Annotated in this window: 52 protein-coding genes, 9 tRNA genes, 1 other RNA gene and 1 pseudogene (1 of these 63 running past the window's edge); 56 read left to right on the forward strand and 7 right to left on the reverse strand. The window is 47.3% G+C overall.

From position 1 onward, the window contains the following. The first annotated feature begins 84 nt into the window (after positions 1-84). The 14 genes from ACWXW9_RS20005 to ACWXW9_RS20070 all read left to right on the forward strand — a co-directional run bounded on the left by ACWXW9_RS20005 (position 85) and on the right by ACWXW9_RS20070 (position 6,927). Positions 85-176, forward strand: a tRNA-Ser gene (locus ACWXW9_RS20005). A 31-nt stretch (positions 177-207) separates the two neighbouring features. Continuing rightward, a tRNA-Met gene (locus ACWXW9_RS20010) sits at positions 208-284 on the forward strand. 10 nt (positions 285-294) lie between these two features. Beyond that, a tRNA-Val gene (locus ACWXW9_RS20015) sits at positions 295-370 on the forward strand. 4 nt (positions 371-374) lie between these two features. Continuing rightward, positions 375-450 (forward strand) — tRNA-Thr (locus tag ACWXW9_RS20020). 16 nt (positions 451-466) lie between these two features. Continuing rightward, positions 467-543, forward strand: a tRNA-Asp gene (locus ACWXW9_RS20025). A gap of 77 nt (positions 544-620) precedes the next feature. Further along, positions 621-693 (forward strand) — tRNA-Phe (locus ACWXW9_RS20030). 9 nt (positions 694-702) lie between these two features. After that, a tRNA-Tyr gene (locus ACWXW9_RS20035) sits at positions 703-788 on the forward strand. Between the two features lie 7 nt (positions 789-795). Continuing rightward, positions 796-868 (forward strand) — tRNA-Lys (locus ACWXW9_RS20040). Positions 869-1,032: 164 nt separating this feature from the next. Then, positions 1,033-2,181 carry a PucR family transcriptional regulator gene (locus ACWXW9_RS20045; protein WP_494930848.1) on the forward strand — a complete coding sequence of 383 codons (1,149 nt, stop codon included), beginning with the start codon at positions 1,033-1,035 and terminating at the stop codon, positions 2,179-2,181. A 103-nt stretch (positions 2,182-2,284) separates the two neighbouring features. Then, positions 2,285-3,409, forward strand: coding sequence for an ABC transporter ATP-binding protein (locus tag ACWXW9_RS20050; RefSeq protein ID WP_494930849.1), 1,125 nt, complete (start codon positions 2,285-2,287; stop codon positions 3,407-3,409). Between the two features lie 336 nt (positions 3,410-3,745). After that, entirely contained in the window at positions 3,746-4,684 is a 939-nt protein-coding gene (gene hprK, locus ACWXW9_RS20055; protein ID WP_134911655.1) for an HPr(Ser) kinase/phosphatase, read from the forward strand. A gap of 43 nt (positions 4,685-4,727) precedes the next feature. Beyond that, on the forward strand, positions 4,728-5,786 hold the full coding sequence (gene lgt / locus ACWXW9_RS20060; protein ID WP_494930850.1) for a prolipoprotein diacylglyceryl transferase: 1,059 nt from the start codon (positions 4,728-4,730) through the stop codon (positions 5,784-5,786). Beyond that, the gene (gene ppaX / locus ACWXW9_RS20065) at positions 5,783-6,436 is read left to right on the forward strand and encodes a pyrophosphatase PpaX (RefSeq protein ID WP_494930851.1); all 654 of its coding nucleotides are present in this window, start codon (positions 5,783-5,785) and stop codon (positions 6,434-6,436) included. The genes lgt and ppaX overlap by 4 nt, the downstream gene beginning before the upstream one ends. Continuing rightward, positions 6,433-6,927 (forward strand): acyltransferase, encoded by a 495-nt coding sequence (locus ACWXW9_RS20070; protein ID WP_494930852.1) that lies wholly within the window; start codon positions 6,433-6,435, stop codon positions 6,925-6,927. Before ppaX ends, ACWXW9_RS20070 begins: the two co-directional genes overlap by 4 nt. A gap of 114 nt (positions 6,928-7,041) precedes the next feature. Here ACWXW9_RS20070 and ACWXW9_RS20075 read toward each other — a convergent pair whose 3' ends face one another. Beyond that, complete coding sequence (locus ACWXW9_RS20075) at positions 7,042-7,335, reverse strand: hypothetical protein (protein WP_494930853.1); 294 nt, start codon at positions 7,333-7,335, stop codon at positions 7,042-7,044. Between the two features lie 566 nt (positions 7,336-7,901). On the opposite strand from ACWXW9_RS20075, the gene ACWXW9_RS20080 reads away from it, so the two are divergent. The 18 genes from ACWXW9_RS20080 to ACWXW9_RS20165 all read left to right on the forward strand — a co-directional run bounded on the left by ACWXW9_RS20080 (position 7,902) and on the right by ACWXW9_RS20165 (position 25,420). After that, positions 7,902-9,107 carry an ATP phosphoribosyltransferase regulatory subunit gene (locus ACWXW9_RS20080; RefSeq protein WP_494930854.1) on the forward strand — a complete coding sequence of 402 codons (1,206 nt, stop codon included), beginning with the start codon at positions 7,902-7,904 and terminating at the stop codon, positions 9,105-9,107. Continuing rightward, positions 9,104-9,748: an ATP phosphoribosyltransferase gene (hisG, locus tag ACWXW9_RS20085; protein WP_283654133.1), complete on the forward strand. Its 645-nt coding sequence runs from the start codon at positions 9,104-9,106 to the stop codon at positions 9,746-9,748. The genes ACWXW9_RS20080 and hisG overlap by 4 nt, the downstream gene beginning before the upstream one ends. A gap of 58 nt (positions 9,749-9,806) precedes the next feature. Continuing rightward, positions 9,807-11,120, forward strand: a complete 1,314-nt coding sequence (hisD, locus tag ACWXW9_RS20090; protein ID WP_494930855.1) for a histidinol dehydrogenase — start codon at positions 9,807-9,809, stop codon at positions 11,118-11,120. Next, positions 11,104-11,712, forward strand: coding sequence for an imidazoleglycerol-phosphate dehydratase HisB (gene hisB / locus ACWXW9_RS20095; protein ID WP_025684758.1), 609 nt, complete (start codon positions 11,104-11,106; stop codon positions 11,710-11,712). Before hisD ends, hisB begins: the two co-directional genes overlap by 17 nt. Before the next feature lie 3 nt (positions 11,713-11,715). Beyond that, positions 11,716-12,345: an imidazole glycerol phosphate synthase subunit HisH gene (gene hisH / locus ACWXW9_RS20100; protein ID WP_494930856.1), complete on the forward strand. Its 630-nt coding sequence runs from the start codon at positions 11,716-11,718 to the stop codon at positions 12,343-12,345. Positions 12,346-12,388: 43 nt separating this feature from the next. Next, a complete protein-coding gene (hisA, locus tag ACWXW9_RS20105; RefSeq protein WP_494930935.1) occupies positions 12,389-13,120 on the forward strand; it encodes a 1-(5-phosphoribosyl)-5-[(5-phosphoribosylamino)methylideneamino]imidazole-4-carboxamide isomerase in 732 nt (243 codons plus the stop codon). 11 nt (positions 13,121-13,131) lie between these two features. Then, complete coding sequence (gene hisF / locus ACWXW9_RS20110; RefSeq protein ID WP_494930857.1) at positions 13,132-13,890, forward strand: imidazole glycerol phosphate synthase subunit HisF; 759 nt, start codon at positions 13,132-13,134, stop codon at positions 13,888-13,890. Beyond that, entirely contained in the window at positions 13,887-14,627 is a 741-nt protein-coding gene (gene hisIE / locus ACWXW9_RS20115; protein WP_494930858.1) for a bifunctional phosphoribosyl-AMP cyclohydrolase/phosphoribosyl-ATP diphosphatase HisIE, read from the forward strand. Before hisF ends, hisIE begins: the two co-directional genes overlap by 4 nt. A 36-nt stretch (positions 14,628-14,663) precedes the next feature. Then, entirely contained in the window at positions 14,664-15,488 is an 825-nt protein-coding gene (gene hisJ, locus ACWXW9_RS20120) for a histidinol-phosphatase HisJ (RefSeq protein ID WP_494930859.1), read from the forward strand. 231 nt (positions 15,489-15,719) lie between these two features. Then, positions 15,720-17,498, forward strand: a complete 1,779-nt coding sequence (locus ACWXW9_RS20125) for a tetratricopeptide repeat protein (protein ID WP_494930860.1) — start codon at positions 15,720-15,722, stop codon at positions 17,496-17,498. A gap of 39 nt (positions 17,499-17,537) precedes the next feature. Next, complete coding sequence (gene trxB, locus ACWXW9_RS20130) at positions 17,538-18,491, forward strand: thioredoxin-disulfide reductase (RefSeq protein WP_354453592.1); 954 nt, start codon at positions 17,538-17,540, stop codon at positions 18,489-18,491. Between the two features lie 289 nt (positions 18,492-18,780). Continuing rightward, complete coding sequence (locus ACWXW9_RS20135; RefSeq protein ID WP_494930861.1) at positions 18,781-19,731, forward strand: ROK family glucokinase; 951 nt, start codon at positions 18,781-18,783, stop codon at positions 19,729-19,731. Positions 19,732-19,782: 51 nt separating this feature from the next. Further along, positions 19,783-20,682, forward strand: coding sequence for an RNase adapter RapZ (gene rapZ, locus ACWXW9_RS20140; protein WP_134911641.1), 900 nt, complete (start codon positions 19,783-19,785; stop codon positions 20,680-20,682). A gap of 12 nt (positions 20,683-20,694) precedes the next feature. After that, complete coding sequence (locus tag ACWXW9_RS20145; RefSeq protein WP_134911640.1) at positions 20,695-21,681, forward strand: gluconeogenesis factor YvcK family protein; 987 nt, start codon at positions 20,695-20,697, stop codon at positions 21,679-21,681. A gap of 5 nt (positions 21,682-21,686) precedes the next feature. After that, positions 21,687-22,631: a DNA-binding protein WhiA gene (whiA, locus tag ACWXW9_RS20150; protein ID WP_014279171.1), complete on the forward strand. Its 945-nt coding sequence runs from the start codon at positions 21,687-21,689 to the stop codon at positions 22,629-22,631. A 135-nt stretch (positions 22,632-22,766) separates the two neighbouring features. After that, entirely contained in the window at positions 22,767-23,036 is a 270-nt protein-coding gene (locus ACWXW9_RS20155) for an HPr family phosphocarrier protein (RefSeq protein ID WP_013368811.1), read from the forward strand. Between the two features lie 272 nt (positions 23,037-23,308). Further along, entirely contained in the window at positions 23,309-24,067 is a 759-nt protein-coding gene (locus ACWXW9_RS20160; protein WP_494930936.1) for an SIMPL domain-containing protein, read from the forward strand. 237 nt (positions 24,068-24,304) lie between these two features. Further along, on the forward strand, positions 24,305-25,420 hold the full coding sequence (locus tag ACWXW9_RS20165) for a PdaC/SigV domain-containing protein (RefSeq protein ID WP_494930862.1): 1,116 nt from the start codon (positions 24,305-24,307) through the stop codon (positions 25,418-25,420). A 128-nt stretch (positions 25,421-25,548) separates the two neighbouring features. Here ACWXW9_RS20165 and clpP read toward each other — a convergent pair whose 3' ends face one another. Together clpP and ACWXW9_RS20175 are read right to left on the reverse strand one after the other, a co-directional pair. Beyond that, complete coding sequence (clpP, locus tag ACWXW9_RS20170) at positions 25,549-26,145, reverse strand: ATP-dependent Clp endopeptidase proteolytic subunit ClpP (RefSeq protein WP_494930863.1); 597 nt, start codon at positions 26,143-26,145, stop codon at positions 25,549-25,551. A 209-nt stretch (positions 26,146-26,354) separates the two neighbouring features. Next, positions 26,355-26,429 (reverse strand) — tRNA-Arg (locus ACWXW9_RS20175). Positions 26,430-26,664: 235 nt separating this feature from the next. On the opposite strand from ACWXW9_RS20175, the gene ACWXW9_RS20180 reads away from it, so the two are divergent. From ACWXW9_RS20180 to eno, 6 genes are all read left to right on the forward strand, one after another. Further along, positions 26,665-27,702 (forward strand): sugar-binding transcriptional regulator, encoded by a 1,038-nt coding sequence (locus ACWXW9_RS20180; protein ID WP_283654144.1) that lies wholly within the window; start codon positions 26,665-26,667, stop codon positions 27,700-27,702. A gap of 92 nt (positions 27,703-27,794) precedes the next feature. Next, entirely contained in the window at positions 27,795-28,805 is a 1,011-nt protein-coding gene (gene gap / locus ACWXW9_RS20185; RefSeq protein ID WP_494930864.1) for a type I glyceraldehyde-3-phosphate dehydrogenase, read from the forward strand. Between the two features lie 121 nt (positions 28,806-28,926). Then, positions 28,927-30,108: a phosphoglycerate kinase gene (locus ACWXW9_RS20190; protein WP_494930865.1), complete on the forward strand. Its 1,182-nt coding sequence runs from the start codon at positions 28,927-28,929 to the stop codon at positions 30,106-30,108. A gap of 59 nt (positions 30,109-30,167) precedes the next feature. Continuing rightward, positions 30,168-30,920, forward strand: coding sequence for a triose-phosphate isomerase (gene tpiA / locus ACWXW9_RS20195; protein WP_044645033.1), 753 nt, complete (start codon positions 30,168-30,170; stop codon positions 30,918-30,920). A gap of 1 nt (position 30,921) precedes the next feature. Then, positions 30,922-32,466: a 2,3-bisphosphoglycerate-independent phosphoglycerate mutase gene (gene gpmI / locus ACWXW9_RS20200; protein WP_494930866.1), complete on the forward strand. Its 1,545-nt coding sequence runs from the start codon at positions 30,922-30,924 to the stop codon at positions 32,464-32,466. Positions 32,467-32,529: 63 nt separating this feature from the next. Then, positions 32,530-33,816, forward strand: a complete 1,287-nt coding sequence (eno, locus tag ACWXW9_RS20205) for a phosphopyruvate hydratase (protein ID WP_134911632.1) — start codon at positions 32,530-32,532, stop codon at positions 33,814-33,816. A 143-nt stretch (positions 33,817-33,959) separates the two neighbouring features. Here the strand turns inward: eno and ACWXW9_RS20210 are convergent, their stop codons facing one another. Both ACWXW9_RS20210 and ACWXW9_RS20215 read right to left on the reverse strand, forming a co-directional pair. After that, the gene (locus ACWXW9_RS20210; protein WP_494930867.1) at positions 33,960-34,844 is read right to left on the reverse strand and encodes an IS3 family transposase; all 885 of its coding nucleotides are present in this window, start codon (positions 34,842-34,844) and stop codon (positions 33,960-33,962) included. Further along, entirely contained in the window at positions 34,799-35,113 is a 315-nt protein-coding gene (locus ACWXW9_RS20215; RefSeq protein WP_494930868.1) for a transposase, read from the reverse strand. The genes ACWXW9_RS20210 and ACWXW9_RS20215 overlap by 46 nt, the downstream gene beginning before the upstream one ends. Positions 35,114-35,416: 303 nt before the next feature. On the opposite strand from ACWXW9_RS20215, the gene secG reads away from it, so the two are divergent. The 4 genes from secG (at position 35,417) to ssrA (ending at position 39,922) form a co-directional block, all read left to right on the forward strand. Continuing rightward, positions 35,417-35,650 carry a preprotein translocase subunit SecG gene (secG, locus tag ACWXW9_RS20220; protein ID WP_013368823.1) on the forward strand — a complete coding sequence of 78 codons (234 nt, stop codon included), beginning with the start codon at positions 35,417-35,419 and terminating at the stop codon, positions 35,648-35,650. Between the two features lie 187 nt (positions 35,651-35,837). Next, entirely contained in the window at positions 35,838-38,465 is a 2,628-nt protein-coding gene (gene rnr / locus ACWXW9_RS20225) for a ribonuclease R (RefSeq protein WP_494930869.1), read from the forward strand. A gap of 267 nt (positions 38,466-38,732) precedes the next feature. After that, positions 38,733-39,212 carry an SsrA-binding protein SmpB gene (gene smpB, locus ACWXW9_RS20230; protein WP_014279183.1) on the forward strand — a complete coding sequence of 160 codons (480 nt, stop codon included), beginning with the start codon at positions 38,733-38,735 and terminating at the stop codon, positions 39,210-39,212. A 345-nt stretch (positions 39,213-39,557) separates the two neighbouring features. Continuing rightward, positions 39,558-39,922, forward strand: a transfer-messenger RNA (tmRNA) gene (gene ssrA / locus ACWXW9_RS20235). A gap of 123 nt (positions 39,923-40,045) precedes the next feature. Here ssrA and ACWXW9_RS20240 read toward each other — a convergent pair. Then, positions 40,046-40,168 (reverse strand): hypothetical protein, encoded by a 123-nt coding sequence (locus ACWXW9_RS20240; protein WP_494930870.1) that lies wholly within the window; start codon positions 40,166-40,168, stop codon positions 40,046-40,048. 727 nt (positions 40,169-40,895) lie between these two features. Here ACWXW9_RS20240 and ACWXW9_RS20245 point away from each other — a divergent pair. The 10 genes and pseudogenes from ACWXW9_RS20245 to ACWXW9_RS20290 all read left to right on the forward strand — a co-directional run bounded on the left by ACWXW9_RS20245 (position 40,896) and on the right by ACWXW9_RS20290 (position 52,840). After that, positions 40,896-43,064 (forward strand): pectate lyase family protein, encoded by a 2,169-nt coding sequence (locus ACWXW9_RS20245; RefSeq protein ID WP_494930871.1) that lies wholly within the window; start codon positions 40,896-40,898, stop codon positions 43,062-43,064. 740 nt (positions 43,065-43,804) lie between these two features. After that, positions 43,805-44,479 carry a hypothetical protein gene (locus tag ACWXW9_RS20250; RefSeq protein WP_494930872.1) on the forward strand — a complete coding sequence of 225 codons (675 nt, stop codon included), beginning with the start codon at positions 43,805-43,807 and terminating at the stop codon, positions 44,477-44,479. Beyond that, positions 44,476-45,891 (forward strand): phage baseplate assembly protein V, encoded by a 1,416-nt coding sequence (locus ACWXW9_RS20255; RefSeq protein WP_494930873.1) that lies wholly within the window; start codon positions 44,476-44,478, stop codon positions 45,889-45,891. Before ACWXW9_RS20250 ends, ACWXW9_RS20255 begins: the two co-directional genes overlap by 4 nt. 76 nt (positions 45,892-45,967) lie before the next feature. Continuing rightward, the gene (locus ACWXW9_RS20260) at positions 45,968-47,263 is read left to right on the forward strand and encodes a pentapeptide repeat-containing protein (protein WP_494930874.1); all 1,296 of its coding nucleotides are present in this window, start codon (positions 45,968-45,970) and stop codon (positions 47,261-47,263) included. 14 nt (positions 47,264-47,277) lie between these two features. Next, a complete protein-coding gene (locus ACWXW9_RS20265) occupies positions 47,278-47,784 on the forward strand; it encodes a hypothetical protein (protein WP_494930937.1) in 507 nt (168 codons plus the stop codon). A 15-nt stretch (positions 47,785-47,799) separates the two neighbouring features. Continuing rightward, the gene (locus ACWXW9_RS20270; protein WP_494930875.1) at positions 47,800-48,216 is read left to right on the forward strand and encodes a DUF4280 domain-containing protein; all 417 of its coding nucleotides are present in this window, start codon (positions 47,800-47,802) and stop codon (positions 48,214-48,216) included. Positions 48,217-48,291: 75 nt separating this feature from the next. Then, positions 48,292-48,918 (forward strand): annotated as a pseudogene (locus ACWXW9_RS20275) (contractile injection system protein, VgrG/Pvc8 family); the annotation flags it as partial. A gap of 553 nt (positions 48,919-49,471) precedes the next feature. After that, entirely contained in the window at positions 49,472-51,811 is a 2,340-nt protein-coding gene (locus ACWXW9_RS20280; protein ID WP_494930876.1) for an S-layer homology domain-containing protein, read from the forward strand. A 334-nt stretch (positions 51,812-52,145) separates the two neighbouring features. Further along, positions 52,146-52,373 (forward strand): DUF896 domain-containing protein, encoded by a 228-nt coding sequence (locus ACWXW9_RS20285; protein ID WP_494930877.1) that lies wholly within the window; start codon positions 52,146-52,148, stop codon positions 52,371-52,373. A 68-nt stretch (positions 52,374-52,441) separates the two neighbouring features. Continuing rightward, positions 52,442-52,840, forward strand: coding sequence for a DoxX family protein (locus tag ACWXW9_RS20290; protein ID WP_494930878.1), 399 nt, complete (start codon positions 52,442-52,444; stop codon positions 52,838-52,840). A 91-nt stretch (positions 52,841-52,931) separates the two neighbouring features. Here ACWXW9_RS20290 and ACWXW9_RS20295 read toward each other — a convergent pair whose 3' ends face one another. Then, positions 52,932-54,158 carry an MFS transporter gene (locus tag ACWXW9_RS20295; RefSeq protein WP_494930879.1) on the reverse strand — a complete coding sequence of 409 codons (1,227 nt, stop codon included), beginning with the start codon at positions 54,156-54,158 and terminating at the stop codon, positions 52,932-52,934. Between the two features lie 229 nt (positions 54,159-54,387). Here ACWXW9_RS20295 and ACWXW9_RS20300 point away from each other — a divergent pair, with 229 nt between their 5' ends. From ACWXW9_RS20300 to ACWXW9_RS20315, 4 genes are all read left to right on the forward strand, one after another. Beyond that, positions 54,388-54,966 (forward strand): TetR/AcrR family transcriptional regulator, encoded by a 579-nt coding sequence (locus ACWXW9_RS20300; RefSeq protein WP_494930880.1) that lies wholly within the window; start codon positions 54,388-54,390, stop codon positions 54,964-54,966. A gap of 356 nt (positions 54,967-55,322) precedes the next feature. Next, positions 55,323-55,979 carry a PspA/IM30 family protein gene (locus ACWXW9_RS20305; protein ID WP_494930938.1) on the forward strand — a complete coding sequence of 219 codons (657 nt, stop codon included), beginning with the start codon at positions 55,323-55,325 and terminating at the stop codon, positions 55,977-55,979. Between the two features lie 26 nt (positions 55,980-56,005). Further along, positions 56,006-57,037: a TFIIB-type zinc ribbon-containing protein gene (locus ACWXW9_RS20310; RefSeq protein ID WP_494930881.1), complete on the forward strand. Its 1,032-nt coding sequence runs from the start codon at positions 56,006-56,008 to the stop codon at positions 57,035-57,037. Then, positions 57,037-57,671, forward strand: partial view of a TPM domain-containing protein gene (locus ACWXW9_RS20315; protein WP_494930882.1) — the 5' portion only. It continues 157 nt past the right edge of the window; only the first 635 of its 792 coding nucleotides appear in the window; the start codon lies at positions 57,037-57,039; its stop codon lies beyond the right edge, outside the window. The genes ACWXW9_RS20310 and ACWXW9_RS20315 overlap by 1 nt, the downstream gene beginning before the upstream one ends.

A 57,671-nucleotide genomic window follows, 5' to 3' on the forward strand; every position in this document is an offset into this window, starting at 1 on the left:
TTGAAATTACGCTTGTTATTCTAATTCACTATGGTGATTTATAGAATAACGCGCGGAATTTTTGCTAAGTGAGTCCATTTATATGGAGAGATACCCAAGTGGCTATAAGGGGACCCTCTGCTAAGGGGTTAGACTGCGAAAGTGGTGCGAGGGTTCGAATCCCTCTCTCTCCGCCATTTAGGACAAGCTGGCGAAATATTATCTTATGGCGGTGTAGCTCAGCTGGCTAGAGCGTACGGTTCATACCCGTGAGGTCGGGGGTTCGATCCCCTCCGCCGCTACCATACACACCCAGGAGGCTTAGCTCAGCTGGGAGAGCATCTGCCTTACAAGCAGAGGGTCGGGGGTTCGATCCCCTCAGCCTCCACCATCATGCCGGTGTAGCTCAACTGGTAGAGCAACTGACTTGTAATCAGTAGGTTGGGGGTTCAAGTCCTCTCGCCGGCACCATTTTTGAAAAATTCAGGGAACTGTGGTGTAGAGGCCTAACATGCCTGCCTGTCACGCAGGAGATCGCGGGTTCGAATCCCGTCAGTTCCGCCATTTTTCAATATGATATTTTTACGCGCTAAAGTGGGAAGGGGTATCCCTCCGCACTTTATTTTTTTGTTAATGGATATGGCTCGGTAGCTCAGTCGGTAGAGCAGAGGACTGAAAATCCTCGTGTCGGCGGTTCGATTCCGTCCCGAGCCACCTTTATATGGAGGATTAGCGAAGTGGCCAAACGCATCAGACTGTAAATCTGCTCCCTTACGGGTTCGGTGGTTCGAATCCATCATCCTCCACCAGTTTTATGAGCCATTAGCTCAGTTGGTAGAGCACCTGACTTTTAATCAGGGTGTCGAAGGTTCGAGTCCTTCATGGCTCATCGAAAGTCATCAACTTATAGTTGATGACTTTTTTTGTATGCATTTTTGCATGGATTTAGGTTATGTTTCTTACTAGCTTTTTTATTTTAAGGTATCGACAGGTTATAATAGGTTCATTATGTTCGCTTAGAGGTTATTCTAAAAAAAGTGAAGTGGTGATCGCGTGGCTTTGGATACGGAATGGATACAGCAACAGCTTCAGAATATTATTCAAGCACCTTTTACTATACTGCCTTGGTGTCCGGAAATGATTGCAGAAGGTCAGCCAGCAGAATCAGCTGTACCGGATAAGTCATTTGTACGTGATAGTAAAATATATTTTCCGTTCCGTGCGGTAGCAGGAGAATTGGCTGCCTTTGCGGTAGAGGCAAAGCATTTGACGGATCGTGAACGGAAGCTGGTTGAGGCGCTACTCTGGAACATGGAGCAATTCTGGCAGGATGGGACGGGGACGCAACGGCCCGATAATCCGGTATATGCTGAGGAAGAACAAATGAGGCGCTTTGGACAGTGGCTCATACAGCAGGCTGGCAACCTACAGAATGAAGAAGAGGTTCCTGATGAGTTAGGGCTTCGGGATTCGCTGTCGGCGTGTATGGTTCCCATTGTACTGACTGGTGAAGGAACACAGGGAGGCGCTATTGCCTACACGCAGTTGCATCGATTGTTAGCCAGTTATTTTGGCGGGAATGTGCTGCTTACTCCACTGGATGAACAGTCTTGGCTGATTATGGCTAAAAAGGAACTACTGTTGGGAACAGACGACGACCGGGATAAGGATGTCGAAACCAGGGATGCGGATTTTACGGAATCGCTGGAGGAGGTTCTTACGGCTTTCAGCCTGGGTTTATACGAGCTTATTGCAAATGAGTGGGTAGGTGTATTTCATTTGGGGGTATCCAAGCCGTCTATACCATTGCAAAGTCTTCCCAAAGAGCTGAATTTGTTATGGGAGACGATCCATCTTGGCAAAATTTTTCATGTAACAGAGCACATCCACTTTTCATGGGAGTTGCATTTGGAGAGGTTATTAAACCGTATTCCGAAGGAGCAACGTGTGCAATTTTTGGAGCAGGTGATGCGGTCGTCCGTCATATTGGAGGACACTGAAACGATGGCTACATTGGATATCTTTTTTCAACTGGATTGTAATGTGAGTGAGACGGCTAAGCGCCTATATGTGCACCGGAATACGTTGATCTACCGTTTGGACAAAATTAAACAGGAGACCGGATTGGATGTGCGGACGTTTAATGATGCGGTTTTGGTCAAGCTTTTTCTACTATTGTACAAAGTGACAAAAAGGAAATAGCATTTTTGTGCAGTTTGCGAATAGCCACACAGTGGGTACTAGGGTAAGATACAAGTAAGAAATGTATTCGATTTCAAAACTTGATCTTGGGGAGGCAAAAGCTATGGCTGGTGTACGCTTAGAGCATATTTTCAAAAAATACCCGGGTGCAGATAAAGCTACGGTTGTTGATGTCAATTTGGACATTCAAGATAAAGAATTCCTCGTATTGGTCGGTCCTTCCGGTTGTGGTAAATCTACTACGCTCCGTATGATCGCTGGTCTGGAAGAAATTTCGGACGGCAAATTGTACATTGGAGATCGTGTCGTGAATGACGTAGCTCCAAAGGATCGCGATATTGCGATGGTTTTCCAATCCTATGCCTTGTATCCGCATATGAACGTATACCAAAACATGGCTTTTGGTCTGAAGCTCCGCAAGGTGAAGAAAGACGAAATTGATAAGCGTGTACGTGAGGCGGCTAAAATCCTGGATATCGAGCATCTGCTGGATCGTAAGCCGAAAGCGCTGTCAGGTGGTCAACGTCAGCGTGTTGCCTTGGGACGTGCGATTGTACGTGACCCACAAGTGTTCTTGATGGATGAGCCATTGTCCAATCTGGATGCCAAACTGCGTGGTCAGATGCGTGCGGAAATCACGAAGCTGGCTAAACGTCTAGAAACGACTGTTATCTACGTAACGCATGACCAGGTCGAAGCGATGACGATGGGTGACCGGATTGTTGTTATGAAGGATGGCATTATTCAACAAGCCGCATCCCCGGATGAGCTGTACAACCGTCCAGTAAATCTGTTCGTAGCTGGTTTTATCGGCTCTCCTACGATGAACTTCATCACAGGCAAGCTGGCTGAGAAGGACGGCGCAATGCATTTCACTGCACCAGGTCTGGATTTGTTCGTGCCTGAAGGTAAGGGACAGATTTTGAAAGCCAAGGGTTATGTCGGTAAAGAAGTTATCCTGGGTATCCGTCCTGAGGATATTCATGAAGAACCTGTATTTTTGGAGGCTTCTCCGAATACGATCTTTATGTCCACTGTGGATGTTACCGAAAATCTCGGTCATGAAATGCTGTTGTACCTGAGTGGTGCCGGAAATGATACGATTATTGCCCGTGTAGATGGACGTTCCAATACTCGTGATGGTGTCAAAGCGAAGTTGGCTGTTGATATGAACAAGGTTCATATTTTTGATAAGGAATCAGAATTGAGCATTCTGGTTGGCGAATAAGATCAACCGATGAAAGAGAGCCGCAGTTTCCCGGCCGGGGAAAGGCGGCTCTTTTTGTATATCCCATACAGCTTCCAGCTTCGGCATTGCATTCATTGGAAAATTCCGATACGATGGGTACATTGGTATGGGTCTGGGCTCAGGTATGGATTGTTGGCTGGATTATTGAAGGCGAACATTGGACAAGTCCAACTGAATGAGCAGAGGTAACCCGAAATCATGTTGAAAAGGTGAGGCTTGAGCTGGCACAGGATGGGCTGTATGGTTGATAGGGTGACGCTACATAAATAAGATCACGTATAGAATCCGGTCATGCAGGATGAAGGGGAGAATACGATGGCTAAAAAGGTAAAGGTATCTGAGCTTGTACAGCAATTTCAAATGGAGGTTATTTCCGGTGAGAAAGGTCTGCGCAGGCTGATCACGGTGGATGATTTGAATCGTCCAGGTCTGGAGATGGCCGGGTATTTTGAATACCACACACAGGAGCGGGTGCAGCTTTTGGGAAGGTCTGAGCTGGCTTTTCTCGGTATGCTTCCTCCTGAGGAAAGAAAGGATCGGATGCAGCGTCTATGTACGGAGCTGACTCCGTGTATCATCATCACACGTGGTCTGGAAGTACCCGCAGAACTAGTGGAGGCAAGCGCTGAGCGGGATGTCCCTGTATTGCGAACTAATATGGCCACGACGATTTTATCAAGTCGCATTACGGGTTTTCTTGAAAGAAAGCTGGCTCCTACGGCCACCATCCATGGTGTATTGTGTGATGTGTACGGTGTAGGTATGCTCATTACGGGCAGTAGCGGCATTGGTAAAAGTGAAACAGCACTGGAGCTGGTTAAACGCGGTCATCGTCTGGTAGCAGATGATGCAGTGGAAATTCGGCAAACGTCCGATTTTCAGTTGCATGGTACGGCACCTGAACTGATTCGTCACTTGCTGGAAATTCGCGGCGTGGGCATCATTAATGTGATGACGCTGTTTGGTGCAGGTGCAGTTCGTAACAACAAGCGGATTACGCTGGTTGTCCGTCTGGAGGCATGGCAGCAGGATAAGCAGTATGACCGTCTTGGTTTGGATGAAGAAACGACACGCATTATTGACACGGATGTTCCGCTCGTTACGATTCCAGTTCGTCCAGGCCGAAATTTGGCCGTTATTATTGAGGTGGCGGCAATGAACTATCGTTTGAAGCAAATGGGTGTGAATGCAGCTCTGCAATTTACGAACAAGCTGACTGCTACAATTTCTGAAGATATGGAAGATATGGATTAAGGTTGAGTCGTTTGCAAGGAAGAACAAGGAGTGAGGGAAACATATGTCAACGGCAACATTACTGCTGAATCCGATTGCTTTTTCAATCGGGGCAATTAAGGTCCATTGGTACGGGCTTATTTTGGGGCTGGCGGCGCTTGTGGGTTTATATCTCGCCATTCGTGAAGGTAAAAGATTTGGCATTCCGCAGGAATTTTTTATGGATATGCTGCTGTTGGGTGTTCCCTCGGCTATTATTGGAGCGCGTATTTATTATGTAGCCTTCAAATGGGAAGATTATCGAGATAATCTATGGGATGTTTTCAAAATCTGGAATGGCGGTATTGCGATATACGGCGCATTGATCGGCGCGATTATATGCGCAGTCATCTATTTCCGCTATAAGGGTTATAATTTCTGGCGGATTGCCGATATTTGTGCGCCGGGTCTGCTGATCGGTCAAGCGATTGGACGCTGGGGTAACTTTGTCAATCAGGAAGCCTACGGTGGACCGGCGGAAGAAGCATTTTTGCGGAATCAACTGCATCTGCCGGATTTCATTGTAAATCAGATGAACGTTAACGGAGTGTTTCACCATCCTACATTCCTGTATGAATCCCTGTGGAGTATTGTAGGTGTGATTCTGCTGCTCGTCATTCGACGTATGAAATTTGTACGTGCAGGCGAAATGTTTGCGTTTTACTTCATTTGGTACTCGATTGGCCGTTTTTTCATCGAACGTGTACGGACGGATAGTTTGGCTTTTCAGGGACCAGACTGGCTGGCTTCCTTTGTGAATGCTTTGTGGTCTCCTATGGTATGGCTGGGGTTTGAACCAGGGCATCTGGACCCGAGTTACGGTAATGTACGGATCTCACAACTGCTCCCTATTTTCATTGTTGTAGCTGCTGTGATTTTCATCGTGGTTCGTCGTCGTAAGGGTGCATCTGTTCCGAAATATAGCGATCCGATTGTCTCCAGCAAGGTAGGAGTCGATCAGGTACCTGACGTCACGCCGGAACAGGCTTCCCGCCCGGGTCAAGATACGATTCCTCCGATAACGGCTGCGCCGGATAAGCTACACAAGGAAAACATGGACGAGGACAAGAAGGAGCATCTATGATAAATACGGTTTTATTCGACTTGGACGGTACGATTATGGATACGAATGAGCTGATTATCAACTCATTTCTGCACATTTTGAATCACCCGGACGCTGACCCGCTGACACGGGAGCATATTATCCCTCATATGGGCGGAACGCTGGATGACCAGCTTCGTACGTTTTCGGGATTAAAGGATGTGTCTGAGCTGGTTAAAGGCTATCGTGCTTATAACTTGCTCCATCACGATCAAATGGTGAAGCCATTTCCGTATGTCATCGAGGTTATTCAGGAGTTGCGTGCGCGGGGAATCAAGCTGGGGGTTGTGACGACTAAAATACGTCCTTCTACGATTCGTGTGCTTGATCTGTTCGATATGACCTCCTCTATGGATTATATCGTGACGGTAGACGACGTAGAGCACCCGAAGCCGCACGCAGAACCTGTGCTTAAGGCGCTGGCTGGCTTGAACGCCAAAGCGGAGCATACGTTGATGGTTGGAGACAGTTCCTTTGATATTCTATCGGCTCAAGCCGCAGGTGTGAAATCGGCGGGTGTAGCCTGGTCGCTCAAGGGTGAGGAAACTCTACGGGGCTATGGACCGGATTACATTTTGCATGATATGCGGGATTTACTGAAGCTGGAGCTTCAAGGTGTCGATATATCGTGAGGAAGGTTGACCGCTATCCCGTGGAAGGCCCCAATGCGCTGTGGCAGATTTACCGGACGGTAAGCCGCTGGAAAGGGATTAAAAACTTTGTTTTTATACAGATCGCCCGGTATTGTCCCGTGCTATCCTGGAAGAATGTCATTTACCGCAGAGTGCTTGGGATGAAGGTAGGGCAGCATGCGGCCTTCGGCCTGATGGTGATGGTAGATGTTTTTTTCCCGGAGCATATTACCATAGGGGACAATTCGGTGATTGGATATAACACGACCATTCTGGCGCATGAGTATCTCATACAGGAGTATCGTATTGGTAAAGTGATGATCGGGAATAATGTGTTAATCGGCGCCAATACGACCATTCTGCCCGGTGTTACTATAGGTGATGGAGCTATAGTAGCCGCCGGGGCAGTTGTGCATAAAGACGTGCCGGCTGGAGCATTCGTGGGTGGAAACCCACTGCGCGAATTAAGACGATCGGGTACGGATGTATAGTAAAGTAGCACATAGCATAAGAAAAGAGCCCTTTGAGTATAAAGGGCTTTTTTCATGCGTTGTTATAAGAAAAAAAGTGATCAGTCGTTTTCTTTTTATTTACGAGTTGAATTATTATTTATACACATATCCAGTGAATCTTACATAGACTGTATCACCTGAAATTTCATAGCTCACCATATCTAAGATTCCAGACCAGCCGTCTTGATTATAAGAATGAGTTTTTGGCACTCCACTTCCGACCTTAAAAGGAAGTACTATACTTATTTTTTGATAAGCAGCATTAATACTAACATCATGTGACTTTGGTGCGTTAGTAGGAGCGTCCGCGAAAACAGCGGCAGTAGAAAAAGAGGCAGTTAAAGCAAGGGATAGTGCGGCCAAGCTCAATGTTCTTTTAATTCTCAAAATGGTCATCTCCTAATAAAAAATTTGGGTACGCTTTCATTATATATATTATAAAATAATAAAACAACAATAATTGTAAAAATATATTATTGATGGTAAAATAATAATATCGCTTACAAATGCAACATAGTATATGGGCTAAAATATCTGATTTTTAAACTCTAAAAAGTTTTAGGTTGGACGCTTTGAAGTTTCCATCGCGGGGTAAAGGTGAACAGGTGAGCGGTTGAATATGTTGATATGACTGTTGGCTGAAAGGCCGACAGTCTTTTTTTAGATTATAGCATTTATAAATTTTCAGCGGAGCTGAACAATTCTATAATCGCAAGAAAAACTTCCACTAAGCGCGGTCTTGCTTCCGTGACGATAGATGTTTTTCTTATAGGATTCATGAATTCGGCAATGGATAAAATAAGAGAGGGGGACCGTTTCGCAATACAGCTCTAAAAATGGGCTGCCCCGTTCGGTTGACGTTCACAGGCAGGGCATGATAATATATCGAATATACTTTAGTTTATTAGCACTTTACCATGATAAAGATATTGCGAAATCATGAGGTGATAGAGATGACCAAGCCAAAAGGATTTGAAATCCCTGTAGGGGTTCGGGATTACCTTCCGCGTGCGGTGTCGAAGCTGCGGGCGATTGAATTGAATGTACTCGAATGCATGGAGCGTTGGGGCTACCGTCAGATTATGACGCCTACGATGGAATACTACGATACGGTGGGTGTGGCTAGTTCTACTTCGGATCGGAAGTTGTTCAAGCTGCTCAATAACCGGGGGACCACGCTGGTTCTGAGATCTGATATGACCGCGCCGATTGCGCGTGTGGTATCGTCGCTCTTGAAGGAAGAGGAAGTACCGCTCAGGCTCTCTTATCACGCAAATGTATTTCGGGCGATTGAGGAAGAGGCGGGAAGAGAAGCAGAGTTTTTCCAGACAGGTGTGGAGCTGGTGGGCGATGACTCGCCCGAGGCTGATGCGGAGGTCGTGGCACTGGCGATTGCATCGTTGCAGGCGGCAGGGGTGTCCTCTTTTAAAATTGCTATGGGGCATGTGGGATTCCTGAACGGTCTGTTCGAGGAAATCATTCCGGGTCGTCAGGCTGAACAGCAAGCGCTAAAGGAGCTGTTATTGAACCGTGATGTGGTGGGCTACCGGACAGCAATTGAAGCCTTGGGGTTGGCTACCGAACATCGGGATAAGCTGGAGGCTATTCTTCGGCTTCGCGGTGGGAAAGAAATTTGCGAGCAGGCTACCCGTCTTAGCGTCGAGCAGCAGACGATTCAATCCATTGCACATCTGTGCGAGGTCTGGGAAGTGCTGGAGAGTTACGGCGTGTCTGAGCATGTGCTAATTGACCTTACTATGATCGGAGACTTTTCATATTATACAGGAATGACTTTTGAGGGCTATGCGGCGGAAATCGGATTCCCCGTATGTAATGGAGGGCGCTATGACAATCTGCTACAGCAGTTTGGTCGTTCCGTCCCTGCCACGGGATTTGCGTTGAAAACGAACCGGATCGTTGATGGTGTGGACGGTATTCAGATCGAGGCCAAGCGCCCAGTCCTCATTCGTTATGATGAGCAGGGACGCAGAGAGGCGTTATCCGCCGCTGCACAGCTTCGTGGAGCAGGACGGACTGTGGTGACAGGGCTGACTGGTGGGCCTGAGGATCGCCGCCGCGAGCAACAGGACTTGTACGCAGAGGTTTACAGCTACACAGTCGAAGAAAGACAACCGGTACAATGGAGGGAATTGCCATGACGGAGACGTTGAAGGTAGCCATGCCGAAGGGACGGATTTATAAGCAGGCTTCTGAGCTGTTTCGTCGAGCGGGGGTTCCTATTCCTGTGGATGTGGATGAAACGCGCAAGCTGGTCATTCCGCTGCCTGAACTGGGAATGGAGTTTATTATGGCGAAGCCGGTCGACGTTCCCACGTATGTGGAGTACGGAGCTGCGGATATTGGCATTGTGGGCAAGGATGTTTTACTGGAAGAGAACAAGGATGTGTATGAGCTGCTTGATCTGGGGATTGCCCGTTGCCGAATGTCGGTCATTGCTTTGCCGGATTGGCAGCCGGGTATTCGTCAGCGGGTGGCTACGAAGTATCCGAATGTGGCTTCCCAGTATTTTCGGGAGCAAGGCCAGCAGGTGGAGGTTATCAAGCTGAACGGTTCTATCGAATTGGCACCGTTAATCGGTCTCGCAGACCGGATAGTCGATATGGTGGAAACAGGGCAGACCTTGAGAGAGAACGGATTGGTCGAGCAGATCAGTATTTTGGATATTACGAGTCGGCTGATTGCCAATCGGGTCAGCTACCGGATGAAAAATGGTCCGATTCAGGCGCTGTGTGACCGATTGCATCAGGTGATTCCAGCTGCGGTGGCACCCAGGGACTAAGGAATAGGCGAATGGTTAGGAGAACATTCTGCAAGCTGCAAGTAAGGGGGAAGGGACAATGAAGATCGTATCAGCCCGTGATTTCAATCTCCAGCGCGAGGTGGATTACGGTACACCGGAGCAAAATGAAGCCGTTCGTGCCATTATCCGTTCGGTACGGCAGGAGGGAGATGCGGCTGTTCTGCGGTATACGGAATCGTTTGACGGTGTATCGCTGACGGCGGAGCAACTCCGTGTGACGGAGGAAGAATTGAAGGCGGCATATGACAAGGTGGAGCCTTCTTTTTTGCAGGCGATTCGGGAGGCGGCGGACAATATCCGTGCTTTTCATACGAAGCAAAAACGTAATTCGTGGATGGATTTACAACCGGATGGCAGCTTGCTGGGTCAGATTATCCGACCGTTGAAGCGAGTAGGCGTGTATGTTCCGGGCGGTAAAGCAGCTTATCCGTCCTCGGTACTGATGAATGTGATTCCGGCTCAGGTGGCTGGTGTACCGGAGATCGTCATGGTGACACCCCCGGCAACAGGCGGCAAGGCGGGAATTGATCCATATACACTGGTAGCTGCGGCAGAGGCGGGTGTGACAGAAATGTACCGGGTTGGCGGAGCACAGGCGATTGCGTCTCTCGCTTACGGGACAGATAGTATTGAACCGGTCGATAAAATTTGCGGTCCCGGCAACATATATGTAGCGCTGGCGAAGCGTGAGGTGTACGGTGCGGTGGATATCGACAGTATTGCAGGACCAAGTGAAATTGTCGTGCTGGCTGACGATACGGCGAACGCCTCTTATGTAGCGGCTGACCTGCTCTCGCAGGCAGAACATGACGAAATGGCCTCGGCCATTCTGGTTACGCCCTCGCAACGCTTGGCAGAAGAAGTTTCAGCCGAGGTGCAGCGCCAATTAGCAGAGCTGCCGCGCAGAGATATTGCTGCTGCATCGGTTGATGCCTATGGAGCGATTATTGTCGTGGACACTTTGCATGAGGGGATCCAGATTGTGAACAAACTTGCCCCGGAGCATTTGGAAATCATGACAGAGAATCCGATGGAGCATGTGGGTCTGATTGAAAATGCGGGAGCGATTTTCCTGGGCGCGTACAGCTCGGAGCCGGTAGGCGATTATTTTGCCGGGCCTAACCACATTATTCCGACCAATGGAACTGCGCGGTTCTCCTCTCCGGTCGATATTGATGATTTTATCAAGAAGTCGAGTATGATCTATTACAGCAAGGAAGCGCTGTTACGCAATGGAGAGACGATTATGCAGCTTGCCCGGCATGAAGGGCTGGAAGGCCACGCAAGGGCGATACAGGTTCGATTGGACAATGAGAAGAAGGCGGTGGATGGGGATGGGGAACGAAAATAACGGAGCAGGACGTACAGGCAGCGTCAGCCGGAAGACGAACGAAACGGATATTCAGCTATCTTTTGCGGTAGACGGCACAGGGCAAACCGAAATCGAGACAGATGTCCCTTTTCTGAATCATATGCTGGATTTGTTCACCAAGCACGGACAGTTTGACCTGAACGTACAGGCCAGAGGGGATGTTGACATCGACGATCACCATACCGTGGAGGACATTGGTATCTGTCTGGGGCAAACCTTACTGGAATCGTTAGGTGATAAAAAAGGAATCAAGCGCTATGCCAGCGTTTTTGTACCGATGGATGAGGCGCTCGCGCAGGTCGTCATTGATCTTAGCAACCGACCGCATTTTGAGTATCGAGCGGAGTATCCGTCACAGCAGGTAGGGAGCTTTTCGACGGAGCTGGTGCATGAATTCCTGTGGAAATTCGCGCTGGAGGCTCGTATGACGCTGCACGTCATTGTTCACTACGGGCAAAATACCCACCATATGATCGAGGCGGTGTTCAAGGCACTGGGACGTGCACTGGATGAAGCGACATCCATTGACCCGCGGGTGACGGGAGTGCCTTCGACGAAGGGAGTGCTGTAGTCCATGTCCATTGCTATTGTGGATTACGGCAGAGGCAATCTGCATAGTGTGAGCAAGGCGGTTGAGCGTCTTGGCTATGAGGCTGTAGTCACAGGAGATGCGAAAGGGATACGTTCCGCCAGCGGTGTGATTTTGCCGGGTGTGGGGGCGTTCGGAGACGCTATGGAGCATTTGCGTTCCAGTGGCCTGGATCGGGTCATTCAGGAGGTCGCGAGCGCTGGACAGCCGTTGCTCGGCGTTTGCCTGGGGATGCAGTTGTTGTTCACTCGTGGCGAAGAATATGGCAGCCATGAGGGACTGAATATTTTGCCGGGAGAGGTCGTGCGCTTTGCTCCTGATCTGGGTGTGAAGGTGCCTCATATGGGCTGGAATCGTCTGCGCATGACGCAGCCGGAACATCCGTTGGTGCAAGGCTTGGAGGAAGGGCATGTGTATTTTGTGCATTCTTATCATGCCAAGCCGGAGGTAGAAAGCGATTTGTTGGCGGTGACCGATTACGGCGGGCCGGTAACAGCTATCGTGGGCAGAGGCCATGTATACGGTATGCAGTTCCATCCAGAGAAGAGTGGGGAAATGGGAATGCGACTGCTTCGTCAGTTTTTGGAATTGGCGGAGGCGGAAAAGCGAGCGTAATTACACATAGGTTTTTTTGAATAGCTCACAAGGGGGTCATACTTTGTTCACGATATATCCGGCGATTGATATTCGCGATGGCAAATGTGTACGGCTGGTGCAGGGTGATTATAACCAGGAGACGATATATAACGAAAATCCGGTAGAGGTGGCCCGCGAATGGGAACGCTTGGGCGGCTCCTACATTCATCTTGTCGATCTGGACGGTGCGAAAGCGGGTCAACCTGTGAATGATGAGCTGATCGGACGCATCGCGTCTGCGGTGCAGGTACCTGTACAGGTGGGTGGCGGCTTGCGTACGCGCGAGCATGTGGAACGGCTGTTGTCACTGGGCGTCAGCCGCGTGATTTTGGGCACGGCGGCGATTGAGGACCGTGCTTTTACGGAAGCGGTGTTGGGTACCTATAGTGACCGGATCGCGATCGGTCTGGATGCGCGAAATGGCTATGTAGCGACACGAGGGTGGCTCGAAACCTCGGAGGTGCGAGCGGATGAACTGGCGGCTGAGCTGGCCTCCAAGGGCGCGGAAACGTTCATTTTTACGGACATATCCCGCGATGGAATGATGCAGGGTCCGAATGTGGAGGCTATCGTGGCACTTGCGAAAAGCAGTGGACGCACCGTAATTGCTTCCGGTGGTGTCAGCAAGATGGACGATCTGATTACGTTGAGTGCCTATGCGCAAAAAGGTGTAGGCGGCGCTATTGTGGGTAAGGCATTGTATACAGGCAGCATTAATTTACAGGTCGCCGTACAAGCTGTAGCAAAGGCATAGGGGGAGTAGGCATGCTGGCTAAACGTATTATTCCCTGCCTGGACGTAAAGGATGGCAGGGTAGTTAAGGGCGTCAATTTTGTGAACTTACGCGATGCAGGCGATCCGGTAGAGCTGGCGGCGCTTTATGACCGGGAAGGGGCGGACGAAATCGTATTTCTGGATATTTCCGCTTCGGTTGAAGGTCGCGCCACCATGGAAGAGGTGGTTCGTCAGACAGCGGGGGAAATTGCCATTCCCTTCACCGTGGGCGGCGGGATATCCCATGTCGATGATATGAAGCGCATCCTGCGTGCAGGGGCGGATAAAATCGGCATTAATACGGCGGCTGTTCGTAACCCTCAGCTGATTGCGGAGGGTGCGCGCAGCTTTGGCTCACAATGTATCGTGGTTGCGATTGATGCCAGGTACAACGAGGCTTGGGGCGAGTGGGAAGTATATACGCACGGAGGCCGCACGCCATCGGGCATTCGGGCCTTGGCCTGGGCCAAGGAGGCTGAACGGCTGGGGGCAGGCGAAATTCTGCTGACCAGCATGAATGCAGACGGAACCAAGGATGGTTTTGACCTGCCGCTGACCTCTGCGGTGTCTGATGCCGTGGGTATTCCGGTCATTGCTTCCGGTGGAGCGGGCAAGCAGGAGCATTTTTATGACGTGTTTACGGCGGGTAAAGCGGACGCTGGCTTAGCGGCAACCATTTTTCACTATAAAGAAATAGGAATTCCCGAGCTAAAACGGGATTTGAAGCGCAGAGGAGTGGAGATACGATGAGCAACGAATTGAACCAGCAGCTATCTCTGGAACAGGTATTGGATAATATCCGCTGGAATGAAGCGGGACTTGTCTCAGCGATTGTGCAGGATGATGCCACGCTTCAAGTATTGACGCTGGCCTATATGAATCGAGAATCACTGAAGCTTTCTCTGGAATCGGGAGAGACGTGGTTTTGGTCCCGTTCCAGACAGGAGCTGTGGCACAAGGGGGCAACCTCGGGGAATACGCAAAAAATCACCTCTATCCAGTTGGATTGTGACGGTGACGCTCTGCTCATCCGTGTCATTCCGAATGGTCCTGCCTGCCATACCGGATCAACGAGCTGCTTTTTCCGTGATATTTCCGCGCCAGGAACGGCTGTAGCTCCTGCTTCGGGAAATGCCGGGGGCCTAGCGTCGGTGGCGACTCAAACGGGCACGACTCATGCTGCAACAGACCGCTTTGAGGTGCTTGCCCAACTGGAAGCAATCATTAAGGAGCGGGAAGTGACACGTCCTGAAGGGGCCTATACGACCTACCTTTTTGACAAAGGCGTGGATAAGATTCTAAAAAAGGTTGGCGAAGAAGCATCCGAGACGATCATTGCCGCCAAGAATAAGGATAATGAGGAGCTTCGTCTGGAGGTCAGCGATCTGATTTATCACTTGCTGGTACTGTTACAGGAGCGCAAACTACCGCTGGATGAGGTGCTGGCTGAGCTGAACCGCCGTCATGAGCGTCCCCGTCGTGATTAAAATGGGTGATGTAGCGCTGAAAGAGGGGAGAGCCGCATGAAAATTGACTATCATACGCATCATGCCCGCTGTGGTCATGCGATAGGAAATCTGGAAGAGTATGTGCAGCAGGGTATTCGGTTGGGGTTGGATCAGCTCGGCTTGTCCGATCACATGCCGCTATTGCATGTTAACCCGGCCGACTATTATCCGGAGATGGCGATGCCTATGGAAGAGCTGCCACGTTATGTGGAAGAATGTCTGGAATTAAAGGAACGCTATAAGGGACAGATTGACATTCGTGTCGGCTTGGAAGGCGACTACATCGAGGGCTGGGAACAGGAAATCGAAGACATCATCACCGCATATCCGTGGGATTATGTGATTGGCTCCGTACATTTTCTCGGGGAGTGGGATGTAACGGATTTCCGTCAGGTACACCATTGGGAAGGCAAAAATGTGCTGGAGGTGTACCGGACTTATTACGATGTGGTTTCCAAAGCGGCAGCGACCGGGTTGTATGACATCATGGGCCATCTGGATGTCATTAAGCGTTTTGGCCACTATCCGAAGCCGGAGGAAGCGGAGGAGCTGCGTGAGCTGGAGCGCTCTGTACTCTCGGCCGTTGCCCGCAGCGGGCGGGCGATGGAGCTGAATGCATCGGGGCTATCCAAGCCCTGTGCAGAGATGTTCCCGAGCCGCCGCATGCTGGAGGAGGCATTGGCGCTAGGCATCCCGCTGACGGTAGGGTCGGATGCTCATGATCCGGCGAAGCTGTCCGAGCATTTGGAGAAGGCACGCGCGCTTCTGCATGAGGTCGGATATCGGGAGCTTGCTGTATTCCGGCAGCGTGAGCGCTCGTCCGTGCCGTTGACGCTTTGAGGTCTATGTTCTGCCTAATATATAGCCCGATAATCAGCCGAACGTTGCCTTTTTACACATGAAGGCGCGTGCGGCTATTTGGCTTATCCACTCATTTTCCAACGGATGGGTCAGGACAGGGTTCCGTTTTTTGGGATGAGGTATACCCTACTGTCAAGTCGTTTTAAAGTTGTGGTATACTGAAGGGTATGAACATGCCAGTTACAGTTAAAGGAGGTGCCTTTGTTATTTATGAAAGGGAAACATCTGCGAGCTTCGGGACCTAGCCCTAAGATTATTGTTTTGCGTTTCGACGCATCTTTCTTTTTTGAGAAAGCTGTGCGCTCGCTTGATCGCAATCATTATGACAAGGCATTGAAATATTTTCGCAAAGCCGTTGAATATGAACCGGATAATCCGGTGAATCATTGCAATATGGCGGGTATATTATCAGAGATGGGGGATTATGCAGGTTCGAATGAGATCCTGTCCTCTGTTCTGAGCGACGTAGACCCGTCGATGACAGAGTGTTACTTCTATATGGCGAATAATTACGCCAATATGGAGCAGTTTGAAGAAGCGGAGAAAGCCTTGGTCACGTATTTGGAGGAGGACGAAGAAGGACAGTTTCTCGATGAAGCCGAGGAAATGATGGAGCTGCTCTATTATGAGCTGGACCGTCCAACCAAGCTGAACCGCATTAAGGCCCGGCAGGGAGTGGTCGAGCATGATCAGGCCCGTGTTCTGCTGGAGGAAGGGAAGTTTGCTCAGGCGGCCCAATTGCTTAAGCAAATTTCAGAGGAACAGCCGGACATGTTCGCTGCGCGGAACAATCTGGCGCTGGCGTATTACTACATGGGACTGTTTCAAAATGCGAAGACAACCATTCTTCGGGTACTGGAGGATGAACCAGGTAATTTGCATGCGCTGTGCAACCTGGCGATCTTTTATCAGCATGAGGGCGGCGGCCCGGAATTGGATCGTCTGATTCAAACGTTGACGGTCACCATACCATTTCAGGAGGAGCAGGTATTCAAGCTGGCTACTACGATGGGGATTCTCGGACGTCATGAGGAGGCCTACAGACATTTTCGCAGGTTGCTTCAAGGTGACGGAGAGAATAATGATGATGCCTCCCTGTACCATTATACGGCGGTGGCTGCCAGCAATACGGGAAGATATGCGGAAGCCCGGCGGTTGTGGGGTCATTTGCAAAAGCAGGATGCTTCCTCGGAAGTTCCACGGTTTTTCCTGTCCCGGCTGGAGGAGCTCCAGCAGGAGGGTACACCGCTGCAAGTACTCAGTTACCATTACCATCTCCCCTTTGAGGAGCAATTCCGCATGTGGGAGAAGTTCGGAGCTGACCAGGTGCCTGACAGTATGAAGCGAGATCCGCTAATCCGGTCTTCCTTCTTCTGGGCGTTGCGCCACGGCGATCGAGCGACCCAGCTTCAAGTCATTCAGGCGCTAAGCCTGATCGGTGACGATGAGGTGCGACAGGCATTGGAGTCCTTCGTAGAAGACCCGGATCAGGAAGGCGAGTTGAAACGGCGCGCCTTGCAGGTGCTGCAAGAGCTGACGGAGCCGTCAGTTAAGGACATACAAGAGACAAATCAGGAAACGGAACGACTTTTGCGACCAGAGTCAGAGAAGGTTCACCACGTATCCGAAGATGAGGTGTCTGCCCATTCAACTGTCCATCCGGAATGGCAGGCAGTGCTGGATAAGGTACTTGCCGTTATGAGCAAGTCTGATCCGGTCATGCAGCGCGATTTGAGGTCACTTTGGCTGGAATATCTGGATCGCCTTGCCCCGGAAGTCCCAATTGTTCAGCATACTGAGGGATGGGCAGCGGCGCTGGAATACTTGACAGCCAAAATGCACCATCATTCGGTGACCTATCAGGAAGTAGCTGACCGTTATGGTATTTCCGTATCGACCGTAAGTCGCTATGCACGCCAGATTGACAGCGTGTGCGGTATCAAGCAGAAGATGAAACAGCCGCTCTCCACGTTTAAAAAGCGGGTCTGAGACCTGCTCCAAACACCACTTAAAGGAGGCAACAAACGTATGTATAAATCCATAATTATTGGTACAGGTCCTGCAGGCTACACAGCCGCTATTTATTTGGCGCGCGCGAACATGAATCCACTGATCATTGAGGGAATGCAGCCCGGCGGGCAGCTTACCACAACGACCGAAATTGAAAATTTCCCGGGTTTTGAGCAAGGCATCCTCGGACCTGAGTTGATGGATAACATGCGCAAGCAGGCCGAGCGCTTTGGCGCTGAATTTACTTCCGGCTGGGTAGAGGAAGTGGATTTCAGCAAGCGCCCTTTTAAAGTGAAGGTAGAGGGAAAAGGCATCATTGAGGCGGAGTCAGTGATTATTGCTACAGGCGCGTCCGCCAGATATCTCGGTATTCCGGGTGAGCAGGACAATGTTGGACGCGGAGTCAGCACTTGTGCGACCTGCGACGGCTTCTTTTTCCGTGGGAAAAAGATCGTTGTAGTAGGCGGAGGCGATTCAGCCATGGAGGAAGCGAGCTTCCTGACCCGGTTTGCTTCCAGTGTAACCTTGGTTCACCGTCGCGATGAGCTGCGGGCATCTAAAATTATGCAGGATCGCGCACGGGAAAATGAAAAAGTACATTGGGCGTTAAATCGGACTCCTGTGGAGGTCGTAACGGGAGAAACGGGATTAAAGGGCTTGAAGGTACACAATAATGAGACGAACCAGGATGAACTGATCGAGGCAGACGGTGTGTTCGTGGCCATCGGACATACGCCTAATACGGGCTTCCTGAACGGTCAAATCAGTACAGACGATCATGGTTATATTCAAGTGAAGCCAGGAACGACAGAAACGAACATTCCCGGGGTATTTGCCTGCGGGGATGTGCAGGATAACCGTTACCGTCAAGCCATTACGGCTGCGGGAACGGGCTGTATGGCGGCTATGGACTGCGAGAAATATCTCGAAGGTAGCGCTGTTCATGACTGGAGCGAAACACTGGATCAATAAAGAAAGCTACAGAATACAATATGGCTAAGGTGAGGGCGATTGATAGGCCCAGTTAAGACGTGCCTTGGATTCAGGAAGAGGAAGCCTGCTGCATCTGCACAGGCTTTCTCCTTTTTATGGATGATGAGACTTGAAGTTCCGCTAATTCTGCGCTTTCCAACAGGGAAGTGTCCTTGACCGTAACCGGGGCTTCAATTATAGTTGGAACGTAGGTAACTATTATGAAGTCAAGATTTTGATCATATATTTCATACACATTTTTTAAGTAAACATAAAGGTGGCTTGGAACATGTCTGAAAGTATCTATGTGGGTGTCGATTTGGGCGGTACAGCAATCAAGGTGGGCATTTGTAATGAAGACGGACAGCTTTTGCACACATATGAAGGACCAACGGAAACAGCTAAGGGCGTAGACGTTGTGATCAGCAATATCGAAAAATATGTGCGGCACATTGTTGAGCAATCTCCCTATGAATGGGATCAACTGAAGGGTGTCGGAGCGGGCGTTGCTGGTTTTACGAATGTTCGCGAAGGTATTATAGTCCTCGCTCCCAATATTGGCTTTCGTGACGTACCGATCCGTGCGCTGTTGGAGGAACGGATTGGCAAGCCTGTAAAAATAGACAATGATGCTAACGTCGCTGCACTTGGCGAGGCTTGGGCCGGGGCGGGCAAAGGCATAGAAAACTGCGTATGTTATACCCTGGGTACGGGTGTAGGCGGTGGTATTATTATTAATGGTAAAATATATCAAGGTTTCTCAGGCATGGCTGGAGAAATTGGCCATATGAGCGTCGTACCGGATCTGGAGGCCATTCAGTGCGGATGCGGCAAAATGGGTTGTCTGGAAACCGTATCTTCTGCAACGGGCATTATCCGTATGGCAAATGACGCTGTGGAACGTGGAGATCGGACTTCCCTGGCGTTGGAAGCTCAAATCGCCGCCAAGGAAGTATTTGATGCGGCCAAGGCCGGGGATGAGGTCGCGCTGCGTATTGTGAAGCGGGCCGCCTTTTATTTGGGAAAATCTATGGCAGCGGTTTCCACCGTGTTAAACCCGGAGCTGTTTATTGTAGGCGGTGGTGTTTCCAAAGCGGGTGATTTCCTGTTCGAAGAGATGCGTCTGGTATTTGCCAAACTGGCACCTGAGCCGCTCCAGCAAGGGGTATCTATTGTTCCGGCATCGCTTGGAAATGACGCGGGTATCGTAGGAGCAGCCGGTTTGCTGCTGCGCTCCTGATCCATAGGTTACTGACATAGAGCGAAGAAGCAAAAGGAGAGGGAAGTCCATATGACAGACAACTTAAAAAACGCTGCGCCGTGGGCAACACTCATTATTATTACGGGAATGTCAGGCGCAGGGAAGACCATTGCAGTGCAAAGCCTGGAAGACTTGGGCTTCTTCTGCGTTGATAATTTACCGCCTGTGCTGATTCCCAAATTTGCTGAATTAATTGAACAGTCCAACGGTAAGATAGGCAAAGTGGCACTGGTGATTGACTTGCGCGGGCGAGAATTTTTTACAGCCTTGTCGGAATCATTGAACTATATTAAGGATCATTTTACGATTCATTGTGAAATTTTGTTCCTGAATGCCAATGACGGTGTTCTCGTACAACGATACAAGGAAAGCCGTCGTCGCCACCCGCTTGCTCCGGATGGTATGCCTCTGGACGGAATACGACTGGAGCGCAAAATGTTGGAGGAGCTGAAAAGCTCGGCAACACAGGTCATTGATACAAGTGTAATGAAGCCTGCAACTTTAAAGGCGCGGATTATTTCCCGATTTTCTCATCTGGAGAGCAGCATGCTTTCCGTAAACATTACCTCTTTCGGCTTCAAATATGGTATTCCCATTGATGCCGATCTTATATTCGACGTGCGTTTCCTGCCCAATCCTCACTATGTGGACCAATTGCGGCCACACACCGGACAGGACAGCGATGTGTATGATTATGTTATGAAATGGCCTGAGACTCAGGTATTTCTGACCAAACTGTTGGATATGTTACATTTTTTGATTCCGCAATACCGCAAGGAAGGCAAGAGCCAGGTCATTATCGGTATCGGATGTACCGGCGGTAAGCATCGTTCTGTCGCGATATCCGAATATTTAGGAAAAATGCTGGGTGCCAGTGAAACAGAATCGGTTTCTGTTTCACATCGGGATGCTGATCGCGACCGGCATTAAAGAGGTGAAAACATGAAAGAGACCGGATCACAACGGGAGCGCCCTCGTATTGTTGTTATGGGCGGCGGAACCGGCTTGTCCGTCATGCTGCGGGGGTTGAAACAAAAGCCGCTGGATATTACGGCTATTGTTACAGTCGCTGACGATGGTGGAAGCTCCGGGATATTGCGCAGTGAGCTACAAATGCCCCCTCCGGGGGATATTCGTAATGTGCTGACTGCACTGGCTGATGTAGAGCCGGTGATGTCCGATATGCTGAAATACCGTTTCGGCGCAGGATCAGGATTGGCAGGCCATAGTTTGGGCAACCTGATTTTGGCGGCGATGACCGATATATCAGGAGATTTTGTGACGGCGGTGCGTGAGCTTAGCCGTGTATTTGCTGTACGGGGGCGTGTGCTGCCGGCGGCTGAAGAAGGCGTAGTGCTGAGTGCCGAAATGGAGGATGGCACGGTGGTTACCGGTGAATCCAAAATCCCGGAAGCGGGCGGCAGAATCAAACGTGTTTTTCTTGAACCGACTCACGTGGAGCCGTTGCCTGAGGCTGTAGAGGCCATTAATGAGGCCGATGCGATCTTGATTGGTCCTGGCAGCCTGTACACCAGCATTTTGCCTAATTTGCTTGTACCGAAGCTTGCAGAGGCTGTGGTGAAATCAGACGCTATCAAGATATTCGTCTGCAATGTTATGACTCAGCCGGGAGAAACGGATGGATATACAGTGGGGGACCACTTGCAGGCTATTTATGAGCATGTAGGGCATCATCTGTTTGATTATGTGATCGTCAATAATGGAGAAATTCCGCCTCAGGTACAGGAAATGTATGCCGAGCAGGGTGCCAAGCCCGTTCAAGTAGACATGGGAGAGCTGACTGAGCGGGGGTATAAAGTGGTGGCAGATACGCTTGTTCTGTTCCGCACCTATTTACGGCATGATGCCGACAAACTGAGCCAGCACATTTACCAATTGGTACAAAACTGGATATTAAGAAGGAGGTGAGTCCCTTGTCCTTTGCGGCACAAACAAAAAAAGAGCTTACAATGATTGAAAGCCAGCCCTGCTGTGAAAAAGCGGAACTATCTGCGCTCATACGTATGCTCGGGTCCGTACAACTGTCCAACAAAAGGGTGATATTGGACGTGTCCACAGAAAATGCCGCGATTGCAAGGCGGATTTACTCCTTGATCAAAAAGCATTTTCAAGTTCATATTGAGCTGCTTGTGCGGAAAAAAATGCGCCTGAAAAAAAATAACGTGTACATTGTCCGCATTCCAAGCGGTGTACAAGAGCTGTTGAAGGATCTTTACATCGTATCAGAAGGGTTCTTGTTCACGGACGGGATTAATCGGGATATCATTCGGAAAAACTGTTGTAAGCGGGCTTATTTGCGTGGCGCTTTTATGGCAGGTGGCTCTGTAAACAATCCGGAGGGATCATCTTACCATCTGGAGATTTCCTCGATGTATGAGGAGCATTGCCAGGCGCTGGTCGATCTGGCGAATGAGTTTCATCTGAATGCCCGCTGCATTGAACGAAAAAAAGGCTTTATTCTCTACATCAAGGAAGGCGAAAAGATCATTGAGCTACTCAGCATCATTGGCGCGCATCAGGCTTTGTTCAAATTCGAGGATGTCCGCATCATGCGCGATATGCGAAATTCCGTGAACCGGATTGTTAATTGCGAAACGGCTAATCTGAACAAGACGATTGGAGCTGCTGTCCGGCAAATTGAGAATATCAAGTTGCTGGAGAGGGAAGTCGGGCTGGATACGCTGCCAGATAAGCTGCGCGAGGTGGCGGAAATTCGTCTCGCTCATCCTGATTTGAATTTGAAAGAAGTCGGGGAAATGCTCAAAGGGGTCGTGAGTAAATCGGGTGTAAATCATCGTCTTCGCAAAATTGACGAGATGGCTGACAAAATCAGGGGAGAAAACGGCCTGATTCCATAAAAGGAGTGTCTGTGGGGCTTCTGCCCCGGTTTTTTTAGTTTTTTTTCTAGTGTCTGTCCCGGGTTAATGTTATAATGTGATAAATAAAATGGAGTAAGTAGTGTCCAGATTTATTTGATGAGGGGGTAAGCTGACATGTCAAAACATCCGGTAGTCGTACGCTTGAAAACAGGACTGCACGCCAGACCTGCTGCGTTGTTCGTACAGGAAGCGAATAAATATTCATCTGAGATTTTTGTGGAAAAAGAAGACAAAAAGGTTAATGCCAAGAGTATTATGGGTATTATGAGCCTTGCCATCAGTACAGGTACTGAAATTAACATTAGTGCTGAAGGTGCGGACGCCGAGCAGGCTGTAAACGCTTTAGTAAGTCTGGTTAGTAAGGTAGAGCTGGAAAATCAATAAACAAACATCTGCTTTGTGATATGGTAAATGCTCTTAGTGAAAAGCCCCTTTGGGGGCTTTTTTTTGTATCCGGAAAAACAGAGTGGTCAATCCCCCGCTGGGCTGCTCCAATGGGGGTTTCTTTGAATACCGCCGCTGTGTTTGGCCCAAGCTACAAGTAATTTACATCCTGTGGTGGTACTCTGTTCGGAAATATGGTGCCTAACTGCAACCTTTTCCCTTTGTTTCCGTCTGGAAGGTACACACATCATCAAGAAAAGAGGGCGAATATGATGAAACATTGGACAAAAGCTGCAAATACAGCAGTTCTAGGAGGAGCATTATTGGCAGGAGTAGTAGCGGGAGGATTATGGACAGGAGCAGATCGCGCCTATGCCGCGTCAGCATCTACGACGGTAAGCGGTGTAATTAATGTGAGTGGCAGCGGGGAAGTATTGGTTAAACCCGATATTGCCTATCTATCCATCGGCGTACAATCTGAAGGAAATACAGCAGCAGCTGCCCAAAAAGCCAACGCCGCTAAAATAAGTAAGGTCACACAACTGCTGAAAGAAAAGTGGAGCATCAGTGCGGACGACATTCAGACGAGCCAGTTCTACGTGCAGCCTAACTATACCTACGACGAAAAAGCTGGACAGAAGCTTAAAGGCTATATTGCCAACCATACGCTTTCCGTAAAGTACCGTAATTTGGATAAAATCGGTCAGTTACTGGATGAGGCTACACAGTCTGGAGCGAACAACGTGGATAATGTGCGTTTTTCGGTAGAAAACTCTTCAGCTTATGAAGAAGAAGCGATTGCCAAGGCGTTGGGAAATGCTCAATCCAAAGCCAGTGCTGTAGCGAAGGCAACCAAACGAGGGCTTGGAACTCTCCTGAACGTAACGGTAGATGGGGGAGATGCCCAAATCTTCACACAACGTGAGGCTGCTATGAGTAAAGCGCTCTTGGATACAAGCGGCGGAACAGAAATACAATCCGGTCAAGTGACTGTGAAGGTCCAAGTATCGGCACAATACGAATTGAACTAACGTACAGATGATAATGAAGCCACAAGCGTCCTGCTTTATTTGCAGGATGACTTGCTGGCTTTTTTATATGTCGAAACTATTTTGTAATGAGTCTGTAATAGCTGGGTCCCCTAGATGTACAGATTGAAATCGGGGAGTGTACAGATTGTAAACTACGAACATAGGGGGATAGATATAATAAGTAAAGTAATCAATACACATAGAATACACACATCTATAACAGGAGGAATATTTCATATGAACAAGCATACAAAAAAATGGGGCTCCGCACTGCTGGCAGCGGGAATTTTAGTAGGAGTCGCAGTTGTTCCTGCTTCCTATATCGAGGCAGCTTCATCCAAACAACAGGCTACAGCACAGCAACCAGGTGTTTCTATCCAATGGAATGGTAAAACGTTGGCCACCAAAGGGATTCAGGTGAACGGAAGCACATTGATTCCCGTAGCAGCATTGCGGGACAGCCTGGGGATTCCGGTGAGTTATGATGCCAAAGAGGCTACCTACACTGTAGGGGGTGGATACAACAAGCTTTCTATTAGATTTTTTTCTTCTCCCCCGGATACCTATGTCAGCGTTAATGGAATCAGTACGCGTAACATGGATGCCAGGCAGATCGGCGGGAAGCTGTACATTCCTATGAGCCTGCTGAAAGATTATCTGGGAATAGATGCTCAGTGGAATGCAGCTCAGAAAACAGTAACATTGAGTAAAAGCCAGCTAAATCCGATCACGATTACGTCCCAATCTCTTCCGGTTTCGAGTGATGCAAAGGTTTCCTACAAGGTTAAGTACCCGCAAATCAGCGGTGGTCAGCTAAACCCTGAAGCTCAGCAGGCCATTAATAGTGTGCTCAAAAAGCAAGCGGAGGGAGTACTGGCAGCAGGCAAAAAGCAAGTAGCAGAGGGAGGCGCTACAGCGCAAAGACCGTATGAGTTTGGCAATGATTTTGCAATTGCCTATAACAAGGACGGTATTTTAAGTGTAATTATGCAGGATTACTCGTATACAGGTGGTGCGCATGGCATGGCCGCCCGTAAAGGGTACACGTTCTCGCTGTCCGATGGCAAACTGCTTCAATTGTCTGACGTGCTGAAAGCTAACCCGAATTACAAAAAGTTCCTCAATAGTGACCTGAAGAAAAAAATTGATGCACTTCAGGCTGGCGCAGGAGGTTTCGGCGGATTTAAGGAGCTCGCAGCTAATCCGAATTTTTATGTAACCAATAGTGGGTTGACGCTTGTTTTTGATCTATACGAATATACACCATATGCGTATGGTATTCCTGAGTTCACCTACACGTTTAGCCAACTGTTACCTCAAGGTGGTAAGCCTTTCGCGGGACAGAATGAATAGTACAAATGAATCATTTGGATTATTTATACCCAAAAGAACAGTAAACCAAAAAAAACTGCCTACCGGATACAATCATCCGGGGCAGCTTTTTTGGTTTACCAGCTATTCAGAGGCAATAATTCGCTCTCTTATACACCTTCTGGAGAGGAGGTAGTTAGCACTTTATCAATAATACCGTATTCCTTGGCATCATCTGCGGACATGAAATAGTCACGGTCTGTGTCTTTTTCAATGCGCTCCAGTGGTTGGCCTGTGCGATCTGCGAGAATGCGGTTCAATTTGTCGCGCATTTTCAGAATGCGGCGGGCGCGGATTTCAATATCCGTTGCTTGACCTTGTGCGCCACCCAGCGGTTGGTGAATCATAATCTCGCTGTTTGGCAAAGCAAAACGTTTGCCCTTGGCACCTGCGTTCAGCAAGAACGCACCCATGGAAGCCGCCATACCTACACAGATCGTAGACACGTCAGGTTTAATATATTGCATCGTATCGAAAATGGCCATACCGGCTGTGATCGAACCGCCAGGGCTGTTAACATACAAGTGAATGTCTTTTTCAGGATCTTCGGCAGCCAAAAACAGCATTTGCGCAATAATAGAGTTGGCTACAACGTCATTGACGTCCGAGCCCAACAAAATAATGCGATCCTTCAACAGTCTGGAATAAATGTCATAGGCGCGTTCGCCGCGGTTACTTTGTTCTACTACCATAGGAACATAGCTCACGTCAAAAAACCTCCCTTTAATATCGTTAATGGATTTGGTGGACATGCCGATTACACGTCCCTATTTATAAACTGTTACCGTATTAACCACATGATAAACAATTTCAAACAAAAAGTCAAAGAAAGTCAAACTAATAGTCAAAAAAAAGAGCCCTCTGCGCTCTTATTGGTTAAAACAGTATATAGAAGCATTTAGACATTCATATAAAATGGCGCGCCCGCGAGGAATCGAACCTCGATCTCAGGCTCCGGAGGCCTACGTCATATCCGTTGGACCACGGGCGCACAGCTAATTGGAAACAAAGATGATTATATGATATACGGCATTGAAATGCAAGCTTTTATTACGTGCGCATATTCACATAAAAAGTTGAGAAATATAGGTTCAGATAGACTTGCATGTGGAGCAAATATTGGGTAAGATATACGTGGGACTTAAAAAGTTAACCCGGGACGTTTTAAGACCAGTTAGTAATATAGTATTAGAGATAGAACTTAGAAGTGTGCGGGAGTGGAAAGCATGCGAAAGATATTAGAAATACAGAAGCAGCTTCTGCCCGACCTCATGGATGTTTTGAAAAAAAGGTACACAATCCTGCATCAGATTATGCTGTCCGATGTTATTGGACGCAGAACGCTGGCGGCTTCACTGAACATGACCGAGCGTGTGTTGCGCGCCGAAACCGATCTTCTTAAAGCCCAAGGGCTGATTGAGATTGAGAGTGTGGGCATGAAGGTGAGCAAAGCAGGACTGGATCTGCTGGAACAGCTGGAGCCGATTGCGAACAACTTGTTCGGCCTGTCCCAATTGGAGGATCAGATTCGTCAAGCCTATGGTTTGAGGAAGGTGGTTGTCGTTCCAGGGGATTCGGATGCTTCTCCTTTAACGAAGCAGGAGCTGGGCCGTGCTGGGGCAAAAGCGCTGCTGAGTGTTATGGACGACGAGGATGTGGTCGCCGTAACAGGTGGCACGACGATTGCCGACGTGGCGGACCAACTGACACTACCTGCTAATGGCCCACTTAAGGGCGGATGGTTCGTACCGGCACGTGGGGGTTTGGGAGAAAGCATGGAAATGCAGGCGAACACAATTGCTTCCACAATGGCTCGTAAGGTCGGCTCACAATACCGTCTGCTCCATGTACCGGATTTGCTCAGCAATCATGCTTACAACTCCCTGCTTGAAGATACGAATATTCAGGATATTTTAAGCCTGATTCGCGAGAGTCGGATCATCATTCACGGGATAGGCAACGCCATAGCAATGGCACGTAGACGCAAGCTCGACCCTGAAACCTTTGCCCAGATCAGCAGTGAGGGCGCGGTTGCCGAATCGTTTGGCTATTATTTTAACGAAGACGGCGTCGTTGTTCACAGAATGCTGACGCTTGGACTCCGTTTGGAGGATATCAGGCGTACCGAGACGGTTCTAGGCGTAGCTGGAGGTAAGAGCAAGGCGGCCGCTATTCATGCAGTGCTGCGTTTCGGGCAGGAAGATATTCTTGTCACCGACGAAGGCGCTGCTGCTGAAATTGTAAGCCATTATTTGAATGGTTAATACGGATTTATGAATTGTGTTGTCTTGACGGGCTTTCGGGTCTGTCTTGAATATATAAACTAAACTAAACGAACTTTGGGAGGAACTCACTCATGACAGTTAAAGTTGGTATTAACGGTTTCGGACGTATTGGACGCCTTGCTTTCCGCCGGATTCAAAACGTGGAAGGTATTGAAGTAGTAGCAATTAATGACTTGACAGATTCCAAAATGCTGGCACATCTGTTGAAATATGATACAACACAAGGTACTTTCCAAGGAGAAGTAGAAGTACACGATGGCTTCTTCAAAGTTAACGGTAAAGAAGTTAAAGTTTTGGCTAACCGCAACCCTGAAGAACTGCCTTGGGGAGACCTGGGCGTAGATATCGTTCTGGAATGCACAGGTTTCTTCACAACTAAAGAAGCTGCTGAGAAACATTTGAAAGGCGGCGCTAAAAAAGTTGTTATCTCCGCTCCAGCTACTGGCGACATGAAAACTGTCGTTTACAACGTAAACCATGAAATTCTGGACGGTACTGAAACTGTAATCTCTGGTGCTTCTTGCACAACGAACTGCCTGGCTCCTATGGCTAAAACACTGCAAGACAAATTTGGTATCGTTGAAGGCCTGATGACTACAATTCATGCTTACACTGGCGACCAAAACACGTTGGATGCTCCGCATGCTAAAGGCGACTTCCGTCGTGCTCGCGCTGCAGCTGAAAATATCATTCCTAACACAACTGGTGCTGCTAAAGCCATCGGTTTGGTAATTCCTGAACTGAAAGGTAAACTGGATGGCGCGGCTCAACGTGTACCAGTAGCCACTGGCTCCCTGACTGAGCTGGTAACTGTTCTGGAGAAAAACGCAACTGTTGAAGAAATCAACGCTGCGATGAAAGAAGCTTCCGATCCTGAAACTTATGGCTACACTGAAGATCAAATCGTTTCTTCCGACATCAAAGGTATCACTTTCGGTTCTTTGTTTGACGCAACTCAAACTAAAGTCCTGACTGTTGGCGACAAACAACTGGTGAAAACTGTAGCTTGGTACGACAACGAAATGTCCTACACAGCACAATTGATCCGTACGTTGGAATACTTCGCTAAATTGGCTAAGTAAGAACAGTCTCATCGCGCAACATCATAGAGCGGAAACAGGTTATTGTTTCCGCTCTTTATATATCAAAATGTGCCTTAAATTCCTGTTTCGTAAAATTAAAAGGGTGCGGAGGAATATGGAGATGAATAAAAAGAGCGTACGTGATATAGAACTGAATGGAAAACGGGTGTTTGTTCGTGTAGATTTTAACGTCCCGGTTGAGGACGGCAAAATTACGGATGACAAGCGTATTCGTGAAACCTTGCCAACGATTAACTACCTGATTGAAAAAGGTGCAAAAGTTATTTTGGCAAGTCACTTTGGACGTCCAAAAGGTCAGGTTGTTGAATCCATGCGTCTGACTCCTGCTGGCGTGCGTTTGTCTGAACTGCTCAAAAAGCCTGTTGTTAAAGTGGACGAAGCAGTTGGTGAGGCTGTTAAAGCGAAAGTGGCTGAACTGCAAAACGGCGACGTGCTGTTGCTTGAAAATGTACGTTTCTATCCAGGAGAAGAGAAAAATGATCCTGAATTGGCGAAGCAATTTGCTGAGCTGGCTGACATTTTCGTGAATGACGCATTTGGTGCAGCGCACCGTGCTCATGCTTCCACAGAAGGTATCGCGCATCTTCTTCCGGCTGTTTCCGGCTTGCTGATGGAGAAAGAATTGTCTGTAATCGGTAAAGCTCTTTCAAACCCAGATCGTCCTTTTACAGCCATTATCGGCGGTTCCAAAGTAAAAGACAAAATCGACGTGATTGACAACCTGCTGAACATTGCGGATAACGTAATCATTGGCGGTGGTTTGGCTTATACATTTTTTAAAGCTCAAGGTCATGAAGTGGGTCAATCCCTACTGGATGAATCCAAACTGGACGTAGCTCTTGGATTTATCGAAAAGGCGAAGAAACTCGGCAAAAACTTCTACCTTCCAGTTGATATTGTTGTATCTGACGATTTCAGCGCTACGGCGAACACGAACATTGTTGATATCGACGGCATTCCTGCAGATTGGGAAGGCGTGGACATCGGACCGAAAACACGTAAAATCTATGCAGATGTTATCAAAAACTCCAAATTGGTTGTATGGAATGGACCAATGGGTGTATTTGAAATCGAACCTTTCGCTGGTGGTACTCGTGAAGTAGCGGAAGCTTGCGCAACAACAGAAGCATACACCATCATTGGTGGCGGTGATTCTGCGGCGGCGGCTGAGAAGTTCCATCTGGCTGACAAAATGGATCATATCTCTACTGGCGGCGGCGCGTCCCTTGAATTTATGGAAGGCAAAGCACTTCCGGGTGTTGTTGCACTCAACGATAAGTAATCAAACGCACTGCGCGTAATAAACGCTTTAGGGCACCTAATAGTTAGGAGTTGAAACCATTGAGAACACCGATTATCGCGGGTAACTGGAAGATGTTTAAAACCGTACCAGAAGCTAAAACTTTCATCGAAGAGATCAAAGGCAAAGCAGAGGTTGCAGGAGTGGAAAGCGTGATTTGCGCACCATTTACGAATCTTCCTGCTCTGGTTGAAGCAGTAAAAGGTACATCTATCAAAATCGGCGCACAAAACCTGCACTTTGCAGAAGACGGCGCATTTACAGGTGAAATCAGCGGCGGGATGCTGAAAGATCTGGGCGTAGACTACGTTGTGATCGGACACTCCGAGCGTCGTGAATATTTTAACGAAACAGACGAAACGGTGAATAAAAAGGTTCATGCGGCATTCCGCCACGGCCTGACTCCAATCGTATGTGTAGGCGAAAAGCTGGAAGACCGTGAAGCGGGTCAAACCAAAGAGGTTGTAAAAGTGCAAACTGTAGCAGCTTTTGCTGGTTTGGCTAAAGATCAGGCTGCACAAGTGGTTGTTGCTTATGAGCCAATTTGGGCCATCGGAACAGGTAAATCCTCCACTTCGCAGGATGCGAATGAAGTCATTTCCTATATCCGTAGTTTGTTGAAAGAACTGTACGATGAAAATACAGCGAATGCTGTACGGATTCAGTATGGTGGCAGCGTGAAACCTGAAAATGTGGCTGAATATCTGGGCCAAAGCGACATCGACGGCGCACTTGTAGGTGGCGCTAGTCTTCAACCAGCGTCTTACATCGCGCTTGTTGAGGGGGCGAAGTAAGATGACAGTACCAAAACCGGTAGCCTTAATTATTATGGATGGATTCGGACTGCGCGAAACTGTGGAAGGCAATGCGGTTGCACAGGCGAACAAGCCGAACTACGACCAATACTTAAGACAATACCCTCATTCAACGCTTACAGCGTCTGGTGAAGCGGTAGGTCTGCCGGAAGGGCAAATGGGTAACTCCGAAGTAGGTCACCTGAACATCGGCGCAGGCCGGATTGTATATCAGAGTTTGACCCGCATTTCGAAGTCCATTCGCGAAGGCGAGTTCTTCCAGAATGAAACTTTGCTTAAAGCAGTACAGCATGCCAAAAAGAACAACACGAAGCTTCACCTGTACGGACTTTTGTCCGATGGTGGCGTGCATAGCCATATTAGCCATCTGTTTGCTATGCTGGATCTGGCGAAAAAAGAAGGTTTAACAGAAGTATACATTCATGCATTTATGGATGGACGCGATGTTATGTCTGACAGCGGCGTGGACTTCATGCAGCAGCTGATCGCCAAAATTCAGGAAGTGGGTATTGGTAAAATCGCGACTGTACAAGGACGCTATTATGCCATGGACCGCGACAAACGTTGGGAGCGTGTAGAGAAATCTTACCGTGCAATCGTGTATGGCGAAGGTCCTCAATATACAGATCCAATGGAAGCGTTGAAAGAATCGTATGAAAAATCGGTGTTCGACGAATTTGTGGAGCCGACGGTTATTGTGAAGGCTGACGGAAGCCCTGTAGGGCTGGTCGAAAGCAATGACTCAGTAATTTTCCTGAATTTCCGTCCTGACCGTGCGATTCAATTGTCTCAGGTATTTACAAATAAGGATTTCCGTGGCTTTGATCGCGGACCGAAATTCCCTAAAGATTTGCACTTTGTTTGCCTGACATTGTTCAGTGAAACGGTTGAAGGCTTCGTAGCCTACGAACCGAAAAACTTGGATAACACATTCGGTGAAGTATTGGTGCAGAACAATAAAAAGCAATTGCGTATTGCGGAGACCGAAAAATATCCGCACGTTACTTTCTTTTTCAGTGGCGGACGTGATGTGGAGCTTCCTGGCGAAACTCGTATTTTGATCAACTCGCCTAAAGTGGCTACATATGACTTGCAGCCGGAAATGAGTGCGTATGAAGTAGCGGATGCTGCTGTTAAGGAAATCGAAGCCGACAAGCATGATGCGATTATCCTGAACTTTGCCAATCCGGATATGGTTGGACACTCCGGCATGCTGGAGCCAACGATCAAGGCGGTAGAGACGACGGATGAATGTGTTGGACGTGTTGTAGATGCGGTTAAAGCCAAAGGTGGCACTGTTATCATCATTGCCGACCATGGTAATGCGGATATGGAAATTGACGAGCAGGGACGTCCGTTCACAGCTCACACAACAAACCCGGTTCCGTTCATTTTGACTGACGAAAATATCGTTTTGCGTGAGCATGGAATACTGGCTGACGTAGCTCCGACGCTTCTGGATTTGATGCAGCTTCCGCAGCCTGCGGAAATGACAGGAAAATCTATGATTGCATCCCGCAAGTAAGCTTGATTTAATAAGTATAGGCTTGACCAATAAATCATGATCGACAAAGGAGATTAAGTACAAATGACTATTATTTCTGACGTGTACGCTCGCGAAGTCCTCGATTCTCGTGGTAACCCAACTGTTGAAGTGGAAGTATATCTGGAATCCGGTGCTATCGGTAGTGCCATCGTTCCTTCCGGTGCCTCTACAGGTGCTCATGAAGCTGTAGAGCTTCGCGATAACGACAAATCCCGCTACCTGGGTAAAGGCGTTCTGCAAGCTGTTAAAAACGTGAACGAAATCATCGCTCCTGAAGTGATCGGCTTGGATGCTGTAAACCAAGTGGAAATCGACACATTGATGATCAAACTTGACGGAACACATAACAAAGGTAAATTGGGTGCAAACGCAATTCTGGCTGTATCCATGGCTGTAGCTCGCGCTGCTGCTGAAGCTTTGGGTCTGCCACTGTACACTTACCTGGGCGGATTCAACGCTAAACAATTGCCAGTACCAATGATGAACATCGTTAACGGTGGCGCTCATGCCGACAACAACGTTGACGTTCAAGAATTCATGGTTCTGCCTGTAGGCGCGCCTACTTTCAAAGAAGCTCTGCGTGTTGGCGCGGAAATCTTCCACAACCTGAAATCCGTACTGAATTCCAAAGGTTTGAACACAGCTGTTGGTGATGAAGGCGGTTTTGCTCCTAACTTCAAATCCAATGAAGAAGCTTTGTCCACTATTATCGAAGCGATCGAAAAAGCCGGTTATAAACCAGGCGTTGACGTATTCCTCGGTATGGACGTTGCTTCCACTGAGTTCTACAAAGATGGAAAATACACACTGGAAGGCGAAGGCAAATCCTTCACTTCTGCTGAGTTCGTTGACCTGCTTGCTTCTTGGGTTGACAAATACCCAATCATCACCATCGAAGATGGTTGCTCCGAAGATGACTGGGAAGGTTGGAAATTGCTCACTGAAAAATTGGGCAACAAAATCCAATTGGTTGGTGACGACCTGTTCGTAACTAACACAGAGCGTCTGGGTAAAGGTATCGAAGAAAACATCGGTAACTCCATCCTGATCAAAGTAAACCAAATCGGTACGCTGACTGAAACATTTGATGCTATCGAGTTGGCTAAACGTGCAGGATACACAGCTGTAATCTCTCACCGTTCCGGTGAATCCGAAGACAGCACAATTGCTGATATCGCTGTTGCAACAAATGCAGGCCAAATTAAAACAGGTGCGCCTTCCCGTACTGACCGTATCGCGAAGTACAACCAATTGCTCCGCATTGAGGATCAACTGGGTGAACTGGCTCAATACCACGGCCTGAAATCTTTCTACAACCTGAAAAAATAATATTGCGAAATGATGCTAACGGTGCCAGGCAGCTGTGATTCAAGAACACGGAGTCTGAGCGCTCAAAGCCATTTACGTAATTACAAAACAGACCTGTTCGCTAACTGGTCAAGACCCCATTTTATAGACACTAGAAAAAGACCCTAGGCTATAAGCTGCTTCCGATACTCTTTCGGAGGCAGCTTATTTAACTTTCGTTGTGGTCGACTTTGGTTGTAAAATCGAATATATTCTTCTATTCTCCTTTGTGCCTCGTCCATATTTCGGATATCATATGGATAGAGCCCTTCCGTTTTGAGATGCGAGAAGAAGCTCTCCATCGAGGCATTATCATAACAATTGCCTCGGCGAGACATGCTGATTCGGGCGCCAACCTTTGGCAGCATGTCATGGTACGCATGGGACGTGTACTGGAATCCTTGGTCGCTGTGAACGATGAGGCCAGTCACGTCTTTTTGCTGTTTCCAGGCTTGTCGAAACGTCTGTAAAACCAGTTCGTTATCATTTCTATGGCTCATCTGGTACGCGATAATTTCGTTATTGAACAAGTCTTTAATCGCAGACAAATACAGCCAGCAATCCCCCACACGATATTGTGTGATATCTGTGACCCATTTTTGATTAGGTTTGTCCACTTTGAAATCCTGTTTTAGCAGATTTTTCGCTACACGACCTTCCGTAGAAGAAGTATAGTTGCAGCGATGCTTCCGACGAATTTGTGAGCGGATTCCCAAGACCTGCATGAGCCGGAGTACCTTTTTATGGTTCATCCAGACTCCATGATCGTGCTGCAAAAATAGTTGAATTTGGCGGTAGCCGTAGACCCCGTTATACTGCTCATACACTTTCTTCACAAGTGCTTTCGCATCCCGATCTCGATCTGCTCCTCTCCGCTTTAAGAAGGCGTAATATCCACTTCTGGAGACTTTGAAAAGCGTACATAGTTTGCTAATGGGATAGTCTTTCGCAGCTTTCTCAATGGTTACATATTTGTGTGCTTCATCTCCTGTATCCAGATTTCCAAACACTTTTTTAGCATGTCATTTTCCCGTTTCAGCTTCTGTACATACCTATCCTGGTCGATATACTCCTTACGTCGTCCTCGCTGGTCCATGAGCCCGAATTCACCAAGTGCCTTGTATTTGCGCATCCATTGTTTTAATCGATGTCGATCTGCGATCCCAAACTTCTCCATGAGTCTACGATACGTCCAACCTTCTTCAATATGGAGTCGTATAGCCTCTACCTTGGTTTCAAACGTATACTCATTAAACTTGGTTCCTTTTTTCGCTGGCATAAAAATGCACCCCCTAGATTTCATCGGATAAACCAGGGGTTTATTCCAATGTCTATTCTAAGGGGTGCACTTCAAACGTGAGCAGGTCTGTTTTTTCTTATGTGATGTCGGTTATACTCTTTTGCAAGACTTAATGAAGTGGCTCGGTATAGCTGGTTGTTATCTACTGGAAGCTGTGGTAGAATGAAAATAGTGTTTTGCGTTAATTTCCGGCTATTCATAACATGATATGATCATGTTTTCATAAAAAAGGCTGTGTTGTTTTGCAAAACAGATGTATTAGCTCAGGAGGTGGGATTTTTCATGGAAATCTTTTTGAAAGTGCTGCTCGTTGTATTCTCGATTGCTGTTATTGCGGTTGTTTTACTGCAAAAGGGGAAAAGTGCAGGTTTGTCCGGTGCCATCTCTGGCGGTGCTGAGCATCTGTTCGGCAAGACAAAAGCTCGCGGTATGGATTTGATTTTGCAGCGCGTGACTGCTGTTTTGGGTGCGTGCTTTATGATCGTTTCCGTTTTAGTTGCATTTTTTGCAAAATAAGCTAAATAATAACCTTAAGCCTTCGTTTCACGGGAAACGGGGGCTTTTTTGGATTTTAGATAGGCAGGGATGCCTTCGATTAAATTCGTGTATACTAGGGTATGAGTATATAAAGAGCCTTGTATCAGGAACAAGGAACATGCGGATTATTACTGAAAATTAAAGGTCACCCGAGGTGGACGATATTATGATAACAGAGCAACAATTACTTGATTTTATGCGCGAGACCGCATACAAACCTATGACTTACCAGGAACTTGAGCAGCATTTTGAAATTAAGGATGCGACGGATTTTCGCGAATTCCTTAAGCTCTTAAACGCGCTAGAAGAAGATGGGAAAATTCTGCTGACCCGCACGAACCGCTATGGTGTGCCGGAACGAATGGATTTGCAACGCGGGCGTTTGCAGGCTCATGCTAAGGGATTTGCTTTTCTGATCCCAGAAGACCGGGAGCACCCGGATGTGTACATTCATGCTAATGACTTAAAGAGTGCAATGAATGGAGACACAGTACTGGTAAGAGTGACGTCGAAGGGACCTTCGGGTGGCCGATTGGAAGGCGAAGTCGTGCGGATCGTGAAGCGCGCAGTGCTTCAGGTGGTAGGCGTGTTCCAGAGCCACGAAGCATACGGTTTTGTTTTGCCGGATGATAAGCGGATTAACAGGGATATTTTTATTCCAAAAGCCAGTTCCAATGGAGCCGTAAACGGTCAAAAGGTCGTTGTGCGTATTGTGAGCTATCCGGAAGGACGAGCTGCGGCGGAAGGCGAAGTGTTGGAGGTGCTGGGTCACAAGGATGATCCGGGCGTCGATATTTTGTCGGTCATTCGCAAGCATCAGCTACCGGAAGCTTTTCCCGATGAGGTGACAGAGGAAGCGGAGAAGGCTCCTGATGCGATTACCGAAGAGGAAATTGCACGCCAGGGGCGGCGCGATCTGCGCGATAAAACGATTGTTACGATTGATGGCGAGGATGCCAAGGATCTGGATGATGCGGTTAATGTAGAGCGTCTGCCGAACGGTAACTACCGTCTGGGCGTTCATATTGCCGACGTAGGGTATTATGTGCGTGAGAACTCCAAGCTGGATCAGGAGGCATATAACCGCGGTTGTAGCGTATATTTGGTCGACCGTGTTATTCCTATGCTTCCGCATCGGCTTTCCAACGGCATTTGTTCCTTGAATCCGCAGGTGGATCGGCTGACTTTGTCCTGCGAGATGGAATTCAATGAGCATATGAAGGTCGTGAAGCATGATGTTTTCACCAGTGTCATTAAAACGAAGGAACGAATGACGTACACCAACGTTCGCAAAATCCTCGAAGAGGAAGATGCTGAACTGATGGAACGGTACAAGGATCTGGTGGAAGACTTCCGCACGATGAAGGAACTGGCGTTGAAGCTGCGGGCTAACCGGATGCGCCGGGGCGCGGTTGATTTTGATTTTGATGAAGCAAAAGTGATTGTGAATGATGAAGGCAAGGCCGTGGATATTGTTAAAAGAGAGCGCACCATTGCCGAGCAGATCATTGAAGAGTTCATGCTGGCAGCCAATGAGACGGTAGCCGAGCATTTTCACTGGCTCAAAGTGCCGTTCCTGTATCGGATTCATGAGGACCCGGACCCGGAAAAGCTGCAAAACTTTATGGCTTTTGCCGCCAATTTTGGACACCAGATCAAAGGTCGGGGGAATTCTATTCACCCGCGTGCGCTGCAAACGTTGCTGGAAGATATCCAGGGCACGAAGGAGCAGACGGTGCTTAGCACCATGATGCTACGTTCGATGAAGCAGGCAAAGTACGATGCGGAGTCGACAGGACATTTTGGACTGGCTGCGGAGTATTATTCTCATTTTACATCGCCGATTCGTCGTTATCCTGACTTGGTGATTCATCGTGTCATTCGTGAGGTATTGGAGAATGGCGGGGCTTTAACGGCCGAGCGCCAGGAGTATTTGACTGCACGGATGCCAGATATTGCGCAGCAATCTTCCGAGCGGGAACGTGTGGCTGTGGATGCAGAGCGTGATACGGAGCAAATGAAAAAGGCTGAATACATGCTGGACAAGGTCGGCGAAGAATTCGAGGGGATCATCAGCAGCGTAACCAGCTTTGGTATGTTCATTGAGCTGGATAATACGGTGGAAGGCCTGACGCGTCTGAGTGCACTTACGGACGATTATTATCATTTTGACGAGCAGCATATGGCGTTAATCGGTGAACGTACCTCCAAGGTGTTCCGCATCGGAGATGAGGTTAAGGTTCGCGTCGCGCGCGTAAATATGGAAGATTACACGATTGATTTTGAACTCGTCGATATGAAGCAGCAGCAACGCCGTGAGCGCACGGGTGGTTCAAAGCCAGGCGCTGGCTTTGCGCGTGGCGGTGAGGGCCGAGGTAAAGGAAAGCCCCATGAGGGGCGCGACCGTAAGGGTGGCAAGGACAAGGCTGGCAGAGAGCGTAAAGGCGGTCGTGATGCTGCCGGGAAGCCTAAAGAAGCTGGTTCAGGCGTAGGCGGCGGAGGTATTAGTACCGCAGGTCGTACGGGACGTAGCGGCGGAAACGGGGCAGGAGCTGGCTCAGCCAGCGGCTTCGGTTTTGGCAGCGGCAAGGGCGGTTACAACTCGCCAGCATCAGGTGCGGGTAAACGTAAGAAGAAGACATCTGCCAGCGGTATTTTTATCGGCGGAGCAGCTACACCAGGTAGTGATGCCAGCCAAAGCGGTGACGGTGCTGTGCGTCGTAAGCGGAAGAGCAAGGGTAGCGCTGGTGGCGGTAACAGCACCGCTGGGTTTGTACGGAAAAAGAAAAAGTGAGTGATGTTAATGGTAGCTTATTTTCTTGTTAGATAGATGAATCTTTGGAATCAGTGTATTAAGCTGATCTTTGGCTTAGATTACGGCGGTTTCTGTCTGATGTTTTGGACGGAGGCCGCTTCGTTTTAAAGACTTGACCTTTCTTGCTTTTACCGTCTGGATTTTGTTACAATATAGTTCTAAGCCGCTCATTTGCAGTTATTTAGTGAACGGGCTGGAGCTTTCTTTTCACGGAATAGATTACATTAGGAACAAGGAGTGGTATTCATGGGTAAGAAGGCAGACGGGAAAGTGCTCGCCCAGAACAAAAAAGCTTCCCATGATTATTTTATCGAGGATACCTACGAGGCGGGCATGGTGTTAACGGGAACGGAAATTAAGTCTTTGCGTAATGGCCGCTCTAATATCAGTGATGCGTTTGCCACTATTCGTAATGCTGAAATTCACATCCACAACATGCATATTAGTCCTTTTGAACAAGGCAATCGTAACAATCCGACCGATCCGACGCGTACTCGTAAGCTGCTGCTGCACAAAGAGCAGATTCGCAAGCTTATTGGTCTGTCCAAACAGGAAGGCTACACGATTGTGCCGTTAAAGATTTATGTTCGCAATGGCTATGCCAAGTTGTTGCTTGGACTCGGTAGAGGTAAAAAGCAGTACGATAAACGAGATGCTGCGGCTAAACGAGATGCACAGCGTGACATCCAACGCGCTCTGCGTGAGAAGCAGAAAATTGCGAGATAACCTAGCGTAGCTTGAGTCGGCAGACGAAGTGAAGCCAGCGTGTGATTAAGCTTGAGCTAGTTTTTTAGGAACTGCTTCGTTGTTACTTGAATTATTAGGCATGGTACAAATTACGTAAATAAGCTACTTGTTCCTGTAATGGTGCTATTTTATAGGGCTTAAATGGCTTCATTCCGTTTCGTTATGAAGTGTAATATGGTATACTAATGAAGTAGTAAGTTTTCATGTTTTTATACTTCTGAGTTTGTTCGACTGTTGAGTCTCAGGATTCAGCTTCCGATATAGTATCATGCATGCTTATGCTCCGGTATTTCCGGATTTATCCGTGGAGCCCTTTTATAATAAGGGGGCGTTTATGGATTCGACGGGGATAGTTCGAGCATGGGTAGCGGGTAGTGGGGACGCGTCCACTTCATCAACGCTAAAGCCTATTAAACGGCAAACAACAAAACAACTACGCTTTCGCAGCCTAAGAAACTGTGTGCGTGCTTCTACCCAGCATCGTCCATGTGACTGGGATAGGGGCTAACAAATAGTGGAATACGCTGTCTCATCTCCGCCTGCGGTGAGCTGAAGAAGATAATCAGGCTGACCCGAAGGGAATCCGGTGACAGGGAGTTCCTAGGGTGACATCAAAACTGTCACTACACCCGTAGAAGCTTATGTGTCGTTATCTTCGGACAGGGGTTCGACTCCCCTCGCCTCCATATGTAGTATCAGAAAAGCGACCTTAACCGGTCGCTTTTTTGCATCTTCTTATCATTAAATTACCACACAATACCTCTTAATTATTTCAGCCAATTCCTCAAATGTGTATTTGTGATTGACCATGTCTACCTTGAAGTCTCGGCATGTTTGGTTCGGCTGACTTTCCCTCCGCCTTCAGATTCCCAAACCATTTCTTGGAAGTTCGTTTTCCCGCCGGAGCTGTTGAACATAGCGGTTCTGATTCGCATATTGGGTTCATTTTCCCCGCTGCTCCAACAGACCCAATTCACCATTCTCAGTATTTGTGCATTCAACGCTCCATCCGAACCTTATCTTGTATTCCCAAGTGAGTGTAATCTACCGGTATGTCCAGTTTTCCTTAACGCGCAGGTGGATCGCTTCCGTCTTTAGTTCCTCTGCATACGTCTTAAACTTCTGACCTTTTATCGCCATGAAAAATGGACTGGTTAATTTCAAATTTTTATATGTAGGGATATTTATCAAATTAATTTAAAGTAAAAATAATCCAGGAAATATTTTGTATCACATGCTATAATTTAGAATGTTGAAACGAAGGGAATATTGACGAATTAGTTCGAAATTATGGGAAAGAGTCTTATATAATACTAATTTCTCCCCCTTGAAGATTATGGATAGACGCTGTAGTTTGAATGTAAGTCGCATTAGTTTGACTCATGCATTGTGATTTTTTTCTCATTATAAAATTTGTATAAATGTTTCATTGATTTGTATTACTTTGTTGCGCGTACAGAATGGACGAATGCATTTTTGGTTTGAGCTTCGATACTTCATCCTAAATGTAGGAAAGAGCAGGTCTGACATCATGCTTATGAATCGGATCCATACTATGCACCATTAATATGATTACACGGGGGAGGTGAATTGAGAAACTTGACGGCTTTTTGATAACGGTTTAATGATGTATGCAACAAATCAAACTTAGGAGGATTGGAAATGAAAAAGAGGATTACAAATGTAATGGGTATTGTTTTATTGTTTTCTCTTGCAATGTCTTTAATAACAGGAGGATTGCAAATTACTACAGTTTATGCTGCCGGTCTTTCGATCATCGACGGTGGAGGCTGGAGTGAAACTGCGTATGTAGAATGGTCACCTGAAAGCAATGCGGAGGGGTATAATGTATATGTTAAACCTGCAAGTGCGCCAGATTCTTACTACCAACAAATTGATAGTGAATTGATCCGAAAATACCCTTCCTTTTGGAGAGCTGATGCCGTAGGTCTTGCAGCTGGAGATTATGTAATGAAAGTTGAAGCCAGGCTGCCAGGAGGTTCAACGGTAAGTGCTGTTTCAAAAAAGCTATCCGTAGCGTCATATGATAGATCTGGATTTGCTTTCTCATCAAAATCGCTATATGGCACAGGCTCGGGTGCTTATAATGAAGACGGAACACTTAAGAATGGTGCCCAAGTTCTTTATGTAACATCCGAGACTGCACAAACAGTAACCCTCGATGTGAAAATCAATAGCTCAGGTCGTGTTCAAACAGGTGTTGGTCTAGGCGAGATTTTGGCATTAAGACAAAAAGGCTATGATACAACACCACTTGCAATCAGGTTTATTGGAAAAGTTACAGAAGATGACATGAGAGGACAACTTAATAGCAGTGGATATCTTCAAGTAAAAGGCAAAAAAAATTATTCGGAAATGAATATGACGGTTGAAGGTATCGGAGACGATGCTTATGCTTACGGATGGGGAATACTTCTTAGATATGTCGGAAATGTGGAAGTGAGAAACCTGGGTGTGATGTTGTTCCCTGATGACGGTATTTCAATGGATACAGGAAATGCAAATGTTTGGGTGCATAATAATGATGTATTCTATGGATCTGCAGGAGGAGATGCTGACCAAGCAAAGGGAGATGGTTCCACAGACGTTAAAAATGGATCAACGTATATTACAATCTCTTATAATCACTACTGGGATTCAGGAAAATCGGCTCTGGTCGGCTTAAGTGAGTCGTCAGAATTCTTTGTCACCTTTCACCATAACTGGTTTGATCATTCAGACTCCCGTCATCCACGTATAAGAGTGGCATCTGTTCATATATATAATAACTTCTTTGATGGAGTTTCAAAATATGGTGTCGGTGCTACAATGGGAGCTTCAGCCTTTGTAGAATCTAATTATTTTAGACATGCTAAATATCCAATGCTGAGTTCTTTGCAAGGTACGGATGCTTTAGGGGAAGGTACATTTTCGGGCGAAAACGGAGGTGTGATTAAGGCCTACAACAATAGTATAGTTGATGCTGCCAGTCTGATTTATGCAAACTCCAATAACGGGACAGCTCCGGCAAATAAAAGCTCATTTGATGCGTATTTAGCTTCGTCGAGAAATGAAACCGTACCAAGCTCATACAAAGCATTAAAAGGAGGAACAGCGTATAACAACTTTGATACAAGCGTCGATACTGGAGTAAACGGTGCTGACATTGATAACGTAAGCGATGTTGAACAAATTGTTACTGCAAAAGCTGGGCGCCTGAATAACGGAGACTTTACATGGGAATTTGATAATTCCGTTGATGACACGTCGTATGCACTCAATTCAGCTCTAATGGCTAAAATAAGAAGCTACACAACTCAACTTGTATCTGTAGGGGGGAATTCAATCTCACCGGAACCAACACCGGGGCCAACCCCAGAACCAACACCGACTCCTATTCCGGAGCCAACACCGGGGCCAACCCCAGAGCCGACGCCAACTCCTATTCCAGAACCAGCACCAGAACCAACACCGACTCCTGCTCCGGTACCAACACCCGGAGAACAAGTTCATAACTTCACCATAGCTGGAACCGACAGCGACTTCTTTGATATTAAAGGGAATCTTTCGGCAAACAAGGGAACTGTGGAGTATAATGGTTTGACTCTAACTCAATGCTTAAAAATCGAGAGCTCAACCAGTATTGGATTTACCACTACGGAAGCTTCAACATTAACATTAGTGTTTAATTCAGCAGACGGAACAAAAATCAATGTTGATGGAACCAGTTATCCAATGACTGATGGTATTGTCAGCGTATCACTTGCTCCTGGCGCACATACCATTACAAAAGATAATTCTACAAATCTTTATTACATGGAATTGAAATAGATTATCTGATAAGTTTTGGCTTTGTTGCCAATGCAAAAACACCTCCAAGATTGTCTCCATATCTAACGATATGGTTGCACTCTCTTGAAGGTGTTTTAATTTGTCTCACGTTATGGGGGCACTTCAGAGCGGGTTCTTGCTTTTTATTACGCAAAAATATAGACCACATGTAGACATGAAATGATTAAGGGTCAAATTGTACTGGGACTCGTAGACTTCATGTCTACAAACTTGGTTTATAAATTTTATGCACTGGACATAAATCGTTGGTATAGACCTTTCATTTGCACAAGTTGAATTTGAAGGGGAATAGAGCAGGTAGAAAGAATGCTTGGCAAGCAGGCTGACATGGAATTTGCTCCATTTCTATAGAAAAATAGCGACGGTACCGACGTTGGCGTAGAATGACGCTTTTCGTCGGTACCGTTGTTTTTTTAGGTTCAAAGGGGGTGATCATTTGCCCTTAAAAAGGAAAGGAAAATCTGGTGTGTGCTCTACATGATATTTTCTTTCTTGGCTAAGACGGATTTAGTTTGATCGGTAGTCCGTTCCTATTCATCCTCTTTTCCATATTAATTTCAGGAATATACATTGAAAATAACGCATGTGATGGTTCTTTCTGTAAACATAATCTCTATTCTGGCCGATACATACATAAGATGGGCTATTGTTAAATATCCCCTCTTACTTTCGTATTTTGAAGTAAACTCTCATCTTTTGAAGTAGAAGGGACTACCTCTATGAACTATATGGACGAGCATATCCTAAGTCTCAAAAATAAGCTTAACCACGATGTAGCATCTAATAACGAAAATATGAACCTATCTCAACCTGCTGTATCCGATCAGGATAACTCTGTTACTGAACAAAACAGGGTGCTGCGGATGGGTGATGAGCTGATCCCGTTGGAATGGGAAACGATTTTGGATGGACAAATGGCGGTTAGCATCCCCAAATTTTTTAGCCTGATGCCACTGGAGCAAGCCCGATTTAAATATCCTTCGGAACAGCGTCCGCAGATCATTTATACCTCTTTGGACGGCACGGTGAACATCACCTTTAATCCGACTGAATCGGCTTTGGAGGTGGACGAGCTTCCCGAGTTTGTAGAACAAATGGCGGATGTATTGCGGTCTGTACAACCCGTTCGTAACTGGATCGGTACCGAAATGATTATGAATCGTTCCGGGTTGTCCATCGGAATTATCCGCTTTGTGGCAGCAGGTGTGGATATGAATTTGTACAATGAAATACTGCTGTTTATCCATAAAGGGCAGGTGACGATGGGCACATTTAACTGTATGGAATCGGACATGGAAGCGTGGTTGCCTGTGGCAGAAAATACAGTGCAATCGCTCCATATTGTTCCGTTTCCTTCGAATTCCACATTTGAGAAAGGGGTGGCTTTCCTATGAGCCTCGGTTACGATCAAATTCAAATCTATCCATACGTCATGGTCGATCTGGAGCAGCTTACCCTCACGAAGAAAATCAACGAGCATACCCGGCTTTATTTTACAGGAATCATCCCCGAGGATATGCAGGACAGCTATGTGGAAACGACGGAAAAGAACACCGTCATCCAGGTGAGCCAGCGGGATGAATCGGGCGAAAGTAAGCCGCTGTTCAGCGGGATTGCCTTATCGGTCGAAGTAAAGGTCGTGCGCGACGTGTACTATCTGGAGGTGGAGGCGATTTCCCATACCTACCGGATGGATATCCAGCAGCGTACCCGTTCTTTTCAATATACGAAAATGACCATTCCTCAGATGCTGGAGCAGATTGGCAAGGACTACGAAGGGCTGGATGTGATTGATGGAGCGACAGGTGGAGAGCAAATCGGAAGGCTGGCCATCCAGTATCAGGAGACGGACTGGGCGTTCTTGAGACGCATGGCCTCCCGGTATCATACGAGCCTGATGCCTGTGGCTCGTTTTGACAGTCCTAAATTTTATTTTGGCATTGAGGATAGCCCTGCCCAGGTCGTGCTGGATCATACCCGTTATACCGTGCGCAAGCAGATGCTGCCTTTCCGTTATTTTCAGGAAAATGAGCAGGCGAAGGTGACAGAAAATGACTTTATTTTCTATGAGGTAGAAACGGACGAGGTACTGGATTTGGGAGCTCAGATGACCTTTCAGGGACACAGCTTGTATGTAGTGGAAGCCTATACCGAAATGAGGCAAGGACTGCTGCGTCATCAATATGTGCTTGCCTCGTACAAAGGCTTACGGCAAAAAAGCTACTATCAGGAAAAGCTGGCGGGAGCCTCGTTAAGCGGTGTGGTTGTGGACGTGCGTCAGGATCAGGTGCGCATCCATCTGGATTGCGATGAAAAGCAGGATGTAGATAAGGCACACTGGTTCAACTATTCGACGGTGTATAGTGCTGGGGGGCATACTGGCTGGTATGTGATGCCGGAAAAAGGAGACCCCGTATCGCTGTATTTTCCGGGCAGTCGTGAAGAAGATGGGATTGCGGGGAGTGCGATTAGGCGTGCAGGCAGAGGAAGCGGACACAACAAGTTCTCCAATCCGCAGATGAAAATATGGCGAACGCCTCATGGCAAGGAGATTCGTTTGGGGCCGAATGAGCTGGTCTTGACGGGCAAGGACGGCGCTATTTTTATCAAGCTGGACGACAAGGAAGGTATTCATATCGTAAGCAGCAAGCAGGTAAATATCTCGGCGGGTGGCAACTTGAGTCTATCTGCTGGTAAAACGATGAGTCTGTCCGCAGGCAGTGAGCTGCGTATGGATTGCAACGGTAGTCATATTCAATTGAGTGGATCAGCGGATATGAAGGGCAGTGAAGTGAAGTCGAATTAGGCTGTGGTGCGGCGGCTGAATGGCGGCAACATGATGATATGACATATGAAGAGTTTTAGGTGGTGGATGAAAGCAGATGGAGAAGCCCATAGATGAGCTGGACATGCAGCAACAACAAGCCATCTTGAAACAGGCGTGGTTTCTGATCCGTAGAGACTGGGCGCTGAAGTTCAAGACGACGCAAGAACCACGGATTCAAGAGTGTGTCGAAGCGTTCCGAGGATACTGTCAGAAGATTCACCAAGAGCAGCAGGAAGGAAGAAAAGGAAAGATCGGTTATATCACGTACTCCATGCTACGTACCACATGGTTGGAGGAGAGGCCTGCTTATCTTGTGGAGGCTTCAGATGCTTTATGGATGCTTGATCCTAAGCCGATCCGATTTGAATATGATGCAGAGTGGACGTTCTCTTACTGGAGCGATTTACAGCGGCAATTGCGAACGGAGATAGAAAAGCAGCAGGTTTCTCTATCGGAGCTTGAATGGGAGCAGATCATGCTGGAAGCAGCGATACATATTCATGAGCAAGTGGTGAATATGATGCGTCTGGCGATGAAACAGGCGGTGCGTTTACCTGAATTTCAGGAGTTGGAGCGGGAAGAAACATTCGAGATTCGTGTTGGAGAGTACCTGGATCAGAGTGTGTCAGTGTATAAAGAAGACCGCAGACTGATGGATGCGAATGTAATCAAGTCGTGGCTAGAGGAAAAAGAAGAACATGCCTACAGCTATCAGGCGTTGGAGGGCATCCAGCTATCGGACGGGGATTATAGCCAGTTGGATTTTCGGTATACGGCCTTTCGTCAGATCGAGATAGAACACAGTCGCTTGCATGGCTGCGTTTTGGTTGGAACGATGTGGGAGGAAAGTCAACTCGATGGAATCGATTTAACGTACAGCTTGCTTCATGGAGCCGATTTTAGCGGTTGTTCCATGAGAGGGGCAATATTGGATGTTGTTATGGGCAACGCCGGATATGGCTCGGATGCTTCTTTAGACTGGGAGCCATTGGGGTTTGCTGGCGTAGATTTCACAGGGACGAGCTTGCAAGGAGCTCGTTTTCAAGATGCACAGCTGCGAGGGGCTGTATTTCAAGACGCCCTGCTGCAAAGAGCGTCATTAAACGGAACGGATCTAACGGATGCCTATTTTGCGGGAGCGGATGTGTCAGGTGCTTCCTTTGAGGGAGCTTGTTTGCTCCGGGTCGATTTTACAGGTGCAAATGTGCAAGGGGTCATTTTTACTGATGAACAGCGCAGGGAGGCCATTGGATTGGAATGTGTATCCCCTGAGGTATCCCATTCGTGGGAAGAGCCTTCTACATCTGCACAGGCGAGGGATGGCGTTAGGAAAAAGGGGTGGTTGCATTGAGATATTTCCGACTAATGATGGATGAGCGTGTGAAACATCGGGTAGAACCTGCTGCGCTGTCTCCCTTGCAGGTAGAGGCCATCCTGTCGAATACCCCGATGAAGGGACCGCAGGATGAACCTCTTTTTTTAGATGTACATACTGATCAACGAACGATATACCCAGATTTTTTGGAATTTCCAATGCCGCTGGTGTCGGATCGTCTGAAAGCATTATTGGAGAAATATATGCCAGGACTGGAATGGGAAGCGGCCATCCTTACCGATTTTCAGCAAGCTAGACAGGACGTGTACTGGATGCTTCGTCCGCCGATAGTGGATTGCGTGTCCGCACAAACGGAGTGGTATCCCAATGAAGTGTTGAAGCATTTGGTGCTCAAACAGGGGGATATCCCATCGCCTGTTTTTCGGATTGCGGGACTGATCGAACCCCATATCTATATCCATCTGTCGGTGGCAGAAAGTCTGCTGCGTCGATCTTTTACAGGCATTCGAGTACAACGAATCGAGATGGAGCACTAAGGAGGATGGAGCAAGGTGGAAGAAGCCAAAGTGAAACCGGGAACCGGTGCGAAAAAGAGCTATGTCGTGGCAGGAGCAATTTTAAGCTGTAGCTATGGCACGCAGCCTACCCGTTTGAAACGGCCTTTTAGCCATGGGGTCTACGTGAAAAACAAAGCACAAATGAACATTGGAGATTATGTACCGGGTGTGAACATCAAGTCCTTTGGGAACTGCTCCAGTCCATTAAACCCGGCTGTGCAAGCCAGCGAAATGGTGGACATCTATGGTGTGAAGAAAGCCCCGTGTGTTCCTGTCCTGACCATGCCGTGGCTGAACGGGAAAAGCGACATGAGGATTGAAGGCCAACCTGCCTTGACACAGAACTGTACCCATCAGTGTCTGTATTGTGGTCATATCCGAATTGAAAATGACGGGCAGGAGCTGGATTAATGCCTGTTTCATGACTGCTATATTTCGGACACCACGTCGCGGCTTTATGCTGTCGGAAAGGAGAAATGAACTCACTTGAGCGTATTGCAAAACGGAATCGGGTATGAAAGTCTGCGTTTTTACGGTTCCTTTCAGCCTCAACATATAGAGAAGCTTCAAATTACAAGAGCCATCAACGATCATGCATATTTGATGGTGAGCGGCATGCTGTCAGAAGAACAGGGAGCCGTATGTATTGGACAGAACATGGAGGATGAACCGATCGTTATCCGCCAATTGGATGAGCAGGGACAATCGATAAGACGATTGTTTCACGGTTTGGTTACACGCATGTCCGTATACTGCATACGGGGAGTATATACCTTTGAACTCGAGGCGGCTTCGCATTCGTATCAGATGGATATCAAGCTGAAAAAGCGGTCCTATCAGGATATTCACCGTACCTATGACGATCTGGTCACCGCATTGGTGCGCAAGTACATGTACGGCGATGCCATTGATACCGTAACGAACTATGCTAAACTGGACACTTTTGTTTTACAATATGAGGAAAAGGATTGGGCGTTTTTAAAGCGCCTCGCCTCCCGCTTTGGGTCGGTGATAGTGCCGGAGGTCACCGCAGCTTCTCCAAAGGTTTTTTTCGGGATGCCGGAAGGCAAATCGTACAGGGTGGAACGGGATGTATTTTACCGGGAAAGGAGAAAATCGTCAGGCATTACGCGCAGTTCAAGGCTTCTTATCGCAAGGAGCTGGGGCTGGAGCCACCGCAGGAGCTGAGAAGCCAGAAGGCGTCATATTTGGAGTAGGTCGGCAAGTCGATGTATGGGGGGGAAATAGTGGACAAAGTTTTTCTTGTCCGACCGTTTTTACCGAAAACTGAATACTGGATTAATAAGAAAGTGATTATTCCCAGTTGAAGAATCTAGTGGGGGATAGTCTCTTTTTTTTCGACATTATTCGTGGTTTTGTGAGAATTTTGTGAGAACAGTTTGATAGAATGTATTGCAATCATCAAATGTGGAAAGCGGGGGCATCCCCATTCCGCAATGATGACGGTATTGTCCAGCCGATATATGAATCAGGTGTTAGCAAGCAGAGATCCTGCAACGGAAAGACCAGAAGGGGACGTTAGGCATATGGGAAAGTAGTCGGTCTCTGGTCCTCTTGGCGTTGCAGATCGCAGAAGAGTTGAGGCGAATGAAGACTCGTGTGAAGTTCATCATCAAGTATAACGAGAGGCGAGTGAAAGTAGCAGATGATTAGACGGTGTATTTCTTCGTTATTAGTATTATTTCTTATTGCAGGAGTGACCCCTGTACATGCAGACGCTACTAACTTGGCGTTAAATAAAACTGCAACAGCTAGCAGTATATGGCCCGGTTCTCTTCCAAGTCATGCAGTCGACGGTTATTCACGTAGTGAGTGGGGACCCTCATCCGCAAGCGGTTCCCCGTGGCTTAAGGTTGACTTAGGCTCAGTGACACAATTTAATAGTTATATTGTAGAGACATGGCCTGAACGGTACAATAGTGCGATAACATTAGAAACAAGCAATGATGATTCAACTTGGACTGTAGTAGATACAGTATCTGGTAATACTGATGCAATTATAAATAAAACATTGCCTCGAGTTGTTAGTGCAAGATATGTGAAGGTTACGATTAATTCGTGGTCTTTTTTTCCTGCCATTACAGAATTCCAACTATACAATACCACGCTGGGGGCGCCAACCGACGTTGCAGCTACAGCAAGTGATGAGCAAGTAACGTTAAACTGGAGCAGCGGGTTGAATGCAACGAGCTATAAAGTGTATCAAGGAACATTGCCAGGTATATACGATGCAGCTCCGGTAGCGACAGTTAACGGCACAACTGCAACAGTAACAGGGCTGACCAATGGTACAACTTATTACTTTGCGGTTAAGTCTAATAACGAACACAGAGAAAGCTCTTTCTCGAATGAAGTGAGCGCAAAGCCACATATTAACCCGCCTGCGGCACCAACAGGACTCACAGCGACAGCCAGTAACGGACAAGTAGCGTTAAGCTGGAACAGTGTTGCCGGAGCTGTCACCTACGATGTTTACAAAGGAACAACATTGGGGTCCTACGAGTCAACCCCGGTTGCGACCGTGAGCGGGGCGACTTATAGCTACACGGAAACAGGTTTAACGAACGGTGTGACGTATTTTTTTGTAGTCAAGGCAAGCAACGCAGGAGGCAACAGCGACAACTCCAATGAAGCGAGTGCAACGCCTCAAGTTCCAGTACCTGGAGTGCCGGTATTGCTGCCCGCCACAGCGGGAGATTCGCGAGTAAGTCTTACTTGGAATCCTATGATCGATTCCACGGGGTACAAAATATTCAAAAGTACGACTTCCGGGGCTTATGGGTCAGAAGAAACCACGGTAAGTGGTTCGGTATACAGCTATGATGTAACAGGATTGGCGAATGGCACCACATACTATTTTGTCGTCCAAGCAACGAATCCAGCAGGAGAAAGCGCTGCTTCCAATGAAGTGAGCGAAACGCCCAAAACCGTTCCGTCATCGCCAACGGATGTAACTGTAACAGCAGGTGATAAACAAGCGACCGCCAGCTTCAATACCCCTGTCGAAAATGGAGGAAGCCCAATAACACGCTACGAGGTCACAGCCTCACCAGGGAATATCACCGCAATAGGGACGGCAAGCCCGATCACGGTAACGGGGCTGTCAAATGGCACCACGTATACGTTTACGGTGAAAGCTGAAAATGGTGCAGGTAGCAGTGCAGCTTCCGCTGTCTCCAAGGAAGTCACGCCAACAGCGCCATCCAGAAACAGAGATAAATCAGTAACGGATACATCATCTGCATCTTCTACAGCGACTGTATCGTCGACACAGACCACGTCGCCTGCTCCGGCACCAACTCCTGAACCTGCGCAGCCTACTGTTGATGTATTCAAGAGCAGTATTGTTAATGTAGCAAGCTCAGTTAAGGCTATTGAGTCCAAGGTAGCGGAAGCAAAGCAAGCAAATGTCAAGATTGAACTAGCTGACATTAAAGGGCACTGGGCTGAAAAGGCGATCAACACGTTCGTGAAACTGCAGTTTATCAAAGGTTATGGGGATGGACAGTTCAAACCTAATGGCAATATTACACGTGCGGAGTTCGCAATGCTTGTCTCTCGCGTATTCGATATTAGTGGCGATGCTGACCATTCCGCTGCTATGAGCGATATCAGCAGTCACTGGGCTAAGGAAGCTATTGAGAAGCTCGCCAGCGCAGAGGTAATTGGTGGATATGGCGACGGAACCTTCAAACCGAACCAAACGATTAGCCGTGAAGAAATAGTTATCATCCTATCCCGTATTGTGAACTTGAGTAGTGTGAATGAAGATGTTTCCAAAGGTAACTTTACAGATTTATCGAGTGCGAGCTCCTATGCAACGAATGCAATTAAGGATGTCGCAGAAGCGGGTATTATCACTGGCAAGAGCGATGGCGTATTTGATCCACAGGGCAATGCCACTCGCGCTGAGGCTCTAACAATTATTCTGAATGCATTGAGCCTTCACCCACAAGTTAAGAATCTCGTGGGTTCCTTGGACTAATGTCTTACCTGATATAATTCATATGTAACAGCGGAGCTATGTGACAAAGGTTATCCCGCAACAGTTGGAAAGGGCTGTTGCAGGATAACCTTTTGTTTTAGCTGCTGATATGATGTTGCCTATGATGCCTCATAAATGGATTGGGGTCCATACTACCTCCCTAAATAGGCTAAGTATTGCGGCGGTGGATTTTATCTCTGAAAGCAACCCAAGGGTTGATCTTCTTTTCTTTTGAATAAGTGTTGACAGGGATAAAAAAGTATTATATCTTTATATCAAGATAAATAAATTAAAGATATAACCAATCAAAAAAATTAAATATGGAGGTATAGATATGATTACAATTTTAAAAAGAATTAATCAGCTTGCAAAAAAAGAAAAAGAAGTCGGGTTAACTGAAATTGAAAAAATTGAACAAACTGATCTTCGCAAAGAATACCTTCAAATATTTCGGGGTTCTATAAAAAGCATCCTCCTGAATGCTACTATTTATGATCCGCATGGAGACGATATTACTCCTGAAAAACTAAGAAAAGAACAGGCCCAAATAGTACAACAATGAATTTAATTTTATTAAATATCTTTAATTTAATAATCTTTAAATAAAATTTAATATGGAGAGTGATTTTTATGTTGGCAAGTGGATTGTTACTGGTACGTTTGGTGGTTGGATTGTTGTTGGTCGGGCACGGAGCTCAGAAACTTTTTGGCTGGTTTGGCGGCTATGGTCCAAAAGGCACCGGCGCTTGGATGGAATCGGTCGGAATTAAACCCGGAGTATTCGTGGCCGTATCTGCTGGGTTGATGGAATTGCTGGGGGGAGCCCTATTTGCTTTAGGACTACTCACTCCATTGGCTGCATTGTTCATTACGGTGACTATGCTCGGGGCGATTTTCAAAGTACACGGCCAAAACGGGATCTGGGCAACAGCTAATGGCTATGAGTATCCGTTGGTTCTGATTGCAGTCGTAATCGGTATCGCATTGACAGGGGCAGGCTCATATTCCATCGATGCAATACTTAAATAAAAGATTATGAACCTTTAGAACACAACATCCCCTATTCGTCGTGTGTATCTCTAACTACTTAGACGAATAGGGGTAATTTTTTGTTGTATGGTTATTCTGTCGAAGGTTTCTTTTGTACCTCTCCATTCGTTTCTTTCTCAGTGAAAAAGTAAAGCAAAGCTAGCAGCGGCAGGGCGACTCCAATGAGAGCACTTAAATTCCAACCTCCTTGCGCATAAGACCAACCGCCTAACGATGATCCAATGGCACCACCTACGAAAAAAATAGACATGAAGAGTCCGTTCAGACGCCCCCTTGCTTCACTTCCCAAGGAGTAAATCACACGCTGCCCAAGTACAAGATTTCCCGATACGGCCATATCCAGTGTAATCGCTGAAACAAAGAGCAGTACAAGAGCAACTGTCGAATGGTTTTGAAAAAGATAGATTAGCAAAAAAGACAAGGCGGCAATGATCATGGCTAGCCCGGTTAAGAATTTGCTCCAGCCTTTATCAGCCAATCTTCCAGCAATCGGAGCTGCTACTGCTCCGCCCACACCAACTAAAGCAAACAATGCAATACCTTGCTGGGACATTCCGAAATCGTCCGCCAATCGTAGAGGAACAACAGTCCAAAATAGGCTAAAGGCTCCAAATAGACAGGCTTGATATAGGGCACGACGGCGCAATACGGGTGTTTGTTTTAAAAGAGTGCCCAGAGAGAAAATTAATTTGCCGTAAGATACCGTAGGCGCAGGCTTACGTTCAGGAAGAGCTCGCGAGAGTAGAACCGTCAACAGCGCCACAACAATTGCTGACAAAATAAATACGGCCTGCCACCCCCAGATACTGGTTATAAAGCTTGCCACTGGTCGTGCGAACATAATGCCTAGCAACAGTCCGCTCATTACATTCCCGACAACGCGGCCACGCTGCTCTTCAGATGCTAAGTACGTGGCATACGGCACCAGGATTTGGGCTACCACAGATCCGATTCCAATGAACAGAGATGCGGTCAGGAACAACGGCGCATTGGGGGCGAATGCAGCTGCGAGCAATGCACCGACTGTAATGATTAGCGATACGACCATGAGGCGTCGATTTTCAATAATGTCACTGAGCGGTACGATAAACAGTAATCCCACGACATAACCGATTTGAGTTAAAGTAACAATGAAGCCCGCTGCTGTGGAAGAAAGGCCCATAGCAACATGGATAGGCCCTACCAGGGTTTGAGCATAATAAAGATTGGCAACGATAAGGCCGCATGCGGCTGCCAACAGAAACATCATCCAATTTGAAATACGGTTACTTTCTATGGCTTGTTGTTCTCTTTGCATGATAATCCTCCTCGTAATTGTTTAGTAATTGTGCAACAACACTCATTGTTTCAGTGCTACCAGCAAAAATGAATACTGAACGTATAGTTCATTAATTCGATAATCAAATAATATACTGAACGTTTTGTTTTGTAAATAGGTAAATTCGTTTTATTTTTACTTGTCATTTGATATACTAAACGTACAGTTTATTTTTTGTGTTTATACCTATCAGGAAGGTGGCATTCCAGTGCAAGGTAAAAGAGGACGTCCGCGTAATGTCGAGACGCAAAAGTCTATCCTTAACGCTTCATATGATCTACTGTTGGAGCATGGCTTTGGAGCGGTTACGGTAGAAAAAATTGCTGAACGAGCTAAAGTTAGCAAAGCGACCATTTATAAATGGTGGCCTAACAAGGCTGCCGTGGTGATGGATGGTTTTCTATCAGCTTCCATAGCAAGATTGCCCGTACCCGACACGGGTTCTGTATTAGATGATATCCTCATTCATGCTACGAATTTAGTTCGGTTCTTGACAAGTCGGGAGGGTAAAATCATTACGGAGTTAATAGGTGAAGGGCAGCTTGATTCAGGATTATCGGAGGCATACCGGACGCGGTATTTCCATCCTCGGCGGCTCGAGGCCAGGCTTCTTATGGAGCGTGGGATTGAGCGTGGGGAATTGAAGAAAAATCTCGATATTGAATTAAGCACAGATCTCATTTACGGACCGATTTTTTATCGATTGCTGGTAACTGGTGATCCATTAGACGATTCCTATGTGCAGCAATTAGTAATGAATGCGTTCGAAGGAATTCGCTTGGACTGAATCAGGATTAAAGAAACAAAGAGGATGTCCCAAGGCCTCTTCTTTAAAGCACCAAACTCAGAATTTGGAGATTTTTGATTTTGAGTTGTCGGAAGAGGAAATGAATGTGATTTCGAAGTTCAGCAGTGAGGACGGATATGGGGGCAGGACCCCAAAGCTTATGAAGAATTATAATGCGGAAGGATAGACTCCTCTCCAATTGATTAGCCCACTCAGAGAGCGGGCTTTTTCTGTTTCATGAGCTAGCTTGTAAATGGACTGTAGGTCAAACACCCAAATGTCAGGGAAATGAACCCTTTTTTCCGAATTTGATGTATTATATGGTAGGAATGCAGTCTTTTCGAAGGGAGACCATGATGGGGATTCTGTCGAGATTTAGGGATATTATGAAAATGAATGTTAACGCCTTATTGGATAAGGTGGAGGATCCGGAGAAGACGATTGATGATTATATGCGGAACCTGAACATCGACCTGGGCAGGGTGAAGGCGGAGACAGCTTCAGTGTTGGCGGATGAGCGAAGAGCGAAAAGAGCTTTGGATGAATGCAGAGCCGAGATCAAAAAGCTTCAGAATTATGCTATGAAGGCAGTGGAAGCTGGCAATGACGAGAACGCTCGAAAGTTTCTGGAGAGAAAGGCAACGCAGGTGGAGAAACGGGGACAATTTGAAACCGCTTATGACTTGGCTTCATCAAACGCCGAAAATATGAAACAAATGCAGAATAAACTGGTGTCCGATATGAACCAATTGGAAGCACGGCGCATCAAGCTAAAAGGGAAAATGGCGGTTGCCAAAGTACAGCAATCATTGAACGCCATGGGCGGCCAGGATTCCGTATTCGAAGCTATGGAAGAGAAGGTTAACAGGGCATATGATGAAGCAATGGCTATAGCCGAGCTTAGAGCAGGGACGCAGGACGATCTGGATGATTTATTCGCACAATATGAGAAAAGCACGAACGCAGAAGATGAATTGGCTGCGATCAAAGAAAAACTGAAAGATCGGAAATAACAGTTCTTTATGATAGAGGTGAGCAGATGCCGGTTATCGAATACAAATGCCCAAACTGCGGCAGTGGCATGGTCTTTGACAGTGAAACAGGAATGTTATCCTGTCATAGTTGCGGAAGAAAGGACAATATTGAGTATTTTCCAGATCCTCTGGCGAATCGCGTTTTTTCAGAAGACGAGGCTCAGGAGTACCATTGTAACAGTTGCGGAGCAGTTATTATGACCGAAGTAGAGACAAGTGCGACGGTTTGCAGCTTTTGCGGATCAGCGGTTGTGCTTGGCGAACGACTGACAGGGGAGCTGGCCCCGGCGCAGGTCATTCCTTTTTCGATCAGTAAGGAAGAAGCTATGCAAGCTTTCCGAAAATGGTGCAAGAATGGCCGTCTGACGCCGAATCGGTTCATGACAGCAGATCGAATCAAGGGAATCACCGGGATGTATGTGCCTTTTTGGTTATATGAATTACATAATAAAATTGAGGTTCAGGGTCAGGGCAAAAAAGTGAGAACCTATACAAGCGGGGACTACGAGTATACGGAAACGCAGCATTTTGATGTATACCGGAAAATTCGTCTGAATTACGTGAAGGTTCCGATTGATGCCGCGGAGAAAATGAACGACGAGCTGATGGATAAATTGGAGCCTTTTCCTTACGATCAGCTAAAAAGCTTTAAAACTCCGTATCTCGCCGGCTACATTGCGGAGAAATACAGTTATAACGACGAGGAGCTCTTCCCGCGAGTGAAAGAAAAAGTGAAGGAATATATTGATGCTTATATTCAGTCTTCGGTGTCAGAATATACTGCTGTGGACTATACGGATAAGCAAATAGACACAACACGAAAAAATGCCGACTATGTCCTGCTCCCGGTATGGGTAATACACTATGACTATAATAGGTTGGAGCATACGTTTGCCATGAACGGTCAGACGGGCAAGGTAGTTGGCAAGCCTCCGATTAGCAAGGTCAAAGCGACTGCATGGTTTGCAGGCATTTTCGGTGTCTCTTTCCTTTCATTGAAGCTAATCACTTGGGTGATCATGGGGGGGATGTTTTAATGAAAAGGGTTGGACTGATCCTGGCAATCTTGTTTTTCTTCACTGCTTTTCTAGCCGTTCCTGTGGAAATGAAGGCCGAGGCGGCTACAACGGAATGGAAGTCCTTGATTTATGATGAAGCGGGTCTGCTTAATCAGGAAGAGTATGATGAACTGAACACGATGGCTAATCAATACGGGGCCGAAAGAGAAACGGACATTATTATTTTTACCTCCAGCAATTCCGACAATATGGATGTTATGAAAATGACGCAGGATTTTTATGATGATCATGGGCCTGGATATGACAGGTCTCATGGAAATGCGGTTATTTTAACGATGGATATGAGAAATAGAGAGATTTATTTGGCCGGATTTTACAAAGCGGAAAGGTATCTGGATGACGACAGACTGGATAAAATACGTGACGAGATTAGCCCGTATCTGACGAGCGGTAACTATGAGCTTGCATTCCAAAAATATATTTTAAGTGCGCACAGGTATTTGGGAATCCGACCAGGGGTGAACCCGGACAGTATATTTTATAGTATTGCGTTTCAATTGGTGGTTTCACTGGTATTGGCGGGGATTATCGTGGGTAAGATGGTTTCCAATTCCGGCGGCCGAGTTACGGTCAATCGCCAGACCTACGAGGA

Source organism: Paenibacillus sp. LT-B23, assembly GCF_059417685.1.

Coding starts and splice junctions, on each gene's coding strand:
- ACWXW9_RS20050 (WP_494930849.1), top strand. CDS start 2,285: ATGGCTGGTGTACGCTTAGAGCATATTTTCAAAAAATACCCGGGTGCA.
- hprK (WP_134911655.1), top strand. CDS start 3,746: ATGGCTAAAAAGGTAAAGGTATCTGAGCTTGTACAGCAATTTCAAATG.
- lgt (WP_494930850.1), top strand. CDS start 4,728: ATGTCAACGGCAACATTACTGCTGAATCCGATTGCTTTTTCAATCGGG.
- ppaX (WP_494930851.1), top strand. CDS start 5,783: ATGATAAATACGGTTTTATTCGACTTGGACGGTACGATTATGGATACG.
- ACWXW9_RS20080 (WP_494930854.1), top strand. CDS start 7,902: ATGACCAAGCCAAAAGGATTTGAAATCCCTGTAGGGGTTCGGGATTAC.
- hisG (WP_283654133.1), top strand. CDS start 9,104: ATGACGGAGACGTTGAAGGTAGCCATGCCGAAGGGACGGATTTATAAG.
- hisD (WP_494930855.1), top strand. CDS start 9,807: ATGAAGATCGTATCAGCCCGTGATTTCAATCTCCAGCGCGAGGTGGAT.
- hisB (WP_025684758.1), top strand. CDS start 11,104: ATGGGGAACGAAAATAACGGAGCAGGACGTACAGGCAGCGTCAGCCGG.
- hisH (WP_494930856.1), top strand. CDS start 11,716: ATGTCCATTGCTATTGTGGATTACGGCAGAGGCAATCTGCATAGTGTG.
- hisF (WP_494930857.1), top strand. CDS start 13,132: ATGCTGGCTAAACGTATTATTCCCTGCCTGGACGTAAAGGATGGCAGG.
- hisIE (WP_494930858.1), top strand. CDS start 13,887: ATGAGCAACGAATTGAACCAGCAGCTATCTCTGGAACAGGTATTGGAT.
- hisJ (WP_494930859.1), top strand. CDS start 14,664: ATGAAAATTGACTATCATACGCATCATGCCCGCTGTGGTCATGCGATA.
- ACWXW9_RS20125 (WP_494930860.1), top strand. CDS start 15,720: ATGAAAGGGAAACATCTGCGAGCTTCGGGACCTAGCCCTAAGATTATT.
- trxB (WP_354453592.1), top strand. CDS start 17,538: ATGTATAAATCCATAATTATTGGTACAGGTCCTGCAGGCTACACAGCC.
- ACWXW9_RS20135 (WP_494930861.1), top strand. CDS start 18,781: ATGTCTGAAAGTATCTATGTGGGTGTCGATTTGGGCGGTACAGCAATC.
- rapZ (WP_134911641.1), top strand. CDS start 19,783: ATGACAGACAACTTAAAAAACGCTGCGCCGTGGGCAACACTCATTATT.
- ACWXW9_RS20145 (WP_134911640.1), top strand. CDS start 20,695: ATGAAAGAGACCGGATCACAACGGGAGCGCCCTCGTATTGTTGTTATG.
- ACWXW9_RS20155 (WP_013368811.1), top strand. CDS start 22,767: ATGTCAAAACATCCGGTAGTCGTACGCTTGAAAACAGGACTGCACGCC.
- ACWXW9_RS20160 (WP_494930936.1), top strand. CDS start 23,309: ATGAAACATTGGACAAAAGCTGCAAATACAGCAGTTCTAGGAGGAGCA.
- ACWXW9_RS20165 (WP_494930862.1), top strand. CDS start 24,305: ATGAACAAGCATACAAAAAAATGGGGCTCCGCACTGCTGGCAGCGGGA.
- ACWXW9_RS20180 (WP_283654144.1), top strand. CDS start 26,665: ATGCGAAAGATATTAGAAATACAGAAGCAGCTTCTGCCCGACCTCATG.
- gap (WP_494930864.1), top strand. CDS start 27,795: ATGACAGTTAAAGTTGGTATTAACGGTTTCGGACGTATTGGACGCCTT.
- ACWXW9_RS20190 (WP_494930865.1), top strand. CDS start 28,927: ATGAATAAAAAGAGCGTACGTGATATAGAACTGAATGGAAAACGGGTG.
- gpmI (WP_494930866.1), top strand. CDS start 30,922: ATGACAGTACCAAAACCGGTAGCCTTAATTATTATGGATGGATTCGGA.
- eno (WP_134911632.1), top strand. CDS start 32,530: ATGACTATTATTTCTGACGTGTACGCTCGCGAAGTCCTCGATTCTCGT.
- ACWXW9_RS20215 (WP_494930868.1), bottom strand. CDS start 35,113: ATGCCAGCGAAAAAAGGAACCAAGTTTAATGAGTATACGTTTGAAACC.
- secG (WP_013368823.1), top strand. CDS start 35,417: ATGGAAATCTTTTTGAAAGTGCTGCTCGTTGTATTCTCGATTGCTGTT.
- rnr (WP_494930869.1), top strand. CDS start 35,838: ATGATAACAGAGCAACAATTACTTGATTTTATGCGCGAGACCGCATAC.
- smpB (WP_014279183.1), top strand. CDS start 38,733: ATGGGTAAGAAGGCAGACGGGAAAGTGCTCGCCCAGAACAAAAAAGCT.
- ACWXW9_RS20240 (WP_494930870.1), bottom strand. CDS start 40,168: ATGCGAATCAGAACCGCTATGTTCAACAGCTCCGGCGGGAAAACGAAC.
- ACWXW9_RS20245 (WP_494930871.1), top strand. CDS start 40,896: ATGAAAAAGAGGATTACAAATGTAATGGGTATTGTTTTATTGTTTTCT.
- ACWXW9_RS20250 (WP_494930872.1), top strand. CDS start 43,805: ATGAACTATATGGACGAGCATATCCTAAGTCTCAAAAATAAGCTTAAC.
- ACWXW9_RS20255 (WP_494930873.1), top strand. CDS start 44,476: ATGAGCCTCGGTTACGATCAAATTCAAATCTATCCATACGTCATGGTC.
- ACWXW9_RS20260 (WP_494930874.1), top strand. CDS start 45,968: ATGGAGAAGCCCATAGATGAGCTGGACATGCAGCAACAACAAGCCATC.
- ACWXW9_RS20265 (WP_494930937.1), top strand. CDS start 47,278: ATGATGGATGAGCGTGTGAAACATCGGGTAGAACCTGCTGCGCTGTCT.
- ACWXW9_RS20280 (WP_494930876.1), top strand. CDS start 49,472: ATGATTAGACGGTGTATTTCTTCGTTATTAGTATTATTTCTTATTGCA.
- ACWXW9_RS20285 (WP_494930877.1), top strand. CDS start 52,146: ATGATTACAATTTTAAAAAGAATTAATCAGCTTGCAAAAAAAGAAAAA.
- ACWXW9_RS20290 (WP_494930878.1), top strand. CDS start 52,442: ATGTTGGCAAGTGGATTGTTACTGGTACGTTTGGTGGTTGGATTGTTG.
- ACWXW9_RS20295 (WP_494930879.1), bottom strand. CDS start 54,158: ATGCAAAGAGAACAACAAGCCATAGAAAGTAACCGTATTTCAAATTGG.
- ACWXW9_RS20305 (WP_494930938.1), top strand. CDS start 55,323: ATGGGGATTCTGTCGAGATTTAGGGATATTATGAAAATGAATGTTAAC.
- ACWXW9_RS20310 (WP_494930881.1), top strand. CDS start 56,006: ATGCCGGTTATCGAATACAAATGCCCAAACTGCGGCAGTGGCATGGTC.